This window comes from Mesorhizobium sp. CA10, assembly GCF_020165285.1.
In the GTDB taxonomy this organism is placed as follows: Bacteria; Pseudomonadota; Alphaproteobacteria; order Rhizobiales; family Rhizobiaceae; genus Mesorhizobium.
On the sequence record NZ_JAIUHV010000001.1, the window covers coordinates 172426 to 227833 of the forward strand.

57 protein-coding genes and 2 pseudogenes (2 of these 59 running past the window's edge) are annotated in these 55408 nt (G+C 63.5%); 26 read left to right on the forward strand and 33 right to left on the reverse strand.

What is annotated here, in order from left to right:
* Positions 1–5, reverse strand: the start of a protein-coding gene (locus LB535_RS00755; protein WP_224630828.1) for a GNAT family N-acetyltransferase. 553 nt of this gene lie to the left of the window's left edge; 5 of the gene's 558 nt are visible here — the first part of the coding sequence; it begins with the start codon at positions 3–5; the stop codon falls past the left edge of the window.
* A gap of 47 nt (positions 6–52) precedes the next feature.
* Positions 53–763, reverse strand: a complete 711-nt coding sequence (locus tag LB535_RS00760; protein WP_224630829.1) for a DNA helicase — start codon at positions 761–763, stop codon at positions 53–55.
* 283 nt (positions 764–1046) lie between these two features.
* On the opposite strand from LB535_RS00760, the gene LB535_RS00765 reads away from it, so the two are divergent.
* Positions 1047–2045, forward strand: a complete 999-nt coding sequence (locus LB535_RS00765) for a murein L,D-transpeptidase catalytic domain family protein (protein ID WP_224630830.1) — start codon at positions 1047–1049, stop codon at positions 2043–2045.
* A gap of 9 nt (positions 2046–2054) precedes the next feature.
* On the opposite strand, the gene LB535_RS00770 is transcribed toward LB535_RS00765, so the two are convergent.
* A complete protein-coding gene (locus LB535_RS00770; protein WP_224606272.1) occupies positions 2055–2504 on the reverse strand; it encodes a GatB/YqeY domain-containing protein in 450 nt (149 codons plus the stop codon).
* A gap of 260 nt (positions 2505–2764) precedes the next feature.
* Between LB535_RS00770 and carA the strand changes: the two genes are divergently transcribed.
* A complete protein-coding gene (carA, locus tag LB535_RS00775; protein WP_224630831.1) occupies positions 2765–3967 on the forward strand; it encodes a glutamine-hydrolyzing carbamoyl-phosphate synthase small subunit in 1203 nt (400 codons plus the stop codon).
* Positions 3968–4123: 156 nt separating this feature from the next.
* Here carA and LB535_RS00780 read toward each other — a convergent pair whose 3' ends face one another.
* The 3 genes from LB535_RS00780 to mntR form a co-directional block, all read right to left on the reverse strand.
* Complete coding sequence (locus tag LB535_RS00780; protein WP_224630832.1) at positions 4124–5392, reverse strand: TCR/Tet family MFS transporter; 1269 nt, start codon at positions 5390–5392, stop codon at positions 4124–4126.
* A 165-nt stretch (positions 5393–5557) separates the two neighbouring features.
* Complete coding sequence (locus LB535_RS00785) at positions 5558–6460, reverse strand: neutral zinc metallopeptidase (protein WP_224630833.1); 903 nt, start codon at positions 6458–6460, stop codon at positions 5558–5560.
* Between the two features lie 155 nt (positions 6461–6615).
* Positions 6616–7071, reverse strand: coding sequence for a manganese-binding transcriptional regulator MntR (gene mntR / locus LB535_RS00790; RefSeq protein WP_140541448.1), 456 nt, complete (start codon positions 7069–7071; stop codon positions 6616–6618).
* A 224-nt stretch (positions 7072–7295) separates the two neighbouring features.
* Between mntR and LB535_RS00795 the strand changes: the two genes are divergently transcribed.
* From LB535_RS00795 to LB535_RS00810, 4 genes are all read left to right on the forward strand, one after another.
* Complete coding sequence (locus tag LB535_RS00795; RefSeq protein WP_224630834.1) at positions 7296–8654, forward strand: Nramp family divalent metal transporter; 1359 nt, start codon at positions 7296–7298, stop codon at positions 8652–8654.
* 78 nt (positions 8655–8732) lie between these two features.
* Positions 8733–9533, forward strand: coding sequence for a protein-L-isoaspartate O-methyltransferase family protein (locus LB535_RS00800; RefSeq protein ID WP_411969512.1), 801 nt, complete (start codon positions 8733–8735; stop codon positions 9531–9533).
* Positions 9534–9685: 152 nt separating this feature from the next.
* The gene (locus tag LB535_RS00805) at positions 9686–10336 is read left to right on the forward strand and encodes a dihydrofolate reductase family protein (protein WP_224630836.1); all 651 of its coding nucleotides are present in this window, start codon (positions 9686–9688) and stop codon (positions 10334–10336) included.
* A gap of 81 nt (positions 10337–10417) precedes the next feature.
* Complete coding sequence (locus tag LB535_RS00810) at positions 10418–11068, forward strand: glutathione S-transferase family protein (RefSeq protein ID WP_224630837.1); 651 nt, start codon at positions 10418–10420, stop codon at positions 11066–11068.
* A gap of 12 nt (positions 11069–11080) precedes the next feature.
* On the opposite strand, the gene LB535_RS00815 is transcribed toward LB535_RS00810, so the two are convergent.
* Entirely contained in the window at positions 11081–11947 is an 867-nt protein-coding gene (locus tag LB535_RS00815; protein ID WP_224631174.1) for a LysR family transcriptional regulator, read from the reverse strand.
* Positions 11948–12046: 99 nt separating this feature from the next.
* Here LB535_RS00815 and LB535_RS00820 point away from each other — a divergent pair, with 99 nt between their 5' ends.
* Positions 12047–12646 carry a LysE family translocator gene (locus LB535_RS00820; protein WP_224630838.1) on the forward strand — a complete coding sequence of 200 codons (600 nt, stop codon included), beginning with the start codon at positions 12047–12049 and terminating at the stop codon, positions 12644–12646.
* A gap of 6 nt (positions 12647–12652) precedes the next feature.
* Here the strand turns inward: LB535_RS00820 and LB535_RS00825 are convergent, their stop codons facing one another.
* On the reverse strand, positions 12653–13447 hold the full coding sequence (locus tag LB535_RS00825) for an SDR family NAD(P)-dependent oxidoreductase (RefSeq protein WP_224630839.1): 795 nt from the start codon (positions 13445–13447) through the stop codon (positions 12653–12655).
* A 189-nt stretch (positions 13448–13636) separates the two neighbouring features.
* Between LB535_RS00825 and LB535_RS00830 the strand changes: the two genes are divergently transcribed.
* Positions 13637–14101: a MarR family winged helix-turn-helix transcriptional regulator gene (locus tag LB535_RS00830; protein ID WP_224630840.1), complete on the forward strand. Its 465-nt coding sequence runs from the start codon at positions 13637–13639 to the stop codon at positions 14099–14101.
* A gap of 31 nt (positions 14102–14132) precedes the next feature.
* On the opposite strand, the gene LB535_RS00835 is transcribed toward LB535_RS00830, so the two are convergent.
* Positions 14133–15311: an MFS transporter gene (locus LB535_RS00835; RefSeq protein ID WP_224630841.1), complete on the reverse strand. Its 1179-nt coding sequence runs from the start codon at positions 15309–15311 to the stop codon at positions 14133–14135.
* Positions 15312–15504: 193 nt separating this feature from the next.
* Between LB535_RS00835 and LB535_RS00840 the strand changes: the two genes are divergently transcribed.
* The 4 genes from LB535_RS00840 to carB all read left to right on the forward strand — a co-directional run bounded on the left by LB535_RS00840 (position 15505) and on the right by carB (position 21262).
* Complete coding sequence (locus tag LB535_RS00840) at positions 15505–15861, forward strand: ArsR/SmtB family transcription factor (protein WP_140838528.1); 357 nt, start codon at positions 15505–15507, stop codon at positions 15859–15861.
* A gap of 37 nt (positions 15862–15898) precedes the next feature.
* Complete coding sequence (locus LB535_RS00845; protein WP_224630842.1) at positions 15899–16708, forward strand: metallophosphoesterase family protein; 810 nt, start codon at positions 15899–15901, stop codon at positions 16706–16708.
* Positions 16692–17519 carry an SH3 domain-containing protein gene (locus tag LB535_RS00850; protein WP_224630843.1) on the forward strand — a complete coding sequence of 276 codons (828 nt, stop codon included), beginning with the start codon at positions 16692–16694 and terminating at the stop codon, positions 17517–17519. The genes LB535_RS00845 and LB535_RS00850 overlap by 17 nt, the downstream gene beginning before the upstream one ends.
* 239 nt (positions 17520–17758) lie before the next feature.
* On the forward strand, positions 17759–21262 hold the full coding sequence (gene carB / locus LB535_RS00855) for a carbamoyl-phosphate synthase large subunit (protein WP_224630844.1): 3504 nt from the start codon (positions 17759–17761) through the stop codon (positions 21260–21262).
* Between the two features lie 16 nt (positions 21263–21278).
* Here carB and LB535_RS00860 read toward each other — a convergent pair whose 3' ends face one another.
* The 10 genes and pseudogenes from LB535_RS00860 to LB535_RS00905 all read right to left on the reverse strand — a co-directional run bounded on the left by LB535_RS00860 (position 21279) and on the right by LB535_RS00905 (position 30778).
* A complete protein-coding gene (locus LB535_RS00860) occupies positions 21279–22364 on the reverse strand; it encodes a DUF262 domain-containing protein (RefSeq protein ID WP_224630845.1) in 1086 nt (361 codons plus the stop codon).
* On the reverse strand, positions 22361–23107 hold the full coding sequence (locus tag LB535_RS00865; protein WP_224630846.1) for an FRG domain-containing protein: 747 nt from the start codon (positions 23105–23107) through the stop codon (positions 22361–22363). The genes LB535_RS00860 and LB535_RS00865 overlap by 4 nt, the downstream gene beginning before the upstream one ends.
* A 556-nt stretch (positions 23108–23663) precedes the next feature.
* Complete coding sequence (locus LB535_RS00870; RefSeq protein WP_224630847.1) at positions 23664–24056, reverse strand: RidA family protein; 393 nt, start codon at positions 24054–24056, stop codon at positions 23664–23666.
* A gap of 217 nt (positions 24057–24273) precedes the next feature.
* On the reverse strand, positions 24274–24828 hold the full coding sequence (locus LB535_RS00875) for a DUF4142 domain-containing protein (protein WP_224630848.1): 555 nt from the start codon (positions 24826–24828) through the stop codon (positions 24274–24276).
* Between the two features lie 113 nt (positions 24829–24941).
* Positions 24942–25696, reverse strand: a pseudogene (locus LB535_RS00880) (DUF899 family protein).
* 116 nt (positions 25697–25812) lie between these two features.
* Positions 25813–26637, reverse strand: coding sequence for a carbohydrate ABC transporter permease (locus LB535_RS00885; RefSeq protein WP_224630849.1), 825 nt, complete (start codon positions 26635–26637; stop codon positions 25813–25815).
* A 1-nt stretch (position 26638) separates the two neighbouring features.
* A complete protein-coding gene (locus LB535_RS00890) occupies positions 26639–27553 on the reverse strand; it encodes a carbohydrate ABC transporter permease (RefSeq protein WP_224630850.1) in 915 nt (304 codons plus the stop codon).
* Between the two features lie 23 nt (positions 27554–27576).
* Positions 27577–28833, reverse strand: a complete 1257-nt coding sequence (locus LB535_RS00895; RefSeq protein ID WP_224630851.1) for an ABC transporter substrate-binding protein — start codon at positions 28831–28833, stop codon at positions 27577–27579.
* 422 nt (positions 28834–29255) lie between these two features.
* Positions 29256–29753 (reverse strand): GNAT family N-acetyltransferase, encoded by a 498-nt coding sequence (locus LB535_RS00900; protein WP_224630852.1) that lies wholly within the window; start codon positions 29751–29753, stop codon positions 29256–29258.
* Positions 29754–29788: 35 nt separating this feature from the next.
* Positions 29789–30778: a transglycosylase SLT domain-containing protein gene (locus tag LB535_RS00905; protein ID WP_224630853.1), complete on the reverse strand. Its 990-nt coding sequence runs from the start codon at positions 30776–30778 to the stop codon at positions 29789–29791.
* A gap of 165 nt (positions 30779–30943) precedes the next feature.
* Here LB535_RS00905 and LB535_RS00910 point away from each other — a divergent pair, with 165 nt between their 5' ends.
* A complete protein-coding gene (locus LB535_RS00910; protein WP_224630854.1) occupies positions 30944–31513 on the forward strand; it encodes a methylated-DNA--[protein]-cysteine S-methyltransferase in 570 nt (189 codons plus the stop codon).
* A gap of 21 nt (positions 31514–31534) precedes the next feature.
* Here LB535_RS00910 and LB535_RS00915 read toward each other — a convergent pair whose 3' ends face one another.
* Positions 31535–31861, reverse strand: coding sequence for a hypothetical protein (locus LB535_RS00915; protein ID WP_224630855.1), 327 nt, complete (start codon positions 31859–31861; stop codon positions 31535–31537).
* Between the two features lie 278 nt (positions 31862–32139).
* On the opposite strand from LB535_RS00915, the gene LB535_RS00920 reads away from it, so the two are divergent.
* From LB535_RS00920 to LB535_RS00930, 3 genes are all read left to right on the forward strand, one after another.
* Positions 32140–32352 carry a cold-shock protein gene (locus LB535_RS00920; protein WP_027168154.1) on the forward strand — a complete coding sequence of 71 codons (213 nt, stop codon included), beginning with the start codon at positions 32140–32142 and terminating at the stop codon, positions 32350–32352.
* A 324-nt stretch (positions 32353–32676) separates the two neighbouring features.
* Positions 32677–32877, forward strand: a complete 201-nt coding sequence (locus LB535_RS00925; protein WP_224630856.1) for a hypothetical protein — start codon at positions 32677–32679, stop codon at positions 32875–32877.
* Positions 32878–32963: 86 nt separating this feature from the next.
* Positions 32964–33128 (forward strand): hypothetical protein, encoded by a 165-nt coding sequence (locus LB535_RS00930; RefSeq protein ID WP_318012247.1) that lies wholly within the window; start codon positions 32964–32966, stop codon positions 33126–33128.
* Between the two features lie 29 nt (positions 33129–33157).
* Here the strand turns inward: LB535_RS00930 and LB535_RS00935 are convergent, their stop codons facing one another.
* From LB535_RS00935 to LB535_RS00945, 3 genes are all read right to left on the reverse strand, one after another.
* Entirely contained in the window at positions 33158–33778 is a 621-nt protein-coding gene (locus LB535_RS00935; protein ID WP_224630858.1) for a glutathione S-transferase family protein, read from the reverse strand.
* Between the two features lie 159 nt (positions 33779–33937).
* Positions 33938–34798, reverse strand: a complete 861-nt coding sequence (locus LB535_RS00940; RefSeq protein ID WP_224630859.1) for an EAL domain-containing protein — start codon at positions 34796–34798, stop codon at positions 33938–33940.
* Complete coding sequence (locus LB535_RS00945) at positions 34795–35697, reverse strand: EAL domain-containing protein (protein WP_140838562.1); 903 nt, start codon at positions 35695–35697, stop codon at positions 34795–34797. Before LB535_RS00945 ends, LB535_RS00940 begins: the two co-directional genes overlap by 4 nt.
* A gap of 219 nt (positions 35698–35916) precedes the next feature.
* On the opposite strand from LB535_RS00945, the gene LB535_RS00950 reads away from it, so the two are divergent.
* Positions 35917–37119: a pyridoxal phosphate-dependent aminotransferase gene (locus LB535_RS00950; RefSeq protein ID WP_224630860.1), complete on the forward strand. Its 1203-nt coding sequence runs from the start codon at positions 35917–35919 to the stop codon at positions 37117–37119.
* Positions 37120–37182: 63 nt separating this feature from the next.
* Here LB535_RS00950 and LB535_RS00955 read toward each other — a convergent pair whose 3' ends face one another.
* Positions 37183–37578 carry a cupin domain-containing protein gene (locus LB535_RS00955; protein ID WP_224630861.1) on the reverse strand — a complete coding sequence of 132 codons (396 nt, stop codon included), beginning with the start codon at positions 37576–37578 and terminating at the stop codon, positions 37183–37185.
* A gap of 298 nt (positions 37579–37876) precedes the next feature.
* On the opposite strand from LB535_RS00955, the gene LB535_RS00960 reads away from it, so the two are divergent.
* Both LB535_RS00960 and LB535_RS00965 read left to right on the forward strand, forming a co-directional pair.
* Positions 37877–39406 (forward strand): putative bifunctional diguanylate cyclase/phosphodiesterase, encoded by a 1530-nt coding sequence (locus tag LB535_RS00960; protein ID WP_224630862.1) that lies wholly within the window; start codon positions 37877–37879, stop codon positions 39404–39406.
* 78 nt (positions 39407–39484) lie between these two features.
* Positions 39485–39767 (forward strand): annotated as a pseudogene (locus LB535_RS00965) (aminotransferase class I/II-fold pyridoxal phosphate-dependent enzyme); the annotation flags it as partial.
* A gap of 49 nt (positions 39768–39816) precedes the next feature.
* Here LB535_RS00965 and LB535_RS00970 read toward each other — a convergent pair.
* The gene (locus LB535_RS00970) at positions 39817–40398 is read right to left on the reverse strand and encodes a methyltransferase family protein (RefSeq protein WP_224630863.1); all 582 of its coding nucleotides are present in this window, start codon (positions 40396–40398) and stop codon (positions 39817–39819) included.
* A 122-nt stretch (positions 40399–40520) separates the two neighbouring features.
* Between LB535_RS00970 and LB535_RS00975 the strand changes: the two genes are divergently transcribed.
* The 3 genes from LB535_RS00975 (at position 40521) to LB535_RS00985 (ending at position 45109) form a co-directional block, all read left to right on the forward strand.
* The gene (locus LB535_RS00975; protein ID WP_224630864.1) at positions 40521–41378 is read left to right on the forward strand and encodes an alpha/beta fold hydrolase; all 858 of its coding nucleotides are present in this window, start codon (positions 40521–40523) and stop codon (positions 41376–41378) included.
* Positions 41379–41721: 343 nt separating this feature from the next.
* Positions 41722–43770 (forward strand): elongation factor G, encoded by a 2049-nt coding sequence (locus LB535_RS00980; RefSeq protein ID WP_224630865.1) that lies wholly within the window; start codon positions 41722–41724, stop codon positions 43768–43770.
* A 784-nt stretch (positions 43771–44554) separates the two neighbouring features.
* Positions 44555–45109 (forward strand): methyltransferase family protein, encoded by a 555-nt coding sequence (locus LB535_RS00985; protein ID WP_224631175.1) that lies wholly within the window; start codon positions 44555–44557, stop codon positions 45107–45109.
* An 89-nt stretch (positions 45110–45198) separates the two neighbouring features.
* Here the strand turns inward: LB535_RS00985 and LB535_RS00990 are convergent, their stop codons facing one another.
* The gene (locus LB535_RS00990; RefSeq protein WP_095766582.1) at positions 45199–46095 is read right to left on the reverse strand and encodes a LysR family transcriptional regulator; all 897 of its coding nucleotides are present in this window, start codon (positions 46093–46095) and stop codon (positions 45199–45201) included.
* 71 nt (positions 46096–46166) lie between these two features.
* The gene (gene trxB, locus LB535_RS00995; RefSeq protein WP_095766581.1) at positions 46167–47141 is read right to left on the reverse strand and encodes a thioredoxin-disulfide reductase; all 975 of its coding nucleotides are present in this window, start codon (positions 47139–47141) and stop codon (positions 46167–46169) included.
* Positions 47142–47416: 275 nt separating this feature from the next.
* Here trxB and LB535_RS01000 point away from each other — a divergent pair, with 275 nt between their 5' ends.
* Positions 47417–47893 (forward strand): Lrp/AsnC family transcriptional regulator, encoded by a 477-nt coding sequence (locus LB535_RS01000; protein WP_040989590.1) that lies wholly within the window; start codon positions 47417–47419, stop codon positions 47891–47893.
* Between the two features lie 69 nt (positions 47894–47962).
* On the opposite strand, the gene LB535_RS01005 is transcribed toward LB535_RS01000, so the two are convergent.
* From LB535_RS01005 to LB535_RS01025, 5 genes are all read right to left on the reverse strand, one after another.
* Positions 47963–48592: a D-glycero-alpha-D-manno-heptose-1,7-bisphosphate 7-phosphatase gene (locus LB535_RS01005; RefSeq protein WP_224630866.1), complete on the reverse strand. Its 630-nt coding sequence runs from the start codon at positions 48590–48592 to the stop codon at positions 47963–47965.
* Positions 48585–49157, reverse strand: a complete 573-nt coding sequence (locus tag LB535_RS01010; protein WP_224630867.1) for an SIS domain-containing protein — start codon at positions 49155–49157, stop codon at positions 48585–48587. The genes LB535_RS01005 and LB535_RS01010 overlap by 8 nt, the downstream gene beginning before the upstream one ends.
* A gap of 7 nt (positions 49158–49164) precedes the next feature.
* A complete protein-coding gene (gene rfaE1 / locus LB535_RS01015) occupies positions 49165–50649 on the reverse strand; it encodes a D-glycero-beta-D-manno-heptose-7-phosphate kinase (protein WP_224630868.1) in 1485 nt (494 codons plus the stop codon).
* Positions 50650–50803: 154 nt separating this feature from the next.
* A complete protein-coding gene (locus tag LB535_RS01020; RefSeq protein ID WP_224630869.1) occupies positions 50804–51436 on the reverse strand; it encodes a LysE family translocator in 633 nt (210 codons plus the stop codon).
* 59 nt (positions 51437–51495) lie between these two features.
* Positions 51496–51954: a thioesterase family protein gene (locus LB535_RS01025; RefSeq protein WP_224531290.1), complete on the reverse strand. Its 459-nt coding sequence runs from the start codon at positions 51952–51954 to the stop codon at positions 51496–51498.
* 163 nt (positions 51955–52117) lie between these two features.
* Between LB535_RS01025 and rfaD the strand changes: the two genes are divergently transcribed.
* From rfaD to waaC, 3 genes are read left to right on the forward strand one after another with little or no spacing between them, the layout of a single operon-like run.
* Positions 52118–53068: an ADP-glyceromanno-heptose 6-epimerase gene (gene rfaD / locus LB535_RS01030; RefSeq protein WP_224630870.1), complete on the forward strand. Its 951-nt coding sequence runs from the start codon at positions 52118–52120 to the stop codon at positions 53066–53068.
* Positions 53041–54048: a lipopolysaccharide heptosyltransferase II gene (gene waaF, locus LB535_RS01035; RefSeq protein ID WP_224630871.1), complete on the forward strand. Its 1008-nt coding sequence runs from the start codon at positions 53041–53043 to the stop codon at positions 54046–54048. Before rfaD ends, waaF begins: the two co-directional genes overlap by 28 nt.
* Complete coding sequence (gene waaC, locus LB535_RS01040; protein ID WP_224630872.1) at positions 54045–55019, forward strand: lipopolysaccharide heptosyltransferase I; 975 nt, start codon at positions 54045–54047, stop codon at positions 55017–55019. Before waaF ends, waaC begins: the two co-directional genes overlap by 4 nt.
* A 139-nt stretch (positions 55020–55158) precedes the next feature.
* Here waaC and greA read toward each other — a convergent pair whose 3' ends face one another.
* Positions 55159–55408: the 3' portion of a transcription elongation factor GreA gene (gene greA, locus LB535_RS01045; RefSeq protein ID WP_095766573.1), read on the reverse strand. Its footprint extends 224 nt past the window's final position; 250 of the gene's 474 nt are visible here — the last part of the coding sequence; its start codon lies off the right edge, out of view; it ends in the stop codon at positions 55159–55161.

Here is a 55408-nt window from a genome sequence, read left to right on the forward strand (position 1 = left end):
ATCATGCTTGGCTTCCCTGTCGAGACCGGCCTAGAAGCGACACGGATCGCTCTCAAGTCGCCTGAAACCGGATTTCGCCCTTGTTCAGGAAACAGGCTTTGTCGAACAGCGACAGGTCGAGCGGGTTCGGCAGCCGGATATCGCCGATATCCGGGAACGCTTTCCGGGCGCAATCATATGACCTGTCGACCTGCGAGATGAAGATGAGCACCAGTCCGCGTTCCCGGGCAAACGACTTCAAGGCGCGGATCTGAACCATGAGTTCCGGATTCTCCCGCCTCTGGTCGAGCAGTTGCAGATAGTCGATGACCGCCAGCGTGCCGCGCGGCGCCGCCCGCAACGCCTCGATGATGTAGGCGGCGCTGATGGCGTCGGAATTGTCGAACTCGAACAGGCGGTTGAAATCGGCCGGGTCGACGCCGATGTCACGGAACCGATCGAGGATATCGGCATGCATGTATTCCAGGGTGAAGAATACGGCGCGACTGCCTTGCTTCATGGCTGCCACGGCAAGTTCGAGGCTCATCAGCGTCTTGCCCTGCCCCGGCCGCGCCGCCACGAGGACCATGTCGCCGGGGATCAGCCGCGCCAACAGGGCGCCGGCTGGCGCAGCCTCGGCGGCCTTGGCCGCAAGCAGGCTCCAACTGCCGAAGCCTTGCTTGGCGGCAACGCGGTCGAGCGCCTGGTGGAGGGGCACATTTTCGCTGCGGGACAGAAGCCGCGCCTGGCGCTTCAGATGATAGACGGGTGCGGAAAACCGCATCGAAAAACCTCCTGCCGCGAGCAGTCTTGACAACCCCTCCTTATGTCTGGCGCTCGAACAGTTGGTTCGGTGATAAACTGCCCTGCATGAACGATGCTTCCCGACGGAGGGAGGAGGCGTGGGCGCGCCGGAATCAGATCATAGCTCAATCGAAGGGGGCCGAAAATCCGACCTCCCAAAAGGCGTCGCTAAACTAGAAGTGTTTCGCCGATGCGTGCGAGACCTTCTATAATCGTCCATGCTGATTCACGAGTACGAGACATTTCGACGGGAGGGCAAGAGGGTGCGGTTGAGATCTGTTCCGCGGGGCGCGGTCATCTTCTGCCTTGTCGCGATCCTGGCCGCCCTGACGGCATCGGTCAGCTCATTCGCGGCCTTGCGGCCGTCGACCGTTCCCGACTGGCTGCAGCGCCATGTCGGCGACGGCGAAGGCCAGATCTCGCAGGTCGTGCTGGAGCGGGCGCGCGCGCTCTACCAGAAGAAGGTCAGCGAAGGTTCGGTTAGCAACCCTTGCTACTTCGCCATGGATGCCACGCGTCCCGCGGATTTGGGCAACAGCGTGCCTGGCCAGCGCTACTACATCATTTGTGAAAGCAAGCAGCTCTTCCGCGCGGTTTCCTCGGGCCATGGCGGCGGACGCAACCTGAAAGGCGTTGCCGATTTCTCCAACGGCAGGCGCTGCGCCAAGAATTTCGGCAACGCCATGGACTCGGCGCTGACGGCCGGCGGCGCCTATATGACGGCCGAGACCAAGACGTCCTTCAAGGGCTACTATCGTGTCGGCGTGCAGAACGCGGTGTTCATGCGCAGCTTCATCCAGTTCGACGGCGAAGGCGAGGCGGCGAACGCCAGGCAGCGCGTGATCGGCGGCCATCCGGCCGCGATCTTGAAGGGCCTGTGCATGCGCAAGAGCCCGCAAAGCTCCTACGCCGACCATGACGGCCTCGTTCCGTTCGGCAAGCTGGTGAACTATGCCGGCGGCCGCAGCAATGGCTGCACCAGCTGGTCGCCCGCCGACGCCGAGCAGATCATCCCCCTCGTGAAGAACAACCCGACGACGCTCTACATCTATCCGGAATCACGCGACATCGCCGCTGTCGCCCGGGCCAAGGCTGCCGGCCAGGCGCTCTCAAGCGCGGGCACCTATTGGAACGCCTCCTGCCTGAAGGAGATCGGCACTCCCAAATTCTGGCCGAAGAAGATGCTGGAGCCGATCATCGCCCACTACAAGAAGGATCATCCGGCGCCACCGCCGCAGCCGGTGCCGATCTGCAAGGACTGACACCGTCGTCTATTGCAGCAACCCCTTGATGATGGCGCTCGCCTTGGCGAAGTCCATCTGGCCGGCATATTTCTGCTTCAGCGCGCCGATCACCTTGCCCATGTCCTTCTGGCTGGCCGCGCCCGTCGCCGCGATCGCCTCGCGCGCCGCAGCCTGGATCGCCGCGTCGTCGAGCTGCGTCGGCAGGAACTCGCGGATGATCGCCATCTCGCCGCGCTCCTGCGCCGCCAGCTCCGGCCGCTTGCCATCCTCGAAGGCCTTGGCGGATTCCTCGCGCTGCTTCACCATCTTGGCGAGGATCTGAAGGATCTCCTCCTCGCTCGCCGGCGGCTTTCCGGCGCCGCGATTCGCGATGTCGCGGTCGTGGATGGCGGCCTGGATCAGCCGCAGTGTCGGCAGGCGGTGCTTGTCCTGCGCCTTCATCGCGCTCTTCATGGATTCGGCGATTTTCTCGCGCATCGTGCTTCTCCTTCGAATGCGGCGGACAATAGCTTTGCCGAACGGCCAACGCAAATCCCGCCAAGCCGCTGATATTGCTGAATGAAAGCAAATCGGCCGTGGTCTGGGGGCGCCGCATTGACCGCTCCGGCGCGTTCGCCTATGTACTCGGTCCTGCATGAGACAATGAGTTGACGCGTGGGAGCCGGGCAATCCAGCTTCGCGCCTTGCTGCGCAAATGGTCCTCCGGACCGACTGCCGCGCCTGACAGGAGTGCCGCCATGGCCACGACCACCGCCCCGTGGGCAACCGAAAAGCCGACCGCCCTTCTGGTGCTCGCCGACGGCACGGTGATCGAAGGCCGCGGCCTTGGCGCCACGGGATCGGCGGTTGCGGAAGTGTGCTTCAACACCGCGCTGACCGGTTATGAAGAAATCCTCACCGATCCGTCTTACGCCGGCCAGATCGTCACCTTCACCTTCCCGCATATCGGCAATGTCGGCACCAATGACGAGGACATCGAGGATTTGCATCCGGCCGCCCGCGCCGGCGCTGTCGGCGCCATCTTCAAGGCCAACGTCACCGACCCGTCCAACTATCGCGCCGCCGGCCATCTCGACCAGTGGCTGAAGCGGCGCGGCATCGTCGCGCTGTCCGGCATCGACACCCGCGCGCTGACTGTGCTGATCCGCGAGAAGGGCATGCCCAATGCCGTCATCGCGCATGCGCCCGACGGCGTCTTCGACATCGAGGACCTGAAGCGGCAGGCCGCGGCCTGGTCGGGTCTGATCGGCCTCGATCTCGCCAAGGAGGTCACGTCGGGCCAGTCTTCGGTCTGGCGCGAGACGCCCTGGATCTGGAACGAAGGCTATGGCGAGCGGAGCGAGCCTTCCATGCACGTCGTCGCCGTCGACTATGGCGTCAAGCGCAACATCCTACGCCTGCTTGCGGGCCTCGGCGCCAAGGTCACCGTCGTGCCGGCCAAGACCGGTGCCGAGGAGATCATGGCCATGCAGCCGGACGGCATCTTCCTTTCGAACGGGCCCGGCGATCCGGAAGCGACCGGCGAATATGCCGTGCCGGTGATCCAGGATCTCTTGAAGACCGACATCCCGGTGTTCGGCATCTGCCTCGGCCATCAGATGCTGGCGCTGGCGCTCGGCGGCAGGACCGAGAAGATGCACCAGGGCCATCACGGCGCCAACCATCCGGTCAAGGACCACACCACCGGGAAGGTCGAGATCGTCTCGATGAACCACGGTTTCGCCGTCGACGCGGACTCTCTGCCCGAAGGCGTCGAGGAAACCCATGTCTCGCTCTTCGACGGCTCGAATTGCGGCATCGCCCTGACCGGCCGTCCAGTGTTCTCGGTTCAGCATCATCCCGAGGCCTCGCCCGGCCCGCAGGATTCGCATTACCTGTTCCGGCGCTTCGTCAATCTGATTCGCGAACGCCGCGGCGAGAAAGCGCTGGCCGAACGTTGACACCTTCCGAATGCCCCGCAAATCATCAAAACCTCAACCGGCGAGGGTTTCCTGTCGGACCTCGAATCCAATCGCCGTAAGCCGTCTGAGCAGACCAGCGCAATGCTGGCGAAGGCGCTCGACATCCCCGGAGCATGGATCGAACGCTAGTCGTCCTCAGGCGGTGTCCGTCACTGGCTCCTGCGTGTGCATGCGCTCGACTTCCTTCGGCGTCGGCTTGGCAACTTTCGTCACGAAGACGATCACCGCCAGTGTCAGGAAAATTGCGCCGAGCACATAGGGAGCGCCGCCGAACACGACCGGCGCCGCCGGGCCTGTGAACCAGGAAAATATCGCGGTATAGAGCAGCGGCGTGATGATCGAGGTGATCGAGAAGATAGAGGTCATCGCGCCCTGCAATTCGCCCTGCGCCGAGGGCGGCACCTTGGCGGCGGCGAGGCTTCTGAGCGGCGGATCGGCCAGCGCCTCCAGGCAGCCGGCCACGATGACCGCATAGATCATCCAGCCTTGCGTCGAAAACGCATAGCCGAACGCGCTGAGCGCGGTGAAGGTCAGGCCGATCGCCGCCGTCCTCCACTCGCCGAGCTTGGGAATGATCCGCGGCAGCACCGTCGCCATGATGATCGCCCCGCACAGGCCGAAGGCGCCGAGCGAGAAGCCGATCTGCTGCTGGTTCCAGCCATAGCGGTAGTTGGAGACGAACGCCCAGACCGCCGGATACATCATATGGCCGAGCGTCATCAGGAAGAACACCAGCCCGATCCAGCCGATGCCCGGATAATTGCGCATCTGCATGAGCGTGCCGACCGGATTGGCGCGCTTCCACTCGAAACGGCGACGATGCTTTTCGTCCAGCGTCTCGGGCAGCAGGAACATCGCGATCAGGAAATTCACGAAGGCAAGTGCCGCAGCGAAATAGAACGGCACGCGCGGCCCGAACGTGCCGAGCAGACCGCCCAGCACCGGGCCGATGACGAAGCCAACGCCGAAGGCGATGCCGAGCAGGCCGAAATTCTTCGCCCGGTTCTCGTCGTTCGAGATGTCGGCGATGAAGGCGGATGTCGTCGAATAGCTGGCGCCGGAAATACCGGCGAGCACGCGGCCGATGAACAGCATCGGATAGGACCAGGCGATGGCGCAGATCAGGTTGTCGATGGAAAAGGTCAGCACCGAGGCAAGCAGGATCGGCCGACGGCCGAAGCGGTCGCTCAAGCCGCCCATGATCGGCGCGAAGACGAACTGCATCGCCGCATAGACGAAGAACAGCCAGCCGCCCTCGATCGCGGCCTGGCTGACTGTGACGCCGCTCAGTTCCTCCAGATAGGCCGGCAGCACCGGCATGATGATGCCGAAGCCGATGACGTCGAGCAGCAGCGTGGTGAAAACGAGCGCAAGGCCCCGCCTGGCGGTTTTGGGGTCGATCATGATGATAATCTCCTCAGGCCGCCCGGGGGCAAAGGCGGGAGGCATCTTATAGGCGACGTCGCCTACAGGAACAATACGCGAACGAAGGCAATTGCCTCATCCTGACATCACTTGCCAGCCGCGTTGATCGCCGATCCTCGCCGGCAAAGAAGCGGCAGGGCCGCGTCAGATCGGACCGCCCATCGTGTTGCAGTCGGACAGCTTTCCGCTCTTTATGCCGCGCGCCAGCCACGTCTGCCGCTGCTGCGAGGTGCCGTGGTTGAAGCTTTCCGGCACGACGTAGCCCTGCATCCTCTTCTGCAGCGTGTCGTCGCCGATCTGCTTGGCGGCGTTCAGCGCGCTTTCGACATCACCCTGCTCCAATATGCCTTTTTGCGCCGTGTAATGTGCCCAGACACCAGCGAAGCAATCGGCCTGAAGCTCGATGCGCACCGACAGCTGGTTGGCGTCGGCCTCGCTCATGCCTTGCCGCATCTGGTTGAACTTGCCCATGATACCGGTGAGGTTCTGCACATGGTGGCCGACCTCATGCGCCACCACATAGGCACGGGCGAATTCGCCGGACGCGCCGAACTGCTGGTCGAGCTGCTGGAAGAAGGTCATGTCGAGATAGACCTTGCGATCGCCTGGGCAGTAGAACGGCCCGGCCGCCGCCGAGGCGAAACCACAGGCCGAACGGACCTGGCCACTGAACAGCACCAGCTTGGGATCCTGGTAGGTCAGCCCTTCGGACTTGAAAATGCCGGTCCAGGTGTCCTCGGTATCGGCAAGCACGGTTGCGACGAACTGCTTCATCTCGTCATTGGCGGGCGCGCCGCCATTTTGCGAACCGGTGTCTTCGGTGATCTGGCCGCCACCATCGCCCAGGATCTGCGATGGATCGAAGCCGAAATACCATCCTGCGAGCACGACAAGGATAACCAGGATGATGCTGCCGCCGCCACCGGTACGGCCGCCGATGGGGATGCGGAACTGGCCGCCGCCGCCCAATCCGCCGCCAGGCCCGCCGCCGCTGTCGCTGCGTTCGTCTTCGATGTTGTCGCTCTGACGACGGCCTCTCCAAAGCATGGCAACTCCTCGCGACACGAACGTCCTGGAGGGACCGGCATGCCACCGCCCCCCTGCAGACAATTATCGCAACGAATACGTCAAGTCAGTATTTTTCGCGAGGTCGGAACCGACACTTTGCGCCCTGCAGGGCTATTCTCGTATCGAGCCCGAGCTCAACGAGCGGAGGTCATCGCCCGGCGGAAAGCTTCCAGCGTTTCGGCGCTGACATGGTGCTCGATGCCCTCGGCGTCGATGCGCGCCGTCTCGGCGCTGACGCCGAGAGAGCGCAGGAAGGCCTCGACCGTCTGGTGGCGGATGCGGCTTTCCTCGGCGACCTTGCGGCCGGCCTCGGTCAGGAACACGCCCCGATAGGGCTTTCGCGACACCAGCCCGTCGGCGCACAGCCTGGTCAGCATCTTTGCCACCGTCGGCTGCGCGACGCCGAGCCTTGCCGCGATATCCACCTGCCGCGCTTCATTGCCGTCCTCGATCAGGTCGGCGATCAGCTCGACATAGTCCTCGACCAGCGCGCTACGGCGCGCCTCGCGCGTCTGCCGAAAACCCTCCGAATGGATTTCGGCATCGGGAAGCGGCTCTTCGCGTCGAACCGGTTTGTTCCTCAGCGCCAATCCGCGCTCCTCCTTGAATCGGGGACCGCATCCATAACACGAACCCCAGATGGTCCGGCCGTTTATTTGCATTCCCGCTCATGCGCAACCGGCGTTTGCGGCAGCCTGCCGCCAGCCTTGTCTCGGCTCATCACGAAAGCATGATCAATGAAATATAGCATATTGCATAATGTTGAGCCATGGCGTAGATAAGAGGCACGTTCGAAAATTCCAGCGGAAATTCCATGTCCGATGCCGATGCAGCAACCGTAGCCCGACCCGCATGGCGATTCGACAGGCCCGACGACGAGCAGCCGAGCCTGCGCGAGGTGAACGCCTCGATCGCGGTGCCGCGGACCGGCGTTTGGTTCCGCCGCCTGTTCGCCTTCATGGGGCCGGGCTACATGGTCTCGGTCGGCTACATGGACCCAGGCAACTGGGCGACCGACCTCGCCGGTGGTGCCCAGTTCGGCTATACGCTGCTTTTCATCATCATGCTGTCGAACCTGATGGCGATCCTGCTGCAGGCGCTTGCCGCGCGTCTCGGCATCGCCACCGGCCGCGACCTCGCCCAGGCCTGCCGCGCCTATTATCCGCGCCGGGTCAATCTGCTGCTCTGGATCGCCTGCGAGCTGGCCATCATCGCCTGCGACCTCGCCGAGGTGATCGGCACGGCGATCGCGCTGCAGCTTCTGTTCGGCATCCCGCTGATCGGCGGCGCCATGCTGACCGCGCTCGATGCTTTCCTTGTGCTGCTGCTGATGAACAAGGGCTTCCGCTATCTCGAGGCTTTCGTCGTCGCGCTGCTGATCATCATCTTCGGCTGCTTTGCCATCCAGATCTTCGTCGCCGCGCCGCCGGCCGGCACGATCCTGCATTCGATGTTCGTGCCATCGCCGGAGATCGTCACCAATCCGGCGATGCTCTACATCGCCATCGGCATCATCGGCGCGACAGTCATGCCGCATAATCTCTATCTGCATTCCTCGATCGTGCAGACCCGCGCCTATGAGCGCACCGATGCCGGCAAGCGCGACGCCATCAAATGGGCGACGACGGATTCGACCATCGCGCTGATCCTGGCGCTGTTCGTCAATGCGTCGATCCTGATCGTCGCGGCGGTCGCCTTCCACGATACCGGCCATCACCACGTCGCCGAGATCGGCCAGGCCTTCGAGCTGCTGTCGCCGCTGCTCGGCCTGGGCATCGCCTCGATCCTGTTCGCCGTCGCGCTGCTTGCCTCCGGCCTCAACTCGACCGTCACCGCGACGCTCGCCGGCCAGATCGTGATGGAAGGCTTCCTGCGCCTGCGCATCCCGCAATGGGCGCGGCGCCTGGTGACGCGCGGCATTGCCATCGTCCCCGTGGTGGTCGTCACAGCACTCTATGGCGAGAAGGGAACGGCCGAGTTGCTCGTGTTCAGCCAGGTGATCCTGTCGATGCAGCTGCCTTTCGCGGTGGTGCCGCTGGTGCAGTTCGTGTCGGACAAGAAGAAGATGGGCAATTTTGCCATACCGCGCGGCGTTGCGGCGTTGGCCTGGGTGGTTGCCGCCGTGATCCTCGTTCTCAACTTCAAGCTCCTCTACGACACCTTCGCCGGCTGACCGCGACATTGGCGCCGGCCGCGCTATCTTCGCGCCATGGCCAAACCGGACGAAGCCCGCAGATTCTACGCCAGGCTGATGGCTGCGCACGCCCGGTCGGCCGATCCACGCATCGAGGAGGCGTTCGCCGCGGTGCCGCGCGAGGCCTTCCTGGGTCCGGGGCCATGGACCGTCTTTGCCGGCGAAGGCCGGTTCCAGACGCCGAGCGCCGATCCTGGTTACATCTACCAGAATGTCCTCGTCGTGCTCGATGCCGACAAGGGCATCAACAATGGCGAGCCGATGCTGCACGCGATGTGGCTCGGCAAGGTCGAGCCGAAGCCGGGCGAGCACGTTACCCATATCGGCGCCGGCACAGGCTATTACACGGCGCTGCTGGCGAGGCTGGTCGAGCCGGGGGGCGGCGTCACCGCCTTCGAGATCGAGACCGATCTTGCGGCGCGCGCCAAGGCGAACCTCGCCCGGTACCGCAACATCGAGGTGATCCATGGCGACGCCGTCGCCAACCCTTTGCCGCCCTCCGACATCGTCTATGTCAATGCCGGCGTCGTCGCGCCCCCCGCCGCGTGGCTGAAAGCGCTGAAGCCCGGCGGCCGCATGATCTTTCCGTGGCGTCCCTCCGAAACCGTCGGCCTCGCGGTGGTCGTAATGCGCCTGGAAAACGGCTTTGCCTGTCGGCCCTTCATGGGCTCCTGGTTCATCCCTTGCGTCGGCGCCTCCACTGCCGAGCCGGGCGCGAAAATACCGACACGTGAGCGCGCCGCGCGCACGCGCTCGATCTGGCTGAGCGAAGATAAGGCGCCGGACCGGACGGCAACCGCCGTCTTCGGAGAGGTCTGGTTCTCTTCACGCGCCATTCGCGTCGACGACACGCGCTAGAAATTCGCGGGGCTGTGTCGGAGATCAGCCTTGCCGTTCGTCCTTGGAGCAATTCCAGGAAAAGTGCGAAGCGGTTTTCCGTCAGGAATGCGTCGAATGCTTTAGGCAGAAATCCGGCCGCGACGGCGCGGATCGTGAAAGGGAGAAGACAGATGCGCAAGATCATCGCCGCCACATTCGTTAGCATCGACGGCGTCATGCAGGCGCCGGGCGGGCCGGAAGAGGATCCGGTCGGCGGCTTCAAATTCGGCGGCTGGACCTTCCATTATTTTGACGAGGTGGCAGGCGCGGCCATGGAGGAAATGTTCTCCAAGCCGTTCGACTTGCTGCTCGGCCGCAGAACCTACGATATCTTCGCCGCGTACTGGCCGTATCAGAACGATCCGATCGCGGCTGTCTTCAACCCCGCGGTCAAATATGTGGCGACGCACCGGCCGGATACGCTGACCTGGCAGAACACGCAGTCGCTCGGACCGGATGTCGTTGCAAGGCTCAAGGAGCTCAAGCAGGAAGATGGACCCGACCTGCTCATCCAGGGATCGGGCAATCTGATCCAGACCCTGCTCGCCAACGGGCTGATCGACGAGATCCGGCTGATGACCTTCCCGCTGCTGCTGGGCAAGGGCAAGCGGCTGTTCGGCGACGACGCGATGCCGGCGGCCTTCAAGCTCGTCAAATCGCAGGCTTCCACCACCGGCGTCATCATGGCGAGCTATGAGCGCGGAGGCGAGATCCGTACGGGCTCGTTTGCCCAACAGGAGCCTTCCGAAGCCGAACTCGAACGGCGCAGGAACTGGAAGTAGCACAAGGCTGTCGTGCGGCGGGCCAGACCTGCCGCGCATTGCCTCTCTTTCGAACGACGATTGAACGGTCAGGAGCCGCCGATGATGCCCACGATCACCGCCTTTGAACGATCGCCCGATGGCGGCAGGGGGCTCGCGCGCGACATGCACGTGCGCTGGGCGCTCGAGGAAGTCGGTCAGCCCTATGATATTCGCCTCGTTTCGTTCGATGCGATGAAGCAACCCGCGCACCTTGCGATCAATCCCTTCGGCAGTATCCCGACCTATGAAGAAGGCGATCTCACCCTGTTCGAGTCAGGCGCGATCGTCCTTCACATCGCGGTGCGTCACGCAGGCCTGTTGCCGGAGGACGCGAACGCACGGGCGCGCGCCGTCGCCTGGATGTTCGCAGCATTCAGCACCATCGAGCAGCCGATCCTGGACCGCGCGACGGCCGTGATTCTGGAGCGCGACGCACCGTGGCACGACCAGCGCCTGCCCTTGGTTGACGACCGCATCCGCAAGCGGCTGGCCGATCTTGCCCGCCATCTCGGCGATAGTGATTGGCTCGATGGCGCCTTCAGCGCCGGCGACCTTGTCATGGTGGGCGTGCTGCGCCGGCTGCAGAGATCGGGACTGCTGAACGAATTCCCGAACGTTGCCGCCTATGTCACCCGCGGCGAGGCGCGGCCGGCCTTCAAGCGCGCTTTCGACGCGCAATTGGCGGTCGCCATGGCGGCAGCGAAACGCTGACCGGCGGTGGCGTCACGCCGCCTGCCGATAGCGGGAAAGACCTTCGCGGATATGACTGGCAAAAGCCTTTGCAGCTGGCGCGGTGGCATGTTTCGGCAGATGCAGGTTGACGGAGAAATTCGGCAGCGCCGGAAGGCCGGCGTCTGACAATATGTCGAGATCGGCCGGAACCGTCGAAACAAGCCACGCGGTCACCGCGAGGTCCGAGCGCACCGTCGCTGTCGTGGCATCGATGTTGCCGTTCTCGAACACTGTGCGCCAGTCGAGCCCGTGTTCGCCAAGTGCGGCCAGCACCGCCGGTCGGAAGGCGCAGGTGTCGGCGACGATCGAAACCGGCAGCGGCCGCTTCAGGCGTGCCGTCCCGCCTCTGGCGCCGACCCAGACCAGCCGGTCGACGAGCAGGCATTCGCCAAGGGTCGGGCCGACACGCTCCTCGATGACGGCAAGGTCGATGGTGCCCACCGCCAGGGCCGCCGCGAGTTCCGGCGAGGACGCGCAGATCAGCGAGATCTCCACCTGCGGATAGGCTTCCGCAAAGGCCTTCAGCACGGGCGCGAGCAGCGTGCCGACGAGATCGTAAGGCACACCGAGCCGCACCTGCCCGGCCACCGCCCTGCCCCTGATCTCGGTGAGGATCTCGTCATTGAGCTGCAGCAGGCGCCTGGCCCTGTCGAGCAGCCGCTCGCCCACCCGCGTCAGCCTCAGGCCGCGGCGGTCGCGCTCGAACAGGCTCTGGCCGAGCGCCTCCTCCAGCCGCTTGATCTGCTGGCTGACGGCGCCTTGCGTCAGGTGAAGCGCATTGGCGGCCGCCGTCATGCTGGCCTTGTCGGCCGTCGTGACGAAGGTGCGGATAAGGGTCGTGTCGAGATCGCGGACCATGCCTGGCATTATAATCGCTAATGCAAACCATACCAAACATTGCATTTACTGATGCTGTCAAGCGCCTAAGCATGTCTGCTCCTCGATTAGGAGGCCCGCATGTCCGACACCATCATCCCGCTGGTCCTGTTCGCGCTGATCTCGACCTCGACGCCCGGCATCGCCACGACATTGTCGACCGCATCGGGCGCACAATTCGGCTTTCGCCGGTCGGTGCCGCTGATGGCCGGCAGCGCCGCGGGGCTGGCTACCGTGGCCGCCGCGGGCGCGGCAGGGCTGGCTGGACTTCTGGCCGCCATTCCATCCCTGCAGCTTGCCATGAAGATCGCAGGCTCGCTCTATCTGATCTGGCTTGCGATCAAGATCGGCCGCAGCGGCCCGCCCAACCTCGACATCAGCATGGCCAGGCCGAACAGCTTTTTCGGCGGCGCCGGCATCCAGTGGATGAATCCGAAAGGCTGGGCGATGGGGCTCGGCGCCGCCGCATCCTTCGCGGCACTGGCGGATGGTCCGTTGCAGCTTGCGCTGCTGCTGGGCGCCGTGTTCGGGCTGACCGCAGCCTTTTCGCTGTCGCTGTGGTGCGTGGCGGGAACCCTGCTTGCCCGCCTGCTCAAGACGGAGCGCCAGTGGCGCGCGCTCAATATCGTGCTCGGCCTGTTGCTGGCCACCTCGATCCTGCAGATGTGGCGGCCAGCTTGAGAGAAGTTAGACCGCGTAGCGCGCCGCCGGCTTGCCGGAGAACAGACTGCCGAAGAACTGGTCCCGGGCACCGAGATAGGTGGCCAGCCCAGCCGCGTCGGCAAGGCCAGGCGCGGTGACGGTCTCGCCTTGGGCGAACCCGGCAAGCGCGGCGTCGACCAGATCGTCGGCGCTCATGATCCAGTCCGGATTGAGCTTGTCGAGGCTGATTCCGGAGACGTCCCACAACTCGGTGCGGACCGGTCCGGGCACGACGGACTGGACTTTCACATTGGTGCCGGCGACTTCCTTCTGCAGCGCTTCCGTGAAGTTGGCGACATAGGCCTTGGTGCCGCTGTAGATGCCACCGACGGCGATGCCATAGGCAACGACCGAGGCGATGTTGATGATCCCGCCGCGATTGCGCGCAAGCAGGCCGGGCAGCACCGCGCGGGTCAGCCGGGTCAGCGCCACGACATTGACCTTGATCATGCGCTCGGCCGCGTCGGCGTCGGCGTCGGCGATCGTCTCCAGGCCACCCACGCCGGCATTGTTGACCAACAGCGTCACGCTGTCATCCGCCGCCACCGCCTGCTCGACGCGGCGCAAATCGGCATCGACCGCAAGGTCGGCGATGATCGTCTCGACCTTGCGGCCATAGGCATAGGCCAGCTTGTCCGCCAACTCCCGCAGCCGGTCGGCGCGCCGCGCCACCAGCACCAGATCGTATCCCTGCCCTGCCAGCCGGTCTGCATAGACCGCGCCTATGCCCGACGAGGCGCCGGTGATGACGGCCGTGCCCTTATTGTCCTTCGTGCTCATTGTCCTGTTCCTTTGTTCGCTTCGCTTGGCCCAGCGCCGACCATCCAATCATCTGCCGGGCTTCTGATCTAACTTAGTGGCATATGCCACTTTCGGCGAAGTAGGTATATGCCACTATCTTGTCAACGGCGGCGGCCAAAACTATTTCTGCAGCAGGCTGGCGCGTCGACGCGCCGGCGAGGAGTGATCATGACCGAAGCTCACAAGCCCGGATTCAGCGACTGCAACAACGCCACGCTGCGCCGTGCCGCGCGCAGTCTCGGCCGCTTCTACGACGACGCGCTGGCGCCTTCGGGCCTGAAGAGCACGCAGTTCGGGCTGCTCTTTCAGATCCACATCAGCGACGAGCCGGCGATGGGCACCATCGCCGAAGCGCTGATCATGGATCTGTCCGCGCTCGGCCACACGCTGAAGCCGCTGATCCGCGACGGCTATGTCCAGACCTTCCCCGACAAGGACGACCGCCGCGTCAAGCGCGTGCGGCTGACGCCGCGAGGACAGGCCAAGCTCGACGACGCGCTCAAGCTGTGGAGCGTCGCGCAGCGGCAGTTTGAGAAAAAGGTTGGTGCGGAGCAGGCGGCAAAGCTGCGTGCGGCGCTGGACGCGGTGGCTGATCTCGATCTGGAAATGCCGACGGTCGCTCCTTCGCTCTGAAGAAGCGGCCGCCGATCAGGCTTTGAAACCGTTACTCGGCCGGCATCGCCACTGGCCGGGCGAACACCCGGCCGGCGAGCACGACGCCCAGCCCGACGATCGGGAACACCGCGGCGATCAGGCCGAGATCGGCCGGAGCGCCGAAGCGCAGCACCGCGGCGCCGACCACCGCGCCCATGGCGACGCCCAGATAGAGCGCCGAGGCGTTGAGCGACAGCACGATCGGCGCAGCGTCGGGCGCCAGCTTGATGATGCGGCTCGCCTGCGCCGGCGGGAAGGCCCAGCCGACGATGCCCCACGGCACCATCATACCCATCAGCGCCGGCCCGGCGATCGACTGCGGCAGGAGGGCCGGGATCAGCGAGAACGTGGCGAGCATCGCGGCCGACAGCGCCAGCGACCAGGCGACGGTTCGGGTGGCGCCGAAGCGGTCGGCGGCCTGCCCGCCGGCGATGTTGCCGATGACGGCGCCGACGCCGAAAGCGAGCAGCATGCCCGGCAGCGCGATCGGAGAGAGCCCGCCGCTTTCAATGGCCAAGGGCGCGATGAAGGCAAAGACGGTGAAGGCTCCGATCAGCGCCAGCACCGTGGTCAGCAGGATCGGCATCACGCCGGGCCGCACTGCCGCCGCCAGCCGCGCCCTCAGCGGCAGCTTGGTGCCGACGATGCCGCGCGGCAACCGGTACCACAGGATCGCACCGGCCAGCGCGCCGAGCCCGGCAATGGCGAAGAACGTACCGCGCCAGCCGGCAATGGCCGCGACCAGCGCGCCGAGCGGCGCGCCGACGGCAACCGCCACAGTGGTGCCGCCGACGACGACGGCGATGGCGCGCGCCCGGTGGTGGTCGTCGACCAGCGCCACCGCCGTGCCTTGCGCGGTCGCCGCGAACAGGCCGGACGACAGTGCCATCACGATGCGGGCGATCAAAAGCACTTCGAAGGACGAACTGAGCGCGGCAGCAACATTGCCAAGGACGAAGAACACCAGCGTCCACAAGATGACGCGCCGCCGGTCCCATTCCCCGGTCAGCGTCGCCAGCACCGGCGCGCCGAACGCATAGGCGAGCGCGAAGGCGGTGATCAGCGAGCCGGCGAGCGGCACGGAGATGCCGGCGTCAGTGGCGATGTCGGGAAGAAGGCTGGAGATGACGAAGCCTTCGGTCGAGATCGCGAACGATCCGAGCGCAAGCCAGAAGATCCGCTTGTCCATGGAAACTGTCCTTAGTTCAAAGGTTATTGAACAATTGGACATAGCGGGGCATGATGTCAACCGAGCCGGGAGAAAATAGCTGAACCCTGCTGACAGCCCTGTGTCAGGACGGGGCCGAAAGGAAGAGGCTATGTCTGTCGGCAAAAAAGGAAGCCGCGTTGAAGTTCGTGCCGTTTGTGCTTAATTCTGGGCCATGAGCCTGCCCCATCCAACCGCCGACCAGATCAGCCTGCCGATCGTGCTCGCCGTGCTCGGCGACCCGACCCGGCTTGCCATTGTCCGCTATCTGGCTCGCAAGGAAGGCGTGCCGATGAACTGCAGCAAGTTCCTCGACCTCGCCTCCAAGACCAATCTCAGCTACCACCTCGCCAAGCTGCGCGAGGCGGGCGTCACCCGCAGCGAGGCTGCCGGCACCAGCCGGCTTATCACGCTGCGCCGCGACGACCTCGACAAGCGCTTTCCCGGCCTGCTCGACAGCGTGATCGCCGCGGCTGACGGCGACAAGGATCTGCCGGCGGTCGGCACCTCCGAGATGGAACTCGAGGCCTGATTGCGGCGCTGACGAAATTGCCTGTCATGGAGCTCTCATGCGCATCGCCGTAGTGGCCGACATCCACGGCAACGTGCTCGCCTTGGACGCTGTGCTCGACGATCTGAACCAGCGAGGCGGCGCCGACATCATCGTCAATCTCGGCGACTGCGTGTCTGGCCCGCTCTGGCCGCGCCAGACGATGGAACGGCTGCAGGCGCTCAATCTGCCGACGGTGCGCGGCAATCACGACCGCCGCGTCGCCCAGGACGTGGCCGGTGAAGCCATGTGGCCGTCCGACCGCTACGCCCAGGAGCGGTTGACAGCGCCGCAGCGCGAGGCGTTGCTCGCCCTGCCGCTCACATTGGAGATCGTGCCCGGCGTCATAGCCTTCCACGCCCGGCCGGACCATGACGAAAAATATCTTTCCGACGCCATTGTCGACGGCCAGTTGGTGCGCGCGCCGCTCGCCGCGATCAGGCGCCGGCTGAAGTCGCTCGATCCGGCCTGCCGCCTGGTGCTGTGCGGCCACAGCCATCGCAACGAGCTGATCCGCACCCCCGACGGTCCGGTGATCTTCAACCCCGGCAGCGTCGGCTGCCCCGCCTATGACGATGACACGCCGCCGGCGCATGTCTCCGAGCAAGGCTCGCCGCATGCCCGCTACGGCATCGTCGAGCTGGCCGTGCCCGGCCGCGCCGACTGCTTCGAGGCGATCGCGGTGGACTACGACCATGAAGCCGCCGCAAAGCAGGCCGAACAGGCGGGACGGCCGGAATGGGCACACGCGCTGCGGACCGGATTTATGAGGATTGAGCGGAGTTCATATCCCGATCGAGCGGAGCCTATGCATGAAGCGCAAGGTTAGGCTCCCATCGACGCTGTTCTTCGTCGCTCCATTGCTGGCGGCGGCCCTGCCGGCCATAGCCCAGGATGCGCCGGGACCGATCGTTTCGATTATCGGCGGCCTGGCGCCGGACGATCTCCTCAACATCCGCGTCACCGCTTCGCCAAGTGGAAAGGTGGCGGCGCGGCTGCCAAACGGCACGGCCGTCAAGAATTTCGGCTGCAACGTCGTCAATGGCTATCCATGGTGCAAGGTCGAGGATACGCAGGATGCGCATATCGTCGGTTGGGCGCCCGCCCGCTATCTCAGCCCCAACAACCCTGCGCCGGCGCCTGAAGATGCCGCCGCGCCGGCGACGGATGCAAACCTGCCACGGGAAGCCAACGCGCCCGAGTCTTCCGAAGAACCGCAGCCGGACATTGCGGCGCGCCTGGGCCGCAGCGAGCCAGCCGCTCCGCCAACGGCAATCGATATCAGCGCAATCGCCATGCGGGATGCCTACGCCCTCGCCTTCGCGGCCTCGGCAACCTCTCAGGCCGATGCCCCTGCCCCCGATGCCAGCGGCATCCCCTGCGCCCGCCATGTCGGCCAGCCGATGACCCGCTGCGAAATCAGTGTCGCGCATGAGGGCGGCGACAGCGTCGTGACCGTGACCTGGCCGGACGGCGGCACGCGCCTCATCAATTTCCACGACGGCAAGCCCGCCGGCTCCGACTCCTCCGACGAATTCCGTTTCACCCGCGAAGGCAGTCTCAACATGATCCGCATTGGCGTTTCCGAGCGCTTCGAGATCACGGACGCACTGGCGTTGGGTACTGATACAGGGGAATAAGGCAGTAGGGCAGTAGGGAAGAGAGCCCCTACTGCCCTACTGCCCTACTGCCCTACTGCCCTACTGCCCTACTGCCCTACTGCCCTACTCCCCTACTCCCCTCATTTTCGGGGTTACATCCGCCAAAACTCTTCCCTATAAGGCCCTCCTAGCCTGATACCAGAATCGCAAGCACAACCGGCCGGGTCCTTCCCGCCCGGTTTTTCGTGCAAGCTGCTCGCCGAACGGAACCCGTAGACATGCCAAGACGCACCGACATCAAGTCGATCCTGATCATCGGGGCCGGCCCCATCGTCATCGGCCAGGCTTGCGAGTTCGACTATTCCGGCACCCAGGCCTGCAAGGCGCTGAAGGAAGAGGGCTTCCGCGTCATCCTGGTCAACTCCAATCCGGCCACCATCATGACCGATCCGGAGCTGGCCGACGCCACCTATATCGAGCCGATCACGCCCGAAGTGGTGGCCAAGATCATCGCCAAGGAGCGGCCGGACGCGCTGCTGCCGACCATGGGCGGCCAGACCGCGCTCAACACCGCGCTGTCGCTGCGTCGCATGGGCGTGCTCGAGCGCTATCAGGTGGAGATGATCGGCGCCGACGCGGCAGCCATCGACAAGGCCGAGGACCGCGCGCTGTTCCGCGAGGCGATGAGCAAGATCGGGCTGGAGACGCCGAAGTCGATGCTGGCCAACGCCACCGACGTCAAGAACGCCGACCGCAAGACGCATGAGGCCGAGCGCGCCGCGCTGAAGGCCGAACATCCCGAAAACCTCGATGCCGCGCTCGATGCGCTGGAAACCCGCTGGAACCTCGGCGAAGGCGACCGCAAGCAGCGCTATATCAGCCATGCCATGGCGATCGCCGCCCAGGCGCTCGACCATGTCGGCCTGCCGGCCATCATCCGCCCCTCCTTCACCATGGGCGGCACCGGCGGCGGCATCGCCTACAACCGCGCCGAATTCTACGACATCGTCCAATCCGGCCTCGACGCCTCGCCCACCACCGAGGTGCTGATCGAGGAGAGCGTGCTCGGCTGGAAGGAGTACGAGATGGAGGTCGTCCGCGACAAGGCGGACAATTGCATCATCATCTGCTCGATCGAGAACCTCGATCCGATGGGCGTGCATACCGGCGACAGCATCACCGTCGCGCCGGCGCTGACCTTGACCGACAAGGAATACCAGATGATGCGCAACGCCTCGATCGCGGTGCTGCGCGAGATCGGTGTCGAGACCGGCGGTTCCAACGTGCAGTTCGCCGTCAACCCGGCCGACGGCCGGCTGGTGGTCATCGAGATGAACCCGCGCGTCTCGCGCTCGTCGGCGCTTGCCTCGAAGGCCACCGGCTTCCCGATCGCCAAGGTCGCGGCCAAGCTTGCCGTCGGCTACACGCTGGACGAGCTGGAGAACGATATCACCGGCGGCGCAACGCCGGCCTCGTTCGAGCCCACCATCGATTACGTGGTGACGAAGATCCCGCGCTTCGCCTTCGAGAAATTCCCCGGCGCCGAGCCGGTGCTGACCACCGCCATGAAGTCGGTGGGCGAAGTGATGGCCATCGGCCGCACTTTTCAGGAATCGCTGCAGAAGGCTTTGCGCGGACTGGAAACCGGCCTCACCGGATTGGATGAGATCGAGATTCCGGGCCTTGGCCACGGGAGCACCGCCGCCAGCCACGCCGACGACCGCAACGCGATCCGCGCCGCGCTCGGCACGCCGACGCCGGACCGGCTGCGCATGGTGGCGCAGGCGATCCGCATGGGCACCTCGCTGGAAGACGTGCACGCCATGTGCAAGATCGACCCATGGTTCCTCGAGCAGATCGCCGGCATCATCGCCATGGAGGAACGCGTCCGCGAGCACGGCCTGCCGCAGGACGCCGTCAATCTGCGCATGCTGAAGGCGATGGGCTTTTCCGACGCCCGCCTCGCTTCGCTGACGAAGACCGACGCCGAAGTGATTCAGAAGGCTAGGCAAAAGCTCGACGTTCATCCAGTTTATAAGCGTATCGACACCTGCGCGGCCGAGTTCGCCTCACCGACCGCCTATATGTACTCGACCTATGAAGTGCCCTTCGTCGGCGAGCCCGCCAATGAGGCGCGCGTCTCGTCGCGCAAGAAGGTCGTCATCCTCGGCGGCGGCCCGAACCGCATCGGCCAGGGTATCGAGTTCGACTATTGCTGCTGCCATGCCGCCTTCGCGCTGCGCGACGCCGGCTATGAAGCGATCATGGTCAACTGCAACCCGGAGACGGTCTCGACCGACTACGACACCTCCGACCGGCTCTATTTCGACCCACTGACGGCGGAGGACGTGCTGGAGATCCTGCGCGCCGAGCAGGCGTCGGGCGAGCTCGTCGGCGTTATCGTCCAGTTCGGCGGCCAGACGCCGCTGAAGCTGGCCGACGCGCTGGAGAAGGCCGGCATCCCGATCCTCGGCACCTCGCCCGACATGATCGACCTTGCGGAGGACCGCGACCGCTTCCAGAAGCTCCTGCACAAGCTCAACCTCAGCCAGCCGAAGAACGGCATTGCCTACTCGGTCGAGCAGGCCCGCCTCGTCGCCGGCGAGCTCGGCTTCCCGCTGGTTGTGCGGCCGTCCTATGTGCTCGGCGGCCGCGCCATGCAGATCATCCATGACGAGAGCATGCTGCAGACCTATCTGCTCGACACCGTGCCCGGCCTGGTGCCGGAGGACATCAAGCAGAAATACCCGAACGACAAGACTGGCCAGATCAACACGCTGCTGGGCAAGAACCCGCTGCTGTTCGACACCTATCTCTCCGGCGCCATCGAGGTCGATGTCGATTGCCTGTGCGACGGCAAGGATACTTTCGTCTCCGGCATTCTGGAGCATATCGAGGAAGCCGGCATCCATTCGGGCGATAGCGCCTGCTCGCTCCCCGTTCACTCGCTGCCCTCCGACCTCGTCGACGAGCTGGAGCGCCAGACGGCCGCCTTGGCGCGCGCGCTCAATGTCGGCGGCCTGATGAACGTGCAATATGCGATCAAGGACGGCACTGTCTATGTGCTGGAGGTGAACCCCCGCGCCTCGCGCACCGTGCCCTTCGTCGCCAAGACCATCGGGCGTCCGATCGCCAAGATCGCTGCCCGCATCATGGCCGGCGAGACGCTGGAAAACGCCTTCGCCCATTACGGCGCCATGCCCGACGCGCGCAACCCTGGCCACATCGCGGTCAAGGAAGCCGTCTTCCCCTTCGCCCGTTTCCCCGGCGTCGACATCCTGCTCGGCCCGGAAATGCGCTCGACCGGCGAGGTCATGGGCCTCGACCGCGACTTTGCGCTGGCCTTCGCCAAGAGCCAGTTAGGAGCGGGTGTCGACCTGCCACGCTCCGGCACGCTGTTCGTCTCCGTGCGCGACGAGGACAAGAAGGGCATCCTGCCGGCCGTCAAGCGCCTCGCCGGCCAGGGTTTTAAAGTGCTCGCCACCTCCGGCACTGCCCGCTTCCTTGCCGAGAACGGCGTGACGGCCGAAAAGATCAACAAGGTGCTCGAAGGCCGCCCCCACATCGAGGACGCCATCCGCAACCGCCAGGTCCAGATCGTCTTCAACACGACGGACGGCCAGAAGGCGGTCTCGGATTCGAAGTCGCTGCGCAGGGCGACGCTGATGCAGAAGGTGCCGTATTACACGACGCTGTCGGGCGCGGCGGCGGTGGCGGAGGCGATTGCGGCGCTGCGGGCGGGGAACCTCGAAGTGCGGCCGCTGCAGGAGTATTTTGGGTGATGCTCTATAATGCGTTTCAATAGAACGAGCCAACTGGCACGTCGAGAAAGGCGCCCAAGATTCTACATCTTTCCTTAATGCTTGAGGCATCGTTCGTGCCCTGCTGATTAAGCCTGTCAAATTCCAACAGCTCGAAAGAGGCGCCCTCATAATTTTTTACGGCCGCCTCGCGATTTCGTGCAAGGGACTCCCTGAAATCCAGCAGTTTCCTTCGCGTGACTCTGTTCTCCAGGCCCGACAATAGTGCTGCCTTAAACACCAAGTAATACACAACCAAAATTCCCTGAGCGAGAAGTAGCTCATCTGCCTGCGAGAATTCCGACGCCATCGCATTCAATACGATTCGGACAGATGACTCCAGCTCCAACACACGTGGTGCTCTGCCTTTGGCGTACCGCTTCGCAAGAGCGTCGAGATAAACCTTTTTGGTATCGACTATCTGGCCGGCCTCATGGAGTGAATCTTCAATCAACAAAAAGCGGGCAGCTACTTCTCTGTGTTGATATCGATTATTTCGAAATTTCACTCTATTTGAAAAGAAAACGTGCTGAGAAATATCCGCAATAGCCTTAACCAAATCGCCACCAATGGCATTTCTCTTTTCTGCTGCGTTAAGGGGCACAGCCTCATTCAATCGAGAGAACATATCCTCGATAAGATCAAGGTCATCACCGTCGATCCTAACCGTAACTACCGGCAAAACAAAGGAATCGAACTTTACACGTATCTTCGGATACTGCTTCGCGATATCTTCATAACTCAATCCAGCAAGATTTACGGTAAGGTCCCTTTGGTATTCGAAATCGGTTGCCAACCTAAAGGTGCCGTCCATGAAACCCCATATAGCCTCAAGCCTTTGACGTCCGTCGATTACCGCAAAACGTATGCCATCTTTTGCGTACGACTCATTGCTGAGTTCATGAAAATATATCTTAGGTAGATCGTAATCGTTCAATATAGAGTCTATAAGTAGCCTGCGCTTATCAACGGTCCACACTCCGCCCATTCGCTGATATTCTGGACTTAGATTAATTTCTTCTCGCTCAGAATACAGTAGCATTATAGTGCTATTCTTCAATACAGCGGTTTCGACGTAGCTCATTTCATCATTTCCTTAAGCAAGGCACCTACACTGGCCAATTCAGGAAACAGGCTAAACCTATTTATCCCTAGCAATTTGAGTTCGCTGAGAAAGATATCCCTCGCAGCGTTGGGTATTATGTATTTTGCCACGTGAAGGCCATCGCCAACATCTTCGATAGCAATTTTTTTGTTGTGATGAATCGTAAAAGTACCTAACTGAGCCTGAATACGAGTATTATTCCTCGTAGCAATTGTAGCGACAGGAAATAGCTCTATCCTTGTATTTTGGCGTAAGCTCTCCGTAGAGTACCCGAGAAGCTCAGGGTCATCAAAAGAAGGTATATACTTTCCTTCTATCTTATCAACAATATTCGCATTTTTATTCAGCATTGTCGGCCATAGACACCAAACCGCAGCGTCTGTGTTCGGTCGCAAATGAAAATCTTCTACCGCGAAATAGAGGGAGACAAGCGGACTTTCGCTCCAGTCAAGCAACCGCGTCGGAACACCATAATGCTGCATTAAGAACGTCCAATCGAACGAATTCTCTGGCCGTCGCTCCGCAAGCATTGCGGCACTCTGCCTAAATCGATTTAGAAGTGTAGTCTCGGACGTTTCGGCTGTTGAGCGGAGTAATCCAGGTATGAGCTTCCACTCGGCTTCGGCATGGCCGCGGAACCATACTGATCCGGCATCTTTGTTTTGATCGGCGCGCAATGCGTCTAGGAATTCACTAACATTGTTTATTTTTCTCTCAATCATTCGCGATGCCTGCTGACAAGAAGCCCCCACAAACCCGCGTGTTGCCGCAGCTACCCGCCTAAGCGAGTACCCCTCGGCAAGCGAGGTCTATCCTATTCTTTCAACTGGAGCGTTCATGGCAGCTTAAAGCTGCGCCAACGAAGTCCCCACCCACCTAAATTGCTACACAAAAGGCTCCCTACACACAAGAACAGTTTAGGCGTCCGTCGCCAACTATGGCCGACTTGAGTTCGGGATGCGTGTTTTCAAAAGCTTAAAAAAGAGGGGACAAAGCCCAGTGACCGCTTATTCACAGCCATCGGCACACACTCACGCAGAGATGAAGGGACGTTGATAGTGGATGGTCGTCCCTGCTCTGGGTACGGCATCCCATCCTTCTGCAGAAACCGCCGTCCAGACTCGGGCTCATTTCACCGATGTCGGAATAGGTAACGACATTGGCAGGATTGCCCGAGCCACTTCTAGGTGGCCCGATGTGAGCGACGAGCGGCTAATCATATGGTGTTGTAGCAACAAAGGCCGGGCAGCTGTCTGTTCCAGCATCGCCAGTCGAACCTCACGCCACCGCCACGCACTCAATCTCGATATCGAACTCCATCGGCCACGATGCCACCGGCACGAAACTGCGCGCCGGCGGGTTGGTGGCAAAATACTTCGCATAGATCCTGTTTATTGCGTTGTAAAAGCCGGAATTGACGGCGTAGATGCGCACCATCACCACCTTGTCCAGCGAGGTGCCGGCCGCTTCCAGGCAATGTTTCAGCGCCTTCAGCGACGCCTCGGTCTGCGTTTCGATGTCGCCGCGCACCATCTCGCCCGTCACCATGTCGACCGGCGGCGTCGCCGAGATGAACACGAAGCCGTTGGCCCGCACCGCCGTCGAGCACGGCAGGCCGAGCGAGCGCACCTTCGCCGACATCACGGGCACTTCGATGACTTCCTTGTCCATGGCGGTCCTCCCTTTGTTTTGGCGGGAGCTTATCGGGGCAGCGGGGGAACGCCAGCGGTTTCCCTTCCCCCCTTGTGGGGGAAGGTGGATCGGCGCGCAGCGCCGAGACGGATGAGGGGTGTTCCAGCGGAGTGAGACGTCGGCATTCCCTGGAGCACCCCTCATCCGGCCGCTGCGCGGCCACCTTCTCCCACAGGGGGAGAAGGCAAGGGCGGCCTCACTGATGCGCGACCGCCAGTTCCTTCACGTGCTTCTCGTGCATCTTCAGCACCGGCAGCGTTTTCTTGGCGAATTCCTTCATCGCCGGGTCGTCGCCGGATTTGGCGTAGGTGGAAAACAGCGCCACCGCATCCTTATGCGCGTCGGCCTGCATCTTGATGTATTTGGCGTCGAATTCCTTGCCGCTCGCAGCCTTCAAGTCGTCGAGCAGCTGCTGCTCCTTGGGCTGCAGCGCCGGGCCGGCGGGCTTGATCGACGCCGTGGTCTGGCCCTGGCTCAGCGCCGCCTTGAAATCCTCGCCGGCCTTGCTGTGATCCTTGATCATCTGCGCGGCGAAAGCCTTGACGTCGGCCGACGCCGACTTCCCTTGCGCCAGCTTGCTCGACTCGATCTCGAACATGTTGGCATTCGGCACCGTCGTGACGAAGGTCTGGGTGTCGACCTTGTTCTCGGTCACCATCGGTCCCACGGCGTCTGAATTGTCCGATTGGGCGAATGCGGCGGGCGCGCCGGCAAGAAGTGCGACGGCGACCAGGGGCAGCAGCGTTTTCATCTCGATCTCCGATCCGAAACAGCCCCTCGCCTTCCCCAACGCGGCACCGGCCCCAGGGTTGCCTAAGAGGTTGCCTCGAAAAGAAGCGCGCGGGCTGAGCGCCCGCATCGCCATCAGTGGCAGTGCGCGCCGGGGGCCTGCCCGGCATATTGCAGCTGCTCGTGCCAGTTCGGCCGCCCTTCGGGCGTGAAATCCATCAGGTTCCACAGGATCTCGCAGGTGCCGATGCCGCGCGGGTCCTGTCCCGGCTCCGATGGCGCGAAGTCTAGCTCCGACGACCAGAAATGCCGGATGCCGTCACCATCGCGGTGGAACACCGAAAGCAGCGGTATCTGCGCGCCCTCGGCGGTTTCGGAGTTGTAGTCGCGCTTGAAAGCGTTGCCGGCCGACGAGACGAGCCGCATGTTTTCCAGCCGCGGTCGCGGCCGAGCGCTACCAGATTGTCGAGCGCGGTCTTCGCCACCACGGCAAAGTTGAAGCCCGCCGCGTCGAGATGGCCGATCGCGCCGTCGAACTGGTCGAGCAGGGCCGTGCAGGACGGGCATGGCTGGTCCTGCCGGGCAAGCTTCGCCGTCTCGCCGCCTTTCGCCACCTCGCGTGTCTCCTGCGGGTGGCGCGGGAACATCATCTGATAGAGGATCAGCGTATCCTTGCCCGGCGCGAACAGGTCCGACAGCTTGACTTTCGCCGGCTGGCCCTGGTCGTCCAGGGCGTCGAACACATAGTCCTGCGGCACCAAACCGCCCGGCGGCAAAGCGCGCCTTGCCTCGGCCACCGCTTCCATGGCGCGGCGCAGCTCGATTTCCTTGCGCAGCAATTTTTCGCGCGCGGTGCGATATTTGGCGGATTCATTGGGAAAGGTGATCATGATCGTCTCCTGGCGCCGGCGTCTCGGCGCGGGTTGCTCTACGATCCAAGGACGGCCCGCCGCGACCTGATCCGACATTTCGGCGCACGCTTTCCGGTCACTTTCTCGCGTCGCATCTAGCCTTTGACGCCGCCGGCCGTGAGACCCGACACAATCCTGCGCTGGAAGATCAGCGCCAGCGCCACCAGCGGCACGGTGACGATCACTGAGGCAGCCATGATGTTGCCCCACGGAATCTCGAACTGCGAATTGCCTGACAGCAGCGCGATCGCCACCGGCACGGTGCGCTGCGTGTTGGTGGAGGTGAAGGTGAGCGCGAACAGGAACTCGTTCCAGGCGCTGATGAAGGCAAGCAGCCCGGTGGTGGCGAGCGCCGGCCACATCAGCGGCAGGAAGATGCGCGTGAGGATGGTCCAAGGCCCGGCGCCGTCGATGATCGCCGCCTCCTCGATCTCGACCGGCAGGTCGCGCACGAAAGTGGTGAGCACCCAGACCGTGAACGGCAGCGTGAAGATCATGTAGGACAGGATGAGCGCCAGCAGCGAATTGTAGAGATGCAGCGCCCGGATGATCTCGAACAGCCCGGCCAGTGCCGCGACCTGCGGAAACATCGACACCGACAGGATGGCCAGCATCAGCACCGAGCGCCCGCGGAAACGAATGCGCGCCAGAGCGTAGGCCGCGGTGACGCCAAGCAGCAGCGAGACCGCGACGACCGCGCCGGAGACGATCAGCGAATTGACGAGATTGCGCAGGAAGGGACCTTCGGTCAGCACATTGCGGTAATTGGCAAGGCTGAACGATTGCGGCCACAGGCCTGCCTGGAACAGCTCTGTTCCCGATTTCAGGCTGGTGACGATGGCGTAGTAGAACGGAAACACCGCGACGAAGACGATCGCCAGGAGCAGCAGGTAGAAGCCGGAGCGCTTCAGCATCTTCATGTCAGCGCCCTGCCTCGAAACGCAGCCGGCCGATGCGGATATAGGCGATGGTGAGCAGGCCGATGATCAGGAAAAGCAGCGTCGAGGCGGCCGAGCCATAGGCGAACTTGTCGAACTCGAACAGGTTCTCGCGCGCGAAGATCGACATTGACTTGGTCTGCACATTGTTCGGCGTCAGCACATAGATCAGGTCGAAGATGCGCAGCGCGTCGAGCGCGCGGAAGATCACCGCCACCATCACCGCCGGGCGGATCAACGGCAAGGTCACCCGCCAGAAGATCTGCCACGGGTTCGCGCCGTCGAGCTTCGCCACCTCGAGGATCTCGCGCGGCAGCATCTGCAGGGCCGCCAGGATCAGCAGCGCCATGAATGGCGTCGTCTTCCAGATATCGACGATCAGCACGGCGATCATCGCGGTATCGGCATTGGCGGTCCAGGCGATCTTGGTGTCGATCAGGCCGAGATTGAGAAGCGCGACATTGATGATGCCGAACTGGTCGTTGAGCATCCACTGCCACATCTTAGCCGAGACGATGGTCGGGATCGCCCAGGGAATGAGGATCGCGGCCCGCACGATGCCGCGTCCCGGGAATTCGGTGTTGAGCGCAAGCGCCACGATCATGCCCAGCACCGTCTCGCAGGCCACCGACACCACGGCAAAGCGCACCGTGTTCCACACCGCGCGCCACCAGACCGGATCGACGAGCAACCCGTCGTAGAGCAGGCGGCCGCTCGGCAGGCGCAGCACCGAGAAGTAATTGTCGAAGCCCACCCATTGCCGCGCGTCGAGGTCCGCCAGCGAAGCATCGGTGAAACCGTAATAGACCGTGCGCAGGAACGGCCAGCCGGCGACGGCGGCGAGCACGAGAAGCATCGGCGCGAGAAACAGCCAGGCCGTGCGCACGCGTCGGCGCATCAGCGGCGATCGCCTTGCCGCGCTCACCACCCCTTGCCTTTCAGCCTGGTCAGCCTCGCGCCGAGATCGGCCAAATTGTCGGCGGCGGCGCCCTGGCCGGAGATCGTGTCGTGCACGGCAGTCCAGAACTGGCTGGATGCCTCGTTGTACTTGATCCTGGCGGTTGCCGACGGCCTTGGCTGCGCGTTGAGAAAAATCCCTTTCCAGCGCGGCACGATCGGCTGCTGCCGGGCGATGTCGGGGTCGTCATAGAGGGCCGGGATGGTCGGCAAGTTGGACGTTCTCAGCGTCCGGTATTTCTGCATCTCGCGCGACGCGATGAACTTGACCAGCTCGATCGCCTCGTCTGGATGTTTCGAATATCTGGACACCGCAAGGTTCCAACCGCCCAGCGTGGCGGCGGGATGCCCGCCTTCGCCGGCCGGCAGCGGCGCCACGTCGAACTTGCCCTTGATCGGCGAATTCTCGCTGTTGCCCAGCGCATAGGCGTATGGCCAGTTGCGCATGAAGACGGCATTGCCGGTCTGCCAGACGCCGCGCGTTTCTTCCTCCTGATAGGCGAGCACGCCCGGCGGCGCTATCGTGCCGATCCAGCCCTTGACCATGTCGAGCGCCGCGGCCGCCTTTGGATTGTCGATGGAGATTTCACCGTCCGGCTCGATGATCCGACCGCCGCCATTCGACATCACCCATTCGAGCGCATTGCAGGTCAGACCCTCATAGGCGTTGCCCTGGAAGACGAAGCCCCAGATGTCCTTGTTGCCGGCCTGTCGCTCCTTGTTCATCACGAGCTTCGCGGTATCGGCCAGTTCCTTCCAGGTGGCCGGCACCTTGGCGCCATATTTGTCGAGCAGATCCTTGCGGTAGTAGAGCGCCGGCGCGTCGGTGAAGATCGGCAGCGCGACCAGCCTGCCGTTGACCGTCTGCGATTGGATGATTGACGGGAAATGCTCACCCACCACATCCCTGGTCGCTTCGGTCAGGTCGACCAGCTGACTGGCAAGCTGCGGGGCCCAGACCACGTCGGTCTGGTAGATGTCGATATCGCTGCTGCCGGCGGCGAGCCAGAGTCGGTACTGGCCGAACTGGTCGGTGGTCGAGGGCGGAATGACGACGATATCGACCTTGTTGCCGCTCTTCTTCTCGTAACGATCGAGTATCTCGCGCAGCACCTTGATGCCGTTGCCGGTATCGCCCGACACGATCGACAGTTCCACGGCTCGCGCTTGAACAGCGCCGAGCAGCATGCCGGCGGCCAGGAATGCTGAAGCGAGCTTCACGGGATTGCGGACCTCCCTGCGCGACCGGCGACGCATAGGTCGCGGCTCATCAAGGCCCCTGCGTTGAATGCGCGACGCCGCTTAGGGTTCCCGCGTTGTGCGTGGCCGACCGGGCCAGCAGGTCGGTGAAGCCGATCCCGGTTGGCTCGACCGCGTCGGCGGCCCGTTCCGTCCGCCTCGCTTCACGCAAAGCGGACGGGCTCCGAAACCCCCGCCCGGAGCCCGCCTGGGAGTGGCTGACGCATGCCGGCACAGCCTCCTCCGACGCCTTGCCCGCGTCGATCCGCCGATCGGCCGCCCGGCACGACGACGAATTAGCATGCCCTAACGTCAGCCTATGTGAAGGAGTTCACAATGTCCGGGCGCAGGCGATTGCAACGCCGCGCCGGGAGCCTCCAATACGGGCCGCCGCGCTTTGCGCGTCAGCCTTCCCAGTCGACCGGGATCATGCCGAGCCGCTCGTAGAGCCTGAAGGCCGCGGTGTTCTTCACAATATTGGTCTTGAGATCGACATGGGTCGCCCCGCGCTCGCGAAAGGTCAGGAACACCTGCCGCATCAGCGCCTCGCCGAGGCCCTGCCCTCTCGATTCCGGATGGACGGCGAGATCCTTGACGAAACCGGATGTCCAGCAGAGCGCCGCGCCCGCCAGCAGCCCCTTGCCGTCGATCGCCAGAAAACAGAGAGCGGGATCGAACTCCGCATCGCCGGCAATGCGCTGCCACCACTCGTCGAACGGCCCGTCGGCGCCGTCATCGAACACCTCTTCCAGCAGCGCGTGCAAAGCCTGCGCATCCCGGTGCTCGAACGCGCGCATGACGAAACCCTGCGGCCAGTGCGGCGCGGTGAGCGTGTCGTCGAGCAGCTTGCGCAGGCGGATGTCGTTGGCAGCCGGCCGGCAGGGAATTGTGTTTTCATGCATGGCGCTGTCTCTAAACGCCGCGCGGAACCGTCCGCTCAGGCGTCGGGTGGCAGGCGGTGCCGCTTGCGGTCGGAGCCAAGCCCCGTCGCCTCGAGCAGGCCCTTGCGCTTGGCGTCGTAGTAGTAACCGGTCTGGTAGAGCGTGTCGGCCCGCTTGGCGTTGCCGCCCGAAACCAGCCAGGCGCCGCGCAGATATTTCACCGCGTATTTGAGGTTGGTCTCGGCGTCGAACAGGCCGGCCGCCGGCCCGTCATAGCCCATGCCGCGCGCCGTCGCGTGCTTGATCTGCATCAGCCCCCAATGGCCATGATTGTAGGCTTTCGGGTTGAAGGTGCTTTCACGATTGACGACATGGCGCACCAGCTCGACCGGCACTTCATAGATCGCCGAATATTTCTCGATCAGCCGCTCGATCTCGCCGCGCGGGCCGCTGGCGTGCTGCTCGGGCTGGCCGGGTGCCGCCAGCAGCGCCGGGTTGTCCGGCGCCACATAAGCAACCTGTTGGACGCCCGGCATCGGGGCGACTTTCGCCGACTGGCCGGTGACCGGCATGGCCATGCCCGCGGTCGTATAGAACGCCGCTCGGCTGATGGATGCCGCTCGGCTGATGGATCCTGGGCCGGTCGGCGAGCCGCCGGCCGTCAGCACCGGCGGCGGCGGAAACTGGCCGGCCATCGGCGTCGCTCCGGCGAAAGCCGCAGGCTGAGCCAGCGCCGCGGCGGGCGCGCCGGGCTGGACAGGCGGCGGCAAAAGCGCGCTTTGCGTCGCGGGCGCGCCTGGCGTGGTCGCCCTGGCGACGGCATCGCCAGCCAGCGCCGCGGTCTGCACCTGCGCGAGACCCGAAGGTTCCGGCAGCACGGCCACCGTTTCGGGCAGCGCGAGCGTCGGCGTATCGTCCGCGACAGCAGGCGTCGAGGCTTCCGCAAGCGCGGGCGCGGCCTTCATCTGCGAGGTCGAGGTACAGCCGCTGAGACCAGCAGCGGCTACGAGCACGCTGAGCGCGGTGAATATGATTTTAGCTGGCAAGCCGTGCGGGTCCGGTTTGTCGGTTGTTAAGGAGTCCTTACACCAGCGATTCACACCCGGCAATCGGGGCCACCCGGCGGTTTTCGGGTGGCGACAACAGGGCCGAAGTGCCATATTGTTCTGGATATGTACTCGTTTTTCGCTGTTTTGCCGAAGGAATACGCCATGAAACCCACATCCCAGATCACGGCCGGCCACGCAGTGTTAGAAACAGTGATCGGCTTCATGGGCATTGCCTGGAGCGAGAAGGGCCTGATCCGGCTTTGCCTGCCGGAGCGCAGCCGCGAAGCGGTCGAGCGCCGGCTGCTTCGCCACCCCGGCGTCTCAGCCTCGACAGACCAGCCATCCTGGGTGGTCGATCTGATCGCCGCGATCAAGGCCTATGCGGCCGGCGAGGACGTCGACTTCTCCGGCGTGCCGGTCGACCTTGACGGCGTCGATGACTTTCGCCTCGCTATCTACGATGCCGCGCGCAGGCTCGGCTTCGGCGAGACCACCACCTATGGCGAACTGGCCAAACGCGCCGGCCATGCCGGGCTTGCCCGCGAGACGGGTGCGGCGCTTGGCGCCAATCCGGTGCCGCTTGTCATTCCCTGCCATCGCATCCTGGCAGCGGGCGGCAAGATCGGCGGCTTCTCCGCCCCGGGCGGCTCGGCCACCAAGGAAAAGATGCTGGCCATGGAAGGCGTTCGCGTCGGCCCGCCGCCGGCCGCGCAGGCCTCGTTCGGGTTCTGAGGCGGAGCCCTTTCACGCCCTTTAATCTTGCAGGAACCGGCGGCGGAAACGCCGCTCGAAATCCGGACGCTTGCAGACATAGACCATGCAGGACCGGGTGTCGGCGCTCGGCACGTAGGCGCGTGCCCTCACTTCGCCCGCGTTGCAGAAACGCTCGTCGCGCACATAGCGGTCGTAGAGCGGCAGCCCCGGCACGCGCGTCGACTGGTAGCGCAGGATGACGGCGCCCTGTCTGGCGATCGTCGCCTGCACCCGGTCGCAGCTCATGCGCGTCGGATCGTAGCGCGTCACCGCGTGCGCCTCCGCGGCCAGCAGCAGGAAGCAGGCGGCAAGCAGAATGGTCTTCATGGCTTCTCTCCTCGGAAGGGCAAGCATCCCATCCCTTCACAACGCGGCACCGCTGTCAAAACTTCCATGCTTGTATTCCGCTCGATCCGGGATGCGGGGCAGCGTCCAGGCAACCCGTCTTGTTTTCTTGCTCAAACTATCCTATATCCGCAGCATTGAATTTGGCCGATCGATCGGGCCGCGATCTTCGCGTTTGCTGACGTCTATCTCCAAAATTTCGATACCGCCGGCCGGACGTTGGTCCGGTCAAACAAAAGCAAATGTGAAGGGCATTCTATATGGCAACTGGTACGGTCAAGTGGTTCAACGCCACCAAGGGCTACGGCTTCATCCAGCCTGACAATGGCGGCGCGGACGTTTTCGTCCACATCTCCGCTGTCGAGCGCGCTGGCATGACGAGCCTGGCTGAAGGCCAGAAAATCAACTTCGAGATCGAGCAGGACCGCCGCACCGGCAAGTCCGCTGCTGGGTCTCTTAGCAAGGCAGCCTGATTTGGCTTAAGCATTTGCGGCAGGCTTTACGGCCAGCGGCGCAAAATGCGACTAAGTAAGGCGCGCACCGGGCGAAGGTTCGGGGCGCGCGGCAAGTCACGGATGTACTGACGGTCGCGCGAGAAGCGCGCCGGAGCGAAAAGACCCGACAAGCTGGAACAGCAGATAGCTGCCGGCCCGGACCAGACGCTCCCGATCAGGCTACCGGCAGAGGAAGGCGGGCATTGCCCGCCTTTTTTGTTGCCTGGATTTTGGCGAGTTGCTGTCTGGGTTGAATGGTTCCGTTTGTGGTGCCATTTTAGCCCAATAAGGTATCATTGGCCTATGACCAAGCTTGAACAGATCGAAAAATCCGTCGCCGAACTGAGCCCTGAAGAGCTGAAGGCATTTGCCGCCTGGTTCGAGGCTCTGCAGGCCGATTTGTGGGACAAGAAGATCGAAGCCGACGCGAAGGCGGGCCGGCTGGACAAGCTGGTGGCAGACGCACGTGCCGAAATAGCCGCCGGCAAGCTGCGTGACCTGTGAGGCACAGAGCCACCGCCAGCTTCTGGACAAAATACAATTCTTTGCCAAATGCCGTTCGCCGCGCAGCCGACAAGAACTCCATTTTGATGAAGACCAATCCGCGACATCCATCCCTCCATTTCAAGAAGGTGGGAGAGCTTTGGTCGGCAAGAATAGACGACAATTACCGGGCCTTGGCCCTTGAAAGCGGTGATGGTTTTGACTGGATCTGGATCGGCACCCATGCCGAATATGATCGGCTTATCAAATAACCCTCGCGCTTATGCTCCAGCGAAAGCGGTTAGCGGACGCTAGATCCCACCCACTCGATCGGCACATGCCCCTTATCCGCCTCGACGCGCTTCAGCCAGGCGGCGACCGCCGGATAGGCGTCGAGCTGAAAGCCGCCCATCCCGGCGGTGTGGGTATAAGCGTATAAGGCGATGTCGGCGACGCTATAGGCGTCGCCGGCGAAGAATTCGTTCCGCTCCAGATGCTGGTTCATCACGCCGAGCGCCTTGTTGCCGCGCTCCAGCGTCTGCGCCAATCGTTCCGGCGTGGCGTCCTTCGCCCGTTCCGGAAAAGTCAAAAGCGCCTTGCGCACCGCGATATAGGGCTCGTGGCTGTATTGCTCGAAGAACAGCCATTGGTAAGCCAGCGCGCGTTCATACTTGTCAGTCGGCAGGAAGCGCGTGCCCTCGGCAAGATAGAGCAGGATGGCGTTGCTCTCGGCGATACGCCTGCCGTCGTCGAGCTCGAGCATCGGCACCATCGCGTTCGGATTCTTGGCGACGTAATTTGGTTTGCGCGTCTCGCCGGTATGCGAGCTCACCTCGACCCGGGTGAAAGGAATGCCGAGCTTGGCCATCAACAGCCGCGGCTTATAGCAATTGCCACTGTCGGCCATGTCGTAAAGGATCATCGCACATACCTCGCGCGTAGTCTGAAGCCCATTTCAGCACGGCTCTAACGCGCCCAGGCGAGACCATCCAGTGATTTGTTTTTAAGAAGAACCATCAGCGGCGCTGATATTTTTTCGGCGCCCGCATCAGCGATGCTGATGCGCCTTTTGGATCGAGCATCAGCGATGCTGATGCAGGGGCACGACCTTGTTGCCGGCGTCGATGAGAGCGTCGATGGAAAGCGGTTCTTCCTTGAAGACCGTGCCGGCGAGCGCCGGGCGGGCGAGATGGAAGCCTTGCAGCAGGTCGACGCCGCCCTCGAGCGCGACGCGCAAGTGCTGTGCATTCTCGATGCCCTCGACCAGCACTTTGGCCCCGCGCTCGTGCAGCATCGCCACCAACGGCCGGAAGAAGCGTTCGGCGGCGGCATGGCGGCAGAGCTCGCCAAACCAGGCGCCATCGATCTTGACGATGTCGGGTGCAAGCAGATCGATGCGCGCTTCCGTCGAATGCCCCGTGCCGAAATCGTCGATGGCGATGCGGATGCCGTCGCGCCGCATTTCGCGCACCAGGCTGGCAAGAACCTGGTCGTCGGCTGCCTGTTCGGTGATCTCGCAGACCAGCAGGCTGGGCTCGAGCTCCAGATCGCCGAGATGCCTGGTCATCAGCCGGATCTCGGCGAGCGCCCGTCCGAGATGGTCGTTGATGGTCGGATTATAGTTGAAGAACAGCGTCAATCCCTCGACGCGGATGTTGCGATAATTGCCGAGATGCAGCATCCGGCACATCGTTTCGACAAACAGAAGGTCGGACGCGGGAATGCTGCCGAAGAAGACCGAAGCGGCTACCGGCTGCGCGACGCGGCGCGGCTCGATCAGCCCCTCGACGGCGACGGCTCTGAGCACCCTGCCCTCCGGCGCGAAGATCGGCTGATAGGCGCTCCACAGCCGGAACTCGCCATAGACGCCGAACTGGAGGCCGATCTCGTCGGCGAAGATCGCCTCGGCGACGTTGCGCCGCCTGTCTGGTTGTCCGCTCATGGCGCGACCTTGCGCCCGAACACCCTTGCCGGCCGTCCGTGCAGCGTTGGGGCCGCCGGGCTTGCGGCGGCCGGTGCCTTGCTGTCTTCGCTCGAAGGCTGCTGCGCGCCCTTGCCGAAGACGCGAAAGCTGGTGGGGGCAAGTTCCGGCCGGGCAAGCACGTAGCCCTGCACCATGGAGGCGCCGGACCTCTCGGCGAGCTCCAACTGCCAGCCTTCCTCGATACCTTCGAAGACGGTGCGGATGCCCTGGTTCTCGAAACTTTGCACCATCGCCGTCAGCAAGGCGAAGCCGGCGCCGGACTCCATCAGATGGGTGATCCAATTCGCATCGAATTTGACGATGTCTGGCTTGAGTTCCTTGATCCGATTGATGTCGGAATCATCGGCGCCATAGTCGTCCACCGCGATGCTGAAGCCATTGGCCCTCAGCGCCTCGACAAAACCGTAGAGCGCTTCCTGCGAAGCCGATTTCTGCTCGGTGACCTCGCAGACGATGCGGCGCGGATCGATGCCGGCTTCGTGCAGCACCAGCCGCATGTCGCGCAGGGCCTTGTCGGCGATGTGGCGATCGGTGAAGACCGACGGGTCGAAATTGACGAAGATGGAGGCCTCTTGCGGCAGGCAGGCGCCGGCGTTCAGAAGATGCAGCGTGCGCGTCAGCGCCTCGATATGCAGCCGGTCGGCCGCCGGGCAGGTGCCGAAAAATGTCCCCGGCGACTGCGGCTCGCCATCGCGGAACGGCCGGATCAGCCCTTCGAAAGCGACGACCGAGAGCTTGCCCTCCTTGAAGGCGAAGATCGGCTGGAACGCGCTCTGCAACGTATAGATGCCCCAGACACCGGTCGAGGTGCCGTCATCATGACGGATGATGTGGGCGAGCCCGATGCTGCGCGACAAGGTTTCTCGCTCCGCGAATAGTCGCAATCCGATCTGCAATCCTGCCAGCCAAGGGTTTACCGGCCGTTGATGAATTTAGCGTTGCCGCTCACGCAGGCTGACTTTGGTCACGCCTCCTTGACCTCTGGCTCATCGCACAATGCTTGCGCTCCGCGCCATGATGCGACATGAGAGGCGCCGCGGCCGCTCCTGGCCGCTCTTCCTAGGAGACATTTCGTCATGGCCTTTCTCGCCGACGCCCTTTCCCGCGTTAAGCCTTCCGCGACCATCGCGGTGACGCAGAAAGCGCGCGAGCTGAAAAATGCCGGCCGTGACGTGATCGGCCTCGGCGCCGGCGAGCCGGACTTCGATACGCCCGACAACATCAAGAACGCGGCGATCGAGGCGATCCGCCGCGGCGAGACCAAGTATCCGCCGGTTTCCGGCATCGTGCCGCTGCGCGAGGCGATCGCGAAAAAATTCAAGCGCGAGAACAATCTCGACTACCGGCCGGAGCAGACAATCGTCGGCACCGGCGGCAAGCAGATCCTGTTCAACGCGTTCATGGCGACGCTGAACCCGGGCGACGAAGTCGTCATCCCGCGCCCCTATTGGGTGAGCTATCCCGAAATGGTGGCGATCTGCGGCGGCACCTCGGTGTTCGCCGACACCTCGATCGACAACGGCTTCAAGCTCACGCCGCAAGTGCTGGAAAAGGCGATCACGCCGAAGACCAAATGGCTGCTGATGAACTCGCCGTCGAACCCGTCGGGCGCCGCCTACTCGGAGGCCGAGCTACGGGCGCTGGCCGACGTGCTGCTCAAGCATCCGCATGTCTGGACCTTGACCGACGACATGTATGAGCACCTGACCTATGGCGATTTCGTCTTCAAGACCATCGCCGAGGTCGAGCCGAACCTCTATGAGCGCACGCTGACCATGAACGGCGTCTCAAAGGCCTATGCCATGACCGGCTGGCGCATCGGCTACGCCGCCGGCCCGGTGCCGCTGATCAAGGCGATGGACATGATCCAGGGCCAGCAGACCTCGGGCGCCTGCACCATCGCGCAATGGGCCTCGGTCGAGGCGCTCAACGGGCCGCAGGATTTCATCGCCAGGAACAAGGCGATCTTCCAGGGCCGGCGAGACCTCGTGGTATCGATGCTCAACCAGGCGCGCGGCATCTCCTGCCCGTCGCCGGAAGGCGCCTTCTATGTCTACCCGTCCTGCGCCCAGCTGATCGGCAAGAAGACCAAGACGGGCAAGGTGATCGACAATGACGAGGCCTTCTGCTCCGAACTGCTGGAGGCCGAAGGTGTCGCGGTGGTGTTCGGCTCGGCCTTCGGCCTCGGACCGAACTTCCGCATCTCCTACGCCACGTCGGACGCCTTGCTGGAAGAAGCCTGCACGCGCATCCAGCGCTTCACCGCGTCGCTGGCCTGATCGGCCATCCGGCCGGCCAGCAAGAAAAACCCGGCGCCGCGCCGGGTTTTTCTTGGACGCCGCTCAGCTGCCATATTGCTCGTCGGAAACCTGCTCCAGCCAGTCGGCGTGGACGCCGTCCAGCGCCTCCTGCATGGCGATGTGGGTCATGGCGGTTTTCCGGCCGGCGCCATGCCAGTGCTTTTCGCCCGGCGCGAAGGAAACGACATCCCCTGCCCTGATCTCCTGCACGGGGCCGCCCCAGCTTTGCGCCAGGCCGGCGCCGGCGGTGACATAGAGCGTCTGTCCAAGCGGATGCGTGTGCCAATGGGTGCGCGCGCCGGGCTCGAAGCTGACCAGCGTCGCCCTGAGCCGCGCCGGCGCCTCTTTCTCGATGATCGGCGTCTGCAGCACCCGCCCGGAGAAATATGTCTCCGGCGCGATGATTGTCGGCACGCTGCCGCACGCAATGAGCTTCATCGTTCAGATCCTCTCGAACAGAGCGCCCCGCGCGGCGTCTCACGCGGTAGTTTCACCTCGTCGGGAGACCGTTGCAACCGGCTTTGAGCCGTTGCCGGGCGGCAACCTCGATTTCTCATTCGTGCAGCGGGCGGATTGCAGCATTAGAATGTCAGAGAACTGTCATAAATGATTGCTTTTTAACCATAAAATCGCGATCTCTAGTCAGCGGCAAAGGAATAAATCGAGGCAGCAGCCACGCTCAGCGTTTCTTAACGGCTGAGGTCCTAGCCATGTCGCGTGCTGTGGGGGCGCGGACATGAGTATCTTGGCGACAATCAAAGATCACAGCGGCCGTATCTATCGCGGCATCCAGGCGTTGCTCGTGATGAGCATCGCCGCCACCGGGCTTGCGGCTTTCGCGCTGACGGAGAACGCCTCCCGCGCCGGCGCGCTCGCGGTATCGGTGACTTCGACCTTATTGGCGCTTCTGGTGTTGATGTATATGCGCTCGAACGTCGTCCAGCGCCTGCAATCGGCGGCGGATGCCGAGGCCGAGAAGCATCGTTTTCTCACTGTCGATGCCATGACAGGCGCGATGACCAGGCGCTACTTCATCGAAGCGTTGGGCGATTGGCTGAGCGGCTCGCGCAACCGTCGCCAGGCAAGCCTGCTTTTGATCGACCTCGATCATTTCAAGCAGCTCAACGACACGTTCGGCCATCAGTTCGGCGATCTGGCGCTGGCGCATCTGGTCGCGGAAGCGCAGCGCATCTTCGAGGACGGCGTCATCGGCCGGCTCGGCGGCGACGAGTTCGGCATCATGGTTCCGCATGGCGACGTCGCCAGTATCGGCAAGGACGCCCGCCGGCTGCTGGATGCGATGCGGGCCGGCAAGAGACATGAAGGCAAGATCATTCCCCTGTCGATCTCGGTGGGCGTCGCGCTCGCGCCGTTGCACGCTTCGAACGGCACTGAATTGATGCTGCTGGCCGATCTCGCGCTCTACGAGAGCAAGGCGGGCGGCCGCGGCCGCGTCACCGTTTTCGACGAGGAGATGCTGTCTGATAAACGCTATCGCCGGCTGGTGGAACGCGAGCTGCGCGCTGCGATCTATCTCGGCGAATTGGAACTGCACTACCAGCCGATCGTCGATCCCGACGGCTCGGTCGACGCGCTGGAAGGATTGATCCGCTGGCGTCATCCCGTGCGCAGCTTGATCTCGCCGTCGGAATTCATCCCGATCGCCGAGCGTTCGACGCTGATCGACATGATCGGCGAATGGGTCTTCAAGCGGGCCTGCGCCGATATCGGGCATTTTCCCGGACGGCGCATCTCGATCAACGTCTCCGGCGAGCAGCTGAAGCGCGACGAGATCGTGACGATGTGCGACCGGGTCCTGCGCGAGACCGGCCGGTCCGCGTCGCAGTTCATCATCGAGATCACCGAGACGGTGGCGACGGCCGCGACGCCCGAGGTTCTCAGGCGCCTCGAGGCACTGCGCGGGCTCGGCTTCCACATCGCCCTCGACGACTTCGGCACCGGCCATTGCGGCTTCAACTACCTGAAGTCGCTGCCCATCGACAGCGTCAAGATCGATCGCTCCTACATCCGCAGCCTCGCCTACGACCAGGTGGCGCAGATCTTCGTGTCTGCGCTTGCGCAGATCGCCCGCATCCAGGACATCGCCATCGTCGCGGAAGGCGTCGAAACCGCGGAGGAATTCGCGCTTGCCCGGACGGCCGGCTGCAGCCGCTTCCAGGGCTATTTCTTCGGCAGGCCGGCGCCGCGCGACAAGGCAAGCGCGTTATGTGCCGCCGCCCGCGAACCGCTCGCCCTCACAGCCTGACAAGCAAAAATGGCGGCCTGCTGAACCCAAGCCGGCGAACGTCCTATTTTTCTTGCCCTCCGACAAACCTGTGTGACGATGGTTTTGGGAAGAGGTGAAACCCTGAAAAATGCCGGTCGTGACGTGATCGGCCTCGTCGCTGGCGAGCCGAACTTCGATACGCCCGACAACATCAAGAATGCGGCGATCGAGGCGATCCGCCGCGGCGAGACCAAATATCCGCCGGTTACCGGCCGGAGCAGACCATCGTCGGCACCGGCGGCAAGCAGATCCTGTTCAACGCCTTCATGGCGACGCTGAACCCGACGAAGTCGTCATCCCGCGCCCCTATTGGGTGAGCTATCCCGAAATGGTGGCGATGCGGCGGCATCTGGCAATCCTTCCATTGGGGAGAACCCGCCCTGTGTCGGCTACCACCCCAACCGCGGCCAGAACAGGCCGGCTCGACCGCGATAGGCCTGGTAATCGCCCGCCAATGGCGTCCGCGAAAATTTCTTTTCTTCGCCCAGCGCCGCAACCACATAGAGGACGGCGATCCCGGCGACCGGCACCACCGCCCAGATCGACCAGGTCGCGATCCCCCATCCAATCCAGAAGATGATGTATGACGAGTAGAAAGGGTGGCGGATGTAGCGGTAGGGGCCACCGGTCAGCAGGCTGTGCGGATTATCGGGCGCGAAGGCGAAGTGCAGCCGCGCCTTCCGCGAGGTGACGATCGCCCACCAGAAGAGGGCAGAGCTTGCCAGTTCGACGGCGAGCCCGGCGAGCTTTGCCAGAACCGGCTGCGATGGGATCCACAGGATGGCGAGAAAGAAAAGCGCCGTAGCAACCACCGCTGCCGAAATCACCATGGCGCCTGGAAACATGGCCTGCAATTGGAAATGCGCCCGCATCGACCAGACATATTGGCCAATGGTCGCGATGCTGCAAATCGAGACAAGAAGATCGAGGAATAGTTCCATCGTAGGGGGGGGTCCGCCGGTGCTTGCCATCCAGCCGGTAGCCACGCCGGCCGCTTATTTCCAGGAACCCTCTCTTAACCACATGTTTAAAGAAGATATAGAGCCCCGGATGCGATGTTGGCCACCAGCCACATCCGAGGATCTAATCCAGCATGAGCGTCACTGACCGCACAATCCGTACGCCGCAGGCTGATTTGCGCCTCAGCCAGTCGTCTGGTTCCGGCATGCCCATCGTCATGATCCACGGCTCGGGCAGTTCGCGCGCCGTCTTTGCGCGTCAGTTCGATAGTCCGCTCGCCGATGCCCACCGGCTGATCGCTTTCGACCTTCCCGGCCATGGCGACTCCTCCGATGCTCGCGACCCGGCCGCAACCTATACGATCACCGGCCTCGCCCAGACCACAGCCCGCCTTCTCGATGCCCTCAACATCGGCCACGCCATCATCTTCGGCTGGTCGCTTGGCGGCCATGTAGCGATTGAACTTGCCAGCTTCCATCACGCGGTGAGCGGTCTGGTGTTGACCGGGGCGCCGCCGGTGTCGAGGGGGCCGCTCGGCATGCTGCGTGGCTTTCATGCCAACTGGGACATGCTGCTCACCTCCAAGAAAGTTTACTCCGAACGCGACATCGAGCGCTTTGAGGCGTTTTGCTTCGGCGGCAGCGCAAGTCCGTCTTTCCGCGAGGCGATAAGGCGCACCGACGGCAGGCTGCGCTCGGGCGTGGCGTTCGGCATGTTTGCCGGCAAGGGCGCCGACCAGAAGCAGGTGGTCGAGAATGCCCCGTTCCCGGTCGCGGTGATCAATGGAGAGCATGACCCGCTCGTGCGGCTGAGCTACTTCGAGACAGTGGCCTACGCCTCGCTGTGGGAACGGTGCCATGTCATATCCGGCGCCGGCCATGCACCTTTCTGGGAAAAGCCGGACCTGTTCAATCCGCTGCTGTCACGCTTTGCTGAGAGGGTAGTGAAGCAGAGCGCAGCCACGCCGGTGCGCCGAACCGAGGCCGGCTGAGCCTTTATTGACATCTTCCGATTCCGGCTTCTAAACCACCATCATCGATGGGTGGCGCGACGGCCCAATTGGCAGGTGCCGGCTTAGCTTTTAGCGGCTGCGGTCTTGCCCTCACGGGCTGACAAACAGGAAATCGCGACCTGACGAAACCCAAGCCGGCGAACGTCCTATTTTTCTTGCCCTCCCGGCAAACCCGTGTGACGATGGTTTGGGAAGAGGTGAAAACCCCGCCCGCGACGGCCGAACAGGCCGGCCGCCGCTCTGCATAGGGTGCGATCGGACGCAAACCGTTTCCACTTTTGCTGATCGCTCTCTTGGGAAACGCCTGAGTGGAGGTTCAGCCATGGGTACTCGCGCCGGAGGACGACGCACGGGACCGAAATGCATTGCCATAGTCGGTCCCTTCGCAAGCGGTAAGACGACACTTCTCGAAGCCATCCTCGCCCGCACGGGCGCCATTCCCCGCCAGTCACCAGTTTCATCGGGCAACACCGTTTCCGATCATTCGCCCGAAGCACGCGCCCACGCCATGAGCGTCGAGGCGACCTTTGCCACCACCGATTTCATGGGCGAGCAGATCACTTTCGTCGACTGTCCCGGCTCCATCGAATTTGCCTTCGAGGCCGAACCCGTGCTTGCCGCTTGCGACCTCGCGGTCGTCGTCGCCGAGGCCGATGAGAAGAAGATCCCGGCGCTGCAGCTCATCATGCGCAAGCTCGACGATCTCGCCATTCCGCGCATCCTGTTCCTCAACAAGGTCGACAAGGCGGTCGCGGGCGTGCGCGAGACGCTGAATATGCTGCAGCGGGCAAGCTCGGTGCCGCTGCTGCTGCGCCAGATTCCGGTGCGCAAGGACGGCATCGTCATCGGCTCGATCGATCTGGCGCTGGAACGCGCCTACATCTATCGCGAATACGCCGAGAGTCAGGTTGCCGAGATCCCGAACGACGACAAGGCGCGCGAGCTGGAAGCGCGTTTCTCCATGCTGGAGACGCTCGCCGATCATGACGATCACCTGATGGAGCAATTGCTGGAGGAGATCGAGCCGCCGAAGGACGCTATCTTCGACGATCTCTCGGCCGATCTGCGCGCCGGCGCGGTGACGCCGGTGCTGATCGGCACGGCCGAGAAGGGCAACGGCGTGCTGCGCCTGTTGAAAGCCATCCGCCATGACGCGCCGGATGTCGAGGCGACGAGGAAGCGCCTTGGCGCGCCGGACGGCCAGACGGTGGTGCAGGTGATGAAGACCATTCACACCGCGCATGGCGGCAAGCTTTCGGTCTCGCGCGTGCTCTCGGGCCAATTGGCTGACGCAGCCGAGCTCTTCCTTTCCAACGGCGACACGGCGAAGGTTTCCGGCATTTACAGGATGCTCGGCAAAGACCAGTCGAAGCTGACATCCGCCAAGGCGGGCGACACGGTTGCGCTCGGCAAGCTCGACAACGTCAAGACCGGCCAGACGCTGAGCTCGGCCAAGGGCGGCATCCGGCCATTGGTCACGCTGGAGCCGCCGCAGCCGGTCTTCGCCTTCGCGCTTCGCCCCAAGGAGCGCAAGGACGAGGTCAAGATGTCGGCGGCGATCCAGCGGCTTGCGGAGGAAGATCCATCGCTCAGCCTGCGCCACAACCAGGATTCCGCCGAAACCGTCCTGTCGGGTCACGGCGAGATGCATCTGCGCGTGGTGCGCGAGCGCCTCGAAGGCAAGAACCAGATCCCGATCGAGGGCCATACCCCGGCGGTACCTTACCGGGAGACGATCCGCAAATCGGCGCAACAGCGTGGCCGCCACAAGAAGCAGTCCGGCGGCCACGGCCAGTTCGGCGACGTGGTGATCGAGATCAAGCCGCTGCCGCGCGGGTCCGGCTTCCAGTTCTCCGACACCATCACCGGCGGCGTGGTGCCGAAAACCTACATCCAGTCGGTGGAGACCGGCATTCGCGACTATCTGAAGACGGGCCCGCTCGGCTTTCCGGTCGTCGATGTCGCCGTCAATCTGTCGGATGGTTCCTACCACGCGGTCGATTCCTCCGACATGGCCTTCCAGATGGCGGCGAAGCTCGCGATGAAGGAAGGCATGGCCGCCTGTTCGCCGGTCCTGCTTGAGCCGATCATGAAGGTCGAGATCGTCACGCCCTCCGACGCGACCTCCAAGATCATCGCGCTGATCCCGCAGCGGCGCGGCCAGATCCTCGGCTATGATGCAAGGCCCGATTGGCCCGGCTGGGACGTCGTCGAGGCGACCATGCCGCAGGCCGAAATCGGCGATCTGATCATCGAGCTGCGCTCGGCGACCGCCGGCGTCGCCAGCTACAAGGCCACTTTCGATCACATGGCCGAGCTCACCGGCCGGCTGGCCGACGAAGCGATGAACGCCAACGGCAAAGCGGCGTAGAGCAATTCCGGGAAAAGTGTGAGCGGTTTTCCGTCCGAAATTGCGTAAGAACAAGGAGATAGTGCGGTTCGCCATTTCCGTGAAACGGTGAAACGCTCGAGCAGATCGGCCTGCTGGCAGGCTTCTGTTGGAGATATGAAAGCGGCGTCCGGATGATCCGGACGCCGTTCCTATTGCGGACCGTTCTCCTGGGAGGCAACGGCTGGTCCGCCGCATCCGTAAAAAGGTTCGGACGCGGTGCTTGCCTGAGCCCGGTCTTTCGAGTGATGCCCCCATCTCCCGAACCGACCAACCGCGTCCTATCGTCTACTTAAACGATAGAGTGGGTCTGCGACATGTTACCCGATGTTACATGTCACTGTTACGCGGTGGATTCAGTCATTTTCTTGCCGGCTCGAAGGCATGCGGGCAACAAAAAAGCCGGATCAATAAAGATCCGGCTAAGTTTGATTGGAAGTGCCGATTAAGGCTAACCTCCAGAGGGGAACACTCGAGGGCGCTAATGGGAGGAGAACGCGCCCCGGAGATGTGACTATATATGTGCTCATCATGCCCAAGAAACAAGCATCTATTTTGCAACACACGCATGCAAAAAGACGCAGGCTGTGGTCCAACCTGTTCCTCGAAGCCATAGGACCAGAAAAGTCGCCGATTCCGACGCGTTTCCGGCGCTAAAGCGACTGCTTAAAAGCAAACCGAGCCGATTTTGCTCAGAAATATGCGAGTCGGCGAAATGATGTCGATTTCGGCAGGCCGAGTTTATTTTTACGGCAGGAGACCGATGATGCGAACTTTTTCAGCAATCGCCGGCAGCGCGCTGTTCCTGGTCGCAGCGCCGGGCGTCGTCGCCGGCTTGGCGCCGTGGCTGCTGACCGACCATTATCGCAAACCTCTGTCGGCCCTGCCGGGCTTCGTGGCTGTGGGCTCGATTCTTGTGACCGGAGCGGCCGCCATCCTGCTTCATGCCTTCGCCCGCTTTGCCCTCGAGGGCCTGGGCACGCCCGCTCCCGTGGCTCCGACCGAGAAACTGGTCGTAGGCGGCGTCTACCGCCATGTACGCAATCCCATGTATGTGGCGGTGTTGTCGATCATCCTCGGCCAGGCGCTGATCTTTTCGAGCTGGGCGGTGCTGGTCTACGGCCTCATCGCCGCGGCGGCGATGATCTCCTTCGTCAAGCTCTATGAAGAGCCGACGCTCGCCAGCCGCTACGGCGAAGAATACGAGGTCTACCGCCGCGCCGTGCCTGGCTGGCTGCCGCGCCTGAAACCCTGGCGCGGCCAAGCCGCCCTTTGCGGGAGGGGTGCCGATATTCAGGTCAGGCCGAGTCGAGAACGGTAGGCTCCGAGAACCGGAACGGAGCGTACTTCAGTACGTGAGTACCGGAAGCGCAGGAGCCTGGCGTTCGCAGGCCGGCCTCACCTGAATATTCAGTAAGACCAGCTGCGCGCCTTGGCGATGATAAAGTCGCGAAACACGTGCAGCTTCGCCTGGTTCTTCATCGCGTCGGGATAGGCGAAATAGGTGTCGAAGGACGGCACCTCGGTCTCCGGCAGCAGCTGCACCAGGTTCGTGTCCTTGTTGATCACATAGTCCGGCAGCATGGCGATGCCGGCGCCGCCCTGCACTGCCCGCTTGATCGACAGGATGTCGTTGATCTGCAGCGTCGGCACCCGCTGCCCGCCCTCGAAATCGCCGACCGTCTCCAGCCAGTTCAGCTCCGACAGATGCGAGGGCACCGGCAGGCCGAAAGTGACGATGCGGTGGTTCCTGAGCTCGGCGATCGAGGCAGGCCTGCCGAACTTGGCGATGTAGGACGGCGCCGCATAGAGGTGGAAATGCACCGTGAACAGCCGGCGCTGGATAAGGTCGGGCTGCTGCGGCTGGCGCAGCCGGATCGCGCAATCGGCCTGGCGCATGGTGAGATCGAGCTCCTCATTGGCCAGGATCAGCTGCAGGCTGATCTCGGGATAGAGCTCAATGAATTCCTGCACGCGCTCGGTCAGCCAGCCGGCGCCCAGGCCGACCGTGGTCGTCACCCTGAGCACGCCCGACGGCCGATCCTTGGTTTCGGTCAGCCGCGTCTTGATGGTTTCCAGCTTCATCAGCACGTCATGCGCCGTGCGGAACAGCATCTCGCCCTGCTCGGTCAGCACCAGGCCGCGCGCATGGCGGTGGAACAGTGCTACGCCGACATCGTGCTCCAGCGCGCTGACCTGCCGCGAAATAGCCGATTGCGACAGATGCAGCGTCTCGGCGGCATGGGTGAACGACCCAGCCTCCGCCGCTGCGTGAAATACGCGTAGCTTGTCCCAGTCCAGCGCCATGATTCCCCTCGCGTTGCCTTTGGCGTCTCAATGAAAAATCAGGCTTTTAAACGGCTCTTTTCAGCCGATTGTCATTCCGCCGCTTCGCGGTGAACCTCGATGCCCGCCAGATATTTTTCCGCCTCGAGCGCCGCCATGCAGCCAAGCCCGGCCGCCGTCACCGCCTGGCGGTAGACGTCGTCGGTGACGTCGCCGGCGGCGAACACGCCGGGCACGTCGGTGCGGGTGGAATCGGGCGCCGTCCACAGATAGCCGTTCGGCTTCTGCTTCAGCTTGCCCGCGAAGAGCTCGACCGCCGGCGCATGGCCGATGGCGACGAACACGCCGTCGACCGGCAGCTTCGATTCCTGGCCGGTCACCACGTTGCGCAGCGTCAGGCCCTCGACTGAGGGCGGCAGCGGCGCCTTGCCCGGCCGTCCGGTGATCTCGTCGACGACCGTGTCCCAGATGACGCGGACATTGTCCCTCTTGAGCAGCCGCTCGCGCAGGATGCGCTCGGCGCGGAAATCGCCGCGCCGGTGGATGACGGTGACGCTCTTGGCGAGGTTCGACAGATAGAGCGCCTCCTCGACCGCCGAATTGCCGCCGCCCACCACCGCGACGTCCTTGCCGCGATAGAAGAAGCCGTCGCAGGTGGCGCAGGCCGAAACGCCGAACCCCATGAAGGTCTGCTCCGACGGGATGCCCAGCCACTTCGCCTGCGCGCCGGTGGCGATGATCAAGGCGTCCGCGGTGTAGACGGTGCCGGAATCGCCTGTGGCGCGGAACGGCCGCACATTGAGATCGACCTCGGTGATGATGTCGTTGATGATGTCGGTGCCGACATGCTCGGCCTGCTTGAGCATCTGCTCCATCAGCCACGGACCCTGGATCGGATCGGCGAAGCCCGGATAGTTTTCCACGTCGGTGGTGATCATCAATTGGCCGCCCTGCTGCAGGCCGGCGACCAGCATCGGCTTCAGCATGGCGCGCGCGGCATAGACCGCCGCCGTGTAGCCGGCCGGGCCGGAACCGATGATGAGAACGGGCGCATGTTTGGTGTTCATGAAAGTCCCCTGCGGCGCGCAGCCGTGGTTTGTCGCGGCTAATGTAAGTGTTGCCCGTGAGACCAGCAAGGCAAGTTGGCTTTCGTCCCCGGAAAGCTTCGTTCCTCGCATATCGGGCATATCGCCGCCCCTCACCGATGCATGTCGTCCGCAGATATGCGCGGCTCTGGCATCACCGCATGCATCAAAAGAAGGAGAAAATCATCGTAAAGGGATGGTCTCCCAGGCGAAACCAAATTACAAAATCGCGAAAGATTCTTGCGCGAAAGCCGTCCATGCCGCTCAAAGCCGATCTCGATGCCATCGACTGGAAGATCCTCCGCGAGCTGCAGGGTGACGGCCGCATGACCAATGTCGAATTGTCCAACCGGGTCGGCATTTCGGCGCCGCCCTGCCTGCGCCGTGTCAGGCGGCTGGAAGAGGCCGGCATCATCCGCGGTTACCGCGCCCTCCTGAATGCCCCGGCGCTCGGCATGGATGTCGTCGCCTTCTGCCTGATCGGCCTGCATCATCAGGCCGATGCCGAGCTGAAGACCTTCGCCGAACGCACGCGCGGCTGGCCGATCGTGCGCGATGCCTGGATGGTTTCGGGCGAATCCGATTTCTTGCTGCATTGCGTGGCGAGTGACCTCGGCACATTCCAGACCTTCGTCATCGAGGAACTGGCCTCCGCCCCCAACGTGGATACCGTACGCACCGCCTTGACCATCCGGCGCGTCAAGGACGAAGGGCTTGTCGCCTTCCCAACTTGATGTGCCGGCTTCCTGAAAATCATCTGCAAAAACAAAGGGCTTAGCGCTGGGCTTTGAATCAACCTGCGATCAGAGCAACCGTATCGCGGCAAGCAGTCCCTCAAGGTCCGTGGCGCCGCGCAACGGCGAAACCGAAAACCCGCCTATCGTCGAGCCTTCGCCGTCCACCAGCCAGCCACGCGCAAGGCCGGCGCGCTGGCCGGCTTCCATATCGGCCGGCTTGTCGCCGACGATCAGCGATCGGCTGAGATCGAGGCCGAGGCGGCGCCCCGCCTCCAGCAGCATGCCCGGATTGGGCTTGCGCATCGGATGATCGGCAACCGCCAACGCGCCCCTGCCGGCCTCGTGATAGGCGCAGGCCAGCACCATGTCGACGAAGGCATTTTTCTCAGCCAGCAGCTCGAGCACGCGCCCGTTGACCCGCGCGAACGCGTCCCAGCCGAAATAGCCGCGCGCGATGCCGGACTGGTTGGTGACGACAACGACCGGAATGCCGCGCTCGTTCGCGGCCTCGATGACCGGCGCGATGCCGTCGCGCAGCACCACGGTCGCCGGATCGTCTGGATAGCCGGTATCGACATTGATGGTGCCGTCACGATCGAGGAACAGGGCCGGCGGGCCGGCCGGAAAGCTCCTGGCGGTGGTCCGCTCGACCCAAAGACCCAGCTCGGCCAGCGGAAAGCCTTCGCTCTCAGCCATTGCTGAGACGCGCTTCGACAGCCTCGCACAGATGGTGATAGAGGCACAAATGCCCCTGTTGGATGATCGGCGTCGAGGTCGACGGCACGTTGAGCAGGATATCGGTCAGCGGCTTGAGCTTGCCGCCGGTCTCGCCGGTCAGGCTGATCACCGTCATGCCCATCGCCCGCGCCTGCTCGGCGGCGGCAAGGATGCTTGGCGAATTGCCGCTGGTGGAAATGGCGAGCAGCACCGAGCCTTCCGATCCATGCGCCTCGACCTGGCGCGAGAACACGGTGTCGAAGCCGTAATCATTGCCCCAGGCGGTCAGCACCGCGGCGTTGGCCGGCAGCGCGATGACGTTATAGGCCTTGCGCTCCTTCAGGAAGCGGCCGACCAGCTCGCCCGCGATGTGGATGGCATCGCTGGCCGAGCCGCCATTGCCGCAGATCAGCAGCGCCTTGCCTTGCGACAGCGCCGTCACCACGGTGCTCACCGCGCGTTCCATCTCGTCGGTGAGGTCGCGCTCGACCATCGCCGATATCGCCGCCGCGGAGCGGACCAGGTAGTCGTTCAAATCTGACATGAGATCCTCAGTTTGCGGCACGCAGCTTGCCGATCGTGTTCGTCGTGCTCTTGCCGGCGACGAGATCGACCAGCACCACGCGCCCGCCCGCCTTCTGCACGACATCGGCGCCGACCACGGTCTCGACCGTGTAATCCGCGCCCTTGACCAGAATGTCCGGCAGAAGCGCCTCGATCAGCTTCAGCGGCGTGTCCTCCTCGAAGACGACGACCGCATCGACAGAGGCAAGTGCCGCCAGCACGCAGGCGCGGTCATGCTGGTTGTTGACCGGGCGCCCCGGCCCTTTCAGCCGGTGCACCGAGGCGTCGCTGTTGAGACCGAGCACCAGCCGGTCGCACTGGCTGCGCGCGGCATGCAGCAGGCTGACATGGCCGGCATGCAGGATGTCGAAGCAGCCATTGGTGAAGCCGACGGTCAGCCCCTCTTCCTTCCAGGCAGCGACCATCCTGGCCGCCGCATTGAAATCGAGGATGGCGTCCTGATGGCCGGTCGGCCCGTGCGAGCGGAACAGCGCGCCGGATAGCTCCTCGACGTTGAGCCGCGCCGTGCCGCGCTTGCCGACCACGACGCCGCCGGCCGCGTTGGCGATGACCGCGGCATGCACCCGGTCGGCGCCGGCGGCGAGCGACAGCGCGAAACTCGCGATGACTGTATCGCCGGCACCGGAGACGTCGAAGACTTCGCGCGCCTGGGTGGAGATGTGGCGGGCGTCCTCGGCGGAGACCACGCTCATGCCCTTCTCGCTGCGCGTGGCGACGATGAACTCGAAATCATGCGTGGCGATCAGGTCGCGCGCCGCCGCCACGATCTCGTCATCGCCGAAGACCTTGCGCCCGACCGCCTCGCCAAGCTCCTTGCGGTTCGGCGTCACAGCCGTGGCGCCGGCATAGCGCGCATAGTCGCGTCCCTTCGGATCGACCAGCACCGGCTTGCCGGCATCTCGGCAGATCGCGATCAGCTCGCCGGCGACGCCGTCGAGCAGGATGCCCTTGCCGTAATCGGAGAGGATGACGATGTCGGCGCGGCCAAGCGCCGCCTGGAAATGATCGATGAGCTTCGCCCGCTCGGCCCCGGTGAGCGGCTTGATCTCTTCCTCGTCAAACCGCAGCACCTGCTGGTTGAGCGCGCTGAAACGGCTCTTCGACGAGGTCATGCGGTCCTGGCGCTGCAGGAGCCCGTCGGTATCGACGCCGATCTCGCCCAGCATGCGCATCAGATTGTCGCCGGCCTGGTCGGCACCGATCACCGAAACGGGAATGGCGGCCGCGCCCAACGAAACGATGTTGGAGACGACATTGCCGGCGCCGCCGATGTTCAACGCCTCGCCCTTGCCATGCAGCACCGGGATCGGGGCTTCCGGCGAGATGCGCTCGATCACGCCGCTGACGAAGCGGTCGAGGATGAAATCGCCCACGACCAGCACGGTAACGTCGCCGAACCGGGCGATGGTGCGATGCAAAGGTTCCGGAGAAGGCGGACTGTGCTTGATCATCTCACTCGATGTATGCCTGAAGAAGGCCGGACTTGATTAGGTTTCAGCGCCGGAATTGTGGCGCGGGTCGCTCAAAGCGATGCCGATATACCGCAATTCGGGCGAGCGCAACGGCCAGGCCGGGTACGGACCGCAGCCGAAGCCGGCTGCGCAATCAGCTCCTCTGCAGGGCGACGTGGACGCCGAGGCCGACCAGCACGGCGCCGCCCGCACGCTGCATCAGCCGCTGCGCGCGTCCCGAACGCCGAAGCCGCGCGATCATCGCGCCGGCAAGGAAAACGCAAACGATGTCCGCCGAGGAGAACATCAGGTTGACGACGGTTCCAAGCACGACGAACTGCAGCCAGACCGGAAACGCCGCCGAGGCATCGATGAATTGCGGCAGGAACGCCATGAAGAAGATCGCCGTCTTCGGATTGAGCACCTCGACGGTCACGCTTTCGAAAAAGGCGCGACGGGCCGATTTCCGCTCGATCAAGGGCAATTCCGTCTCGCCGTCCGCGCGCTTGCGGAAGAGAGACACGCCGAGCCAGATCAGATAGAGCGCGCCGACGAGCTTGACCGCAAGATAGAGCGGCGGCACCGCGTGAAACAGGACGGACAGTCCTGCGGCGGCCGCGAAGACATGCACATAGCCGCCGAGATGGATGCCGAGAGCCGCCGTCAGCCCCGACCAGCGGCCGCGCGCCATTGTCTGCGCAGCGGCGTAGAGCATGGCAGGACCGGGAATGTAGGCGAAGATCGCGGTGGTGGCGAAAAACGCGATGAGCAGTTCGGTCGACGGCATCTTGTTCCCTCACGCTACGCCAGGTGGCGAAGGCCTGGAGCCGTAGCTTTGCGGCCTCGCTATGACAAAGAACCTGTCTGCCCGGATTTGGTCAAGACACGCGCCATGAACTTGTCATGGTCGATCACCGCGCGCTCATGCAGACCTTCCCCGATCAGTCCGCCCTCGTCGGTGCATGACACCTTGAAGCGCAATTTTCGCCCTTCCACGGCGACAAGCTCGACATCGGCGGTGACCATCATGCCGACGGGGGTGGCGGCGACATGGCTGACGTCGACATGGGTGCCGACGGTTCTCTCGTGGCTGCCAAGGAACGGGCGCAAGGCCTCGATGCACGCCCATTCAATGAAGCCGACCATGAAGGCGGTGGCGAAAACCGGTGGCATGTCGCCAAAACCCGCAAAGGCGGGCGTCATGGCAGGCACCGTCAGGGTGTCATCGACCCGCAGGATTTGACGATGGCGGAGGCCGGGCTTTAGATCGGACGTCACTGTTGCACCACGAGCAAGGACCCGCACCGGCGGACTTTCGCCGCGGTGCTCGCAAGCAGCTTATCCCGAAAGCCCTTCCGCCGATCTATCCCTACGTTCGTCGTACCCGCGGCTGGCGAGCTTTATCGACAGCCCAGCCCACCTCCCCTATAAGGGCCGGAATCGGCAACGGAGCGAGGCTGAAGAAAGCATGATCATCGTCACGGGCGGCGCCGGCATGATCGGCTCCAACATCGTCGCCGCTCTCAATGCCGAGAGCCATGATGACATCGTCGTCGTCGACGACCTCACCGACGGCCACAAGATCGCCAACCTTGCCGACCTTCGCATCGCCGACTATCTCGACAAGGACGATTTTCTCGCCCGACTCGAGGACGGCGCACTCGGCCGCGTCGAGGCCGTCTTCCATCAAGGCGCCTGCTCGACCACCACCGAGTGGAACGGCAAGTTCATGATGGAGGTGAACTACGCCTATTCGAAACGGCTGCTGCATGCCTGCCTGAAGCTGCGCGTGCCCTTCCTCTACGCCTCGTCGGCTTCGGTCTATGGCGGCGGCAGCGAGTTTCGCGAGGAGCCCGAGTTCGAGCGTCCCCTCAACGTCTATGCCTATTCGAAGAAGCTGTTCGACGACTACGTCCGCCGCAACGTCTTCGATATCGATCATTCGCAAGTGGTGGGCCTGCGCTATTTCAACGTCTACGGCCCGCGCGAGGCGCATAAGGGCGCCATGGCCTCGGTCGCCTTCCATCTCTTCAACCAGGTCAAACGTGGCGAAAACCCGAAGCTGTTCGGTGCCTATGGCGATTTCGGACCCGGCGAGCAGAGCCGCGATTTCATCCATGTCGGCGATGTGGCCGACGTCAATCTGTGGCTGTGGAAACGCGGCGCGAGCGGCATCTTCAACTGCGGTACCGGCCGCGCCCAGCCGTTCCGGGCGATTGCCGAGACGGTGATCGACACGCTGGGCAAGGGCGAGATTGAATTCATCCCCTTCCCCGACCATCTCAAGGGCAGCTACCAGAGTTTCACGCAGGCTGATATGTCCCGCTTGCGCGGGGCCGGCTACAATGGCCAATTCCGCACAGTCGAAACCGGCGTCAGGGACTATGTCGAATGGCTGAAGGCCCAACGATCCTCGTGATCGGCCCACGCTGGGTGGGCGACATGGTCATGGCGCAGTGCCTGTTTGCGGCGCTGAAGGAAAAACATCCGAACGCGGCCATCGATGTGCTGGCGCCGGCCTGGGCGGCCCCGCTGGTCAAGCGCATGCCCGAGATACGCAGCCAGATCGACTTTCCTTTGATGCCGGGAGCGCTCGAGTTCCGCAGCCGCAGGCGCTTCGGCCGCCTGCTGCGCGGCCGCTACGACATGGCCTATGTGCTGCCGGGAAGCTGGAAATCGGCCTTGATCCCGTTCTTCGCCCGCATCCCACATCGCGTCGGCAATCTGCGCGAGATGCGCTACGGCCTGCTGACGGATGTCGTGCCGCTGCCGGAAAGCCTGAAACGGCGCACCGCACGCGCCTATTTCGGCCTCGCGCGCGGCGGCACCTTTCGCGCGCCGCGTCTTACCGTCGACAAGGCCAATCAGGCCGATCTGCTGGCGCGCTTCGGGCTGACCGGGAAGAAATTCGTGGCGCTCATGCCCGGCGCCGAATTCGGCCCGGCAAAACGCTGGCCGAGCGATCGCTATGCCGGGCTGGCCCGAGACATGATGGCCAAGGGCTTGGGCGTCGCGCTGCTCGGCTCGAAGAACGATGCCGACGTGACCGGCGAGATTGCAGCCCTTGCGCCGGGCGCCGTCGACCTTGCCGGCAAGACACGCCTCGAGGACGCCATCGACCTGATCGCCGCGGCGAAGCTTGCGGTCTCGAACGACAGCGGGCTGATGCATGTCGCCGCCGCCGTCGGCACGCCGATCGTTGCCGTCTACGGTTCGACCTCACCGGATAACACGCCGCCTCTCAGCGAGCGCTCCGAGCTGATCTGGCTGCATCTGTCCTGCTCGCCCTGCCACAAGAAGGTCTGCCCGCTTGGCCATCTCAACTGCCTGAACACGCTCGACGTCGCGCGCGTCACCGCCGCGGCCGACCGCTTGCTGAAGGTTCCGGCAGCGGCATGAAGGTGCTGATCGTCAAGACATCGTCAATGGGCGATGTCATCCACACGTTTCCCGCGCTCGAGGACGCGGTGCGCAATCGCCCCGATATAGATTTCGATTGGTGCGTGGAGGAGCAGTTTGCCGGTATCGTGGCTCTGCATCCGGCGATCGGCACCATTCACAAGGTGGCGGTCCGGCGCTGGCGCAAGCGGCTTCTCGACGGAGCCACGTGGCGCGAGATGACCGGACTGCGCGGAGCGCTCCGCGCCTCCCGCTACGATCTGGTCATCGATGCGCAGGGCTTATTGAAATCGGCCCTGGTCGCGATCCAGGCCGGCGCGCCGATTGCCGGCTTCGATCGGGCGAGCGCCCGCGAGCCGTCGGCGACGCTGTTTTATCGGCACAGATATACGGTGCCGCGCGACCTGCACGCCATCGAGCGCACCAGACGGCTGTTCGGGCTGGCGCTTGGCTATCAGCCCGACCTGTCGACGCTTCGCTCAGGCATCGTGCCGCCGGCGGGCAATCTCCCTAGCATCGAAGGCAGAGCCGCCTTCCTGCTGCACGGCACCAGCCGCGAGGACAAGAAATGGCCGATCGAGGATTGGATCGAAACCGCGCGCCGACTGACCGACCGGCAATTCACGCCGGTTGCCACCTGGTCGAACGAGGCGGAAAGGAAAGTGGCGGAAGCCATTGCCGCGGCCGTACCAAGGACGGTGCTGGTTTCGAAATCGCCGCTCGCGGATATTGCCGCGATCCTCGGCCGTTCGACACTGGTCATCGGCGCCGATACCGGCCTCACCCACCTCGCCAGCGCCTTCGGCCGGCCGACGGTCGCCATTTTCCTGGCGACGGAGCCAGGTCTCACCGGCCCGCGCGGGCCTTTCGCATCGACCTTGCTTGCGCCAGCCGGCGGCAGAGTGACGCCGGCTGAAGTGATAGCGGAAGCGGAACGGCTGCTGGCGCTCAGTTCAAAGGCGCCAGCGTGAGGACCTTTTCAGAATTCGCTCTGGCGAGTCGAATGGCGTAGTTTTCGAGAACCGGAGCGGAGCGTACTTAAAGTACGTGAGCACCGGAAGCGCAGAAAACTACGCTAGTCGCCGCCAGAGTAGAATTATCAAAAGGTCCTCAGATAAACTGCACCTGGACGATCTCGTACCCTCGGGCGCCGCCCGGAGCATTGACCTCGATGGCGTCGCCGACTTCCTTGCCGATCAGCGCACGGGCGATCGGCGATGAAATCGAGATGCGGCCCGACTTCACGTCCGCTTCCTGGTCGCCGACGATCTGATAGGTCTTCTTTTCCTCGGTATCCTCGTCGACGAGCACGACGGTCGCGCCGAACTTGACCTTGTCGCCGCTGAGCTTGGAGACGTCG

Coding starts and splice junctions, on each gene's coding strand:
- LB535_RS00760 (WP_224630829.1), bottom strand. CDS start 763: ATGCGGTTTTCCGCACCCGTCTATCATCTGAAGCGCCAGGCGCGGCTT.
- LB535_RS00770 (WP_224606272.1), bottom strand. CDS start 2,504: ATGCGCGAGAAAATCGCCGAATCCATGAAGAGCGCGATGAAGGCGCAG.
- carA (WP_224630831.1), top strand. CDS start 2,765: ATGGCCACGACCACCGCCCCGTGGGCAACCGAAAAGCCGACCGCCCTT.
- LB535_RS00780 (WP_224630832.1), bottom strand. CDS start 5,392: ATGATCGACCCCAAAACCGCCAGGCGGGGCCTTGCGCTCGTTTTCACC.
- LB535_RS00785 (WP_224630833.1), bottom strand. CDS start 6,460: ATGCTTTGGAGAGGCCGTCGTCAGAGCGACAACATCGAAGACGAACGC.
- LB535_RS00795 (WP_224630834.1), top strand. CDS start 7,296: ATGTCCGATGCCGATGCAGCAACCGTAGCCCGACCCGCATGGCGATTC.
- LB535_RS00800 (WP_411969512.1), top strand. CDS start 8,733: ATGGCTGCGCACGCCCGGTCGGCCGATCCACGCATCGAGGAGGCGTTC.
- LB535_RS00805 (WP_224630836.1), top strand. CDS start 9,686: ATGCGCAAGATCATCGCCGCCACATTCGTTAGCATCGACGGCGTCATG.
- LB535_RS00810 (WP_224630837.1), top strand. CDS start 10,418: ATGATGCCCACGATCACCGCCTTTGAACGATCGCCCGATGGCGGCAGG.
- LB535_RS00815 (WP_224631174.1), bottom strand. CDS start 11,947: ATGGTCCGCGATCTCGACACGACCCTTATCCGCACCTTCGTCACGACG.
- LB535_RS00820 (WP_224630838.1), top strand. CDS start 12,047: ATGTCCGACACCATCATCCCGCTGGTCCTGTTCGCGCTGATCTCGACC.
- LB535_RS00825 (WP_224630839.1), bottom strand. CDS start 13,447: ATGAGCACGAAGGACAATAAGGGCACGGCCGTCATCACCGGCGCCTCG.
- LB535_RS00830 (WP_224630840.1), top strand. CDS start 13,637: ATGACCGAAGCTCACAAGCCCGGATTCAGCGACTGCAACAACGCCACG.
- LB535_RS00835 (WP_224630841.1), bottom strand. CDS start 15,311: ATGGACAAGCGGATCTTCTGGCTTGCGCTCGGATCGTTCGCGATCTCG.
- LB535_RS00840 (WP_140838528.1), top strand. CDS start 15,505: ATGAGCCTGCCCCATCCAACCGCCGACCAGATCAGCCTGCCGATCGTG.
- LB535_RS00845 (WP_224630842.1), top strand. CDS start 15,899: ATGCGCATCGCCGTAGTGGCCGACATCCACGGCAACGTGCTCGCCTTG.
- LB535_RS00850 (WP_224630843.1), top strand. CDS start 16,692: ATGAAGCGCAAGGTTAGGCTCCCATCGACGCTGTTCTTCGTCGCTCCA.
- carB (WP_224630844.1), top strand. CDS start 17,759: ATGCCAAGACGCACCGACATCAAGTCGATCCTGATCATCGGGGCCGGC.
- LB535_RS00860 (WP_224630845.1), bottom strand. CDS start 22,364: ATGAGCTACGTCGAAACCGCTGTATTGAAGAATAGCACTATAATGCTA.
- LB535_RS00865 (WP_224630846.1), bottom strand. CDS start 23,107: ATGATTGAGAGAAAAATAAACAATGTTAGTGAATTCCTAGACGCATTG.
- LB535_RS00870 (WP_224630847.1), bottom strand. CDS start 24,056: ATGGACAAGGAAGTCATCGAAGTGCCCGTGATGTCGGCGAAGGTGCGC.
- LB535_RS00875 (WP_224630848.1), bottom strand. CDS start 24,828: ATGAAAACGCTGCTGCCCCTGGTCGCCGTCGCACTTCTTGCCGGCGCG.
- LB535_RS00885 (WP_224630849.1), bottom strand. CDS start 26,637: ATGAAGATGCTGAAGCGCTCCGGCTTCTACCTGCTGCTCCTGGCGATC.
- LB535_RS00890 (WP_224630850.1), bottom strand. CDS start 27,553: ATGCGCCGACGCGTGCGCACGGCCTGGCTGTTTCTCGCGCCGATGCTT.
- LB535_RS00900 (WP_224630852.1), bottom strand. CDS start 29,753: ATGCATGAAAACACAATTCCCTGCCGGCCGGCTGCCAACGACATCCGC.
- LB535_RS00910 (WP_224630854.1), top strand. CDS start 30,944: ATGAAACCCACATCCCAGATCACGGCCGGCCACGCAGTGTTAGAAACA.
- LB535_RS00915 (WP_224630855.1), bottom strand. CDS start 31,861: ATGAAGACCATTCTGCTTGCCGCCTGCTTCCTGCTGCTGGCCGCGGAG.
- LB535_RS00920 (WP_027168154.1), top strand. CDS start 32,140: ATGGCAACTGGTACGGTCAAGTGGTTCAACGCCACCAAGGGCTACGGC.
- LB535_RS00925 (WP_224630856.1), top strand. CDS start 32,677: ATGACCAAGCTTGAACAGATCGAAAAATCCGTCGCCGAACTGAGCCCT.
- LB535_RS00930 (WP_318012247.1), top strand. CDS start 32,964: ATGAAGACCAATCCGCGACATCCATCCCTCCATTTCAAGAAGGTGGGA.
- LB535_RS00935 (WP_224630858.1), bottom strand. CDS start 33,778: ATGATCCTTTACGACATGGCCGACAGTGGCAATTGCTATAAGCCGCGG.
- LB535_RS00940 (WP_224630859.1), bottom strand. CDS start 34,798: ATGAGCGGACAACCAGACAGGCGGCGCAACGTCGCCGAGGCGATCTTC.
- LB535_RS00950 (WP_224630860.1), top strand. CDS start 35,917: ATGGCCTTTCTCGCCGACGCCCTTTCCCGCGTTAAGCCTTCCGCGACC.
- LB535_RS00955 (WP_224630861.1), bottom strand. CDS start 37,578: ATGAAGCTCATTGCGTGCGGCAGCGTGCCGACAATCATCGCGCCGGAG.
- LB535_RS00960 (WP_224630862.1), top strand. CDS start 37,877: ATGAGTATCTTGGCGACAATCAAAGATCACAGCGGCCGTATCTATCGC.
- LB535_RS00970 (WP_224630863.1), bottom strand. CDS start 40,398: ATGGCAAGCACCGGCGGACCCCCCCCTACGATGGAACTATTCCTCGAT.
- LB535_RS00975 (WP_224630864.1), top strand. CDS start 40,521: ATGAGCGTCACTGACCGCACAATCCGTACGCCGCAGGCTGATTTGCGC.
- LB535_RS00980 (WP_224630865.1), top strand. CDS start 41,722: ATGGGTACTCGCGCCGGAGGACGACGCACGGGACCGAAATGCATTGCC.
- LB535_RS00985 (WP_224631175.1), top strand. CDS start 44,555: ATGCGAACTTTTTCAGCAATCGCCGGCAGCGCGCTGTTCCTGGTCGCA.
- LB535_RS00990 (WP_095766582.1), bottom strand. CDS start 46,095: ATGGCGCTGGACTGGGACAAGCTACGCGTATTTCACGCAGCGGCGGAG.
- trxB (WP_095766581.1), bottom strand. CDS start 47,141: ATGAACACCAAACATGCGCCCGTTCTCATCATCGGTTCCGGCCCGGCC.
- LB535_RS01000 (WP_040989590.1), top strand. CDS start 47,417: ATGCCGCTCAAAGCCGATCTCGATGCCATCGACTGGAAGATCCTCCGC.
- LB535_RS01005 (WP_224630866.1), bottom strand. CDS start 48,592: ATGGCTGAGAGCGAAGGCTTTCCGCTGGCCGAGCTGGGTCTTTGGGTC.
- LB535_RS01010 (WP_224630867.1), bottom strand. CDS start 49,157: ATGTCAGATTTGAACGACTACCTGGTCCGCTCCGCGGCGGCGATATCG.
- rfaE1 (WP_224630868.1), bottom strand. CDS start 50,649: ATGATCAAGCACAGTCCGCCTTCTCCGGAACCTTTGCATCGCACCATC.
- LB535_RS01020 (WP_224630869.1), bottom strand. CDS start 51,436: ATGCCGTCGACCGAACTGCTCATCGCGTTTTTCGCCACCACCGCGATC.
- rfaD (WP_224630870.1), top strand. CDS start 52,118: ATGATCATCGTCACGGGCGGCGCCGGCATGATCGGCTCCAACATCGTC.
- waaF (WP_224630871.1), top strand. CDS start 53,041: ATGGCTGAAGGCCCAACGATCCTCGTGATCGGCCCACGCTGGGTGGGC.
- waaC (WP_224630872.1), top strand. CDS start 54,045: ATGAAGGTGCTGATCGTCAAGACATCGTCAATGGGCGATGTCATCCAC.